At 71.5% G+C, this 56,803-nt stretch carries 50 protein-coding genes, 1 tRNA gene and 1 riboswitch (2 of these 52 cut by a window edge); of the genes, 21 read left to right on the top strand and 30 right to left on the bottom strand.

The annotated features are described in order from the left end of the window. Positions 1-173, bottom strand: the 5' portion of a protein-coding gene (locus tag ACXJKB_RS08660) for a hypothetical protein (protein WP_457187373.1). The gene continues 496 nt to the left of window position 1, outside the view; only the first 173 of its 669 coding nucleotides appear in the window; the start codon lies at positions 171-173; its stop codon lies beyond the left edge, outside the window. A gap of 25 nt (positions 174-198) precedes the next feature. Continuing rightward, positions 199-3,807 (bottom strand): transcription-repair coupling factor, encoded by a 3,609-nt coding sequence (gene mfd, locus ACXJKB_RS08655; RefSeq protein WP_457187371.1) that lies wholly within the window; start codon positions 3,805-3,807, stop codon positions 199-201. A 157-nt stretch (positions 3,808-3,964) separates the two neighbouring features. Here mfd and ACXJKB_RS08650 point away from each other — a divergent pair, with 157 nt between their 5' ends. Next, complete coding sequence (locus ACXJKB_RS08650; RefSeq protein WP_457187369.1) at positions 3,965-4,648, top strand: hypothetical protein; 684 nt, start codon at positions 3,965-3,967, stop codon at positions 4,646-4,648. 300 nt (positions 4,649-4,948) lie between these two features. Here ACXJKB_RS08650 and ACXJKB_RS08645 read toward each other — a convergent pair whose 3' ends face one another. After that, a complete protein-coding gene (locus ACXJKB_RS08645) occupies positions 4,949-5,368 on the bottom strand; it encodes a hypothetical protein (RefSeq protein ID WP_457187367.1) in 420 nt (139 codons plus the stop codon). Between the two features lie 113 nt (positions 5,369-5,481). On the opposite strand from ACXJKB_RS08645, the gene ACXJKB_RS08640 reads away from it, so the two are divergent. Further along, positions 5,482-6,270, top strand: coding sequence for a M20/M25/M40 family metallo-hydrolase (locus ACXJKB_RS08640; RefSeq protein ID WP_457187365.1), 789 nt, complete (start codon positions 5,482-5,484; stop codon positions 6,268-6,270). 4 nt (positions 6,271-6,274) lie between these two features. On the opposite strand, the gene ACXJKB_RS08635 is transcribed toward ACXJKB_RS08640, so the two are convergent. Then, on the bottom strand, positions 6,275-6,691 hold the full coding sequence (locus ACXJKB_RS08635) for a VOC family protein (RefSeq protein WP_457187363.1): 417 nt from the start codon (positions 6,689-6,691) through the stop codon (positions 6,275-6,277). A gap of 48 nt (positions 6,692-6,739) precedes the next feature. After that, positions 6,740-6,804, top strand: a riboswitch (guanidine-III (ykkC-III) riboswitch). Between the two features lie 12 nt (positions 6,805-6,816). On the opposite strand from ACXJKB_RS08635, the gene ACXJKB_RS08630 reads away from it, so the two are divergent. After that, a complete protein-coding gene (locus tag ACXJKB_RS08630) occupies positions 6,817-7,131 on the top strand; it encodes a DMT family transporter (RefSeq protein WP_457187361.1) in 315 nt (104 codons plus the stop codon). 14 nt (positions 7,132-7,145) lie between these two features. Here the strand turns inward: ACXJKB_RS08630 and ACXJKB_RS08625 are convergent, their stop codons facing one another. Both ACXJKB_RS08625 and ACXJKB_RS08620 read right to left on the bottom strand, forming a co-directional pair. Next, entirely contained in the window at positions 7,146-7,916 is a 771-nt protein-coding gene (locus ACXJKB_RS08625) for a 3'(2'),5'-bisphosphate nucleotidase CysQ (protein ID WP_457187359.1), read from the bottom strand. A 9-nt stretch (positions 7,917-7,925) separates the two neighbouring features. Continuing rightward, entirely contained in the window at positions 7,926-8,702 is a 777-nt protein-coding gene (locus ACXJKB_RS08620; protein ID WP_457187357.1) for a helix-turn-helix domain-containing protein, read from the bottom strand. A gap of 472 nt (positions 8,703-9,174) precedes the next feature. On the opposite strand from ACXJKB_RS08620, the gene ACXJKB_RS08615 reads away from it, so the two are divergent. The 6 genes from ACXJKB_RS08615 to ACXJKB_RS08590 all read left to right on the top strand — a co-directional run bounded on the left by ACXJKB_RS08615 (position 9,175) and on the right by ACXJKB_RS08590 (position 16,330). Continuing rightward, positions 9,175-10,626 carry a sensor histidine kinase gene (locus tag ACXJKB_RS08615; RefSeq protein WP_457187355.1) on the top strand — a complete coding sequence of 484 codons (1,452 nt, stop codon included), beginning with the start codon at positions 9,175-9,177 and terminating at the stop codon, positions 10,624-10,626. Next, on the top strand, positions 10,604-11,287 hold the full coding sequence (locus ACXJKB_RS08610) for a LuxR C-terminal-related transcriptional regulator (protein WP_457187353.1): 684 nt from the start codon (positions 10,604-10,606) through the stop codon (positions 11,285-11,287). Before ACXJKB_RS08615 ends, ACXJKB_RS08610 begins: the two co-directional genes overlap by 23 nt. A 388-nt stretch (positions 11,288-11,675) precedes the next feature. Then, positions 11,676-13,232, top strand: coding sequence for an exopolysaccharide biosynthesis polyprenyl glycosylphosphotransferase (locus ACXJKB_RS08605; protein ID WP_457187351.1), 1,557 nt, complete (start codon positions 11,676-11,678; stop codon positions 13,230-13,232). A gap of 46 nt (positions 13,233-13,278) precedes the next feature. Continuing rightward, positions 13,279-14,052, top strand: a complete 774-nt coding sequence (locus ACXJKB_RS08600; protein ID WP_457187349.1) for a hypothetical protein — start codon at positions 13,279-13,281, stop codon at positions 14,050-14,052. Between the two features lie 5 nt (positions 14,053-14,057). Beyond that, positions 14,058-15,317: an MFS transporter gene (locus tag ACXJKB_RS08595; RefSeq protein WP_457187347.1), complete on the top strand. Its 1,260-nt coding sequence runs from the start codon at positions 14,058-14,060 to the stop codon at positions 15,315-15,317. Next, on the top strand, positions 15,314-16,330 hold the full coding sequence (locus ACXJKB_RS08590; protein WP_457187345.1) for a hypothetical protein: 1,017 nt from the start codon (positions 15,314-15,316) through the stop codon (positions 16,328-16,330). Before ACXJKB_RS08595 ends, ACXJKB_RS08590 begins: the two co-directional genes overlap by 4 nt. Here ACXJKB_RS08590 and ACXJKB_RS08585 read toward each other — a convergent pair. Together ACXJKB_RS08585 and ACXJKB_RS08580 are read right to left on the bottom strand one after the other, a co-directional pair. Further along, complete coding sequence (locus ACXJKB_RS08585) at positions 16,256-17,671, bottom strand: O-antigen ligase family protein (protein ID WP_457187343.1); 1,416 nt, start codon at positions 17,669-17,671, stop codon at positions 16,256-16,258. The two genes, ACXJKB_RS08590 and ACXJKB_RS08585, sit on opposite strands and share 75 nt — an antisense overlap. Continuing rightward, on the bottom strand, positions 17,668-18,621 hold the full coding sequence (locus ACXJKB_RS08580; protein WP_457187341.1) for a hypothetical protein: 954 nt from the start codon (positions 18,619-18,621) through the stop codon (positions 17,668-17,670). The genes ACXJKB_RS08585 and ACXJKB_RS08580 overlap by 4 nt, the downstream gene beginning before the upstream one ends. Before the next feature lie 158 nt (positions 18,622-18,779). On the opposite strand from ACXJKB_RS08580, the gene ACXJKB_RS08575 reads away from it, so the two are divergent. After that, the gene (locus ACXJKB_RS08575) at positions 18,780-19,388 is read left to right on the top strand and encodes a hypothetical protein (protein ID WP_457187339.1); all 609 of its coding nucleotides are present in this window, start codon (positions 18,780-18,782) and stop codon (positions 19,386-19,388) included. Between the two features lie 2 nt (positions 19,389-19,390). Here the strand turns inward: ACXJKB_RS08575 and ACXJKB_RS08570 are convergent, their stop codons facing one another. The 5 genes from ACXJKB_RS08570 to ACXJKB_RS08550 form a co-directional block, all read right to left on the bottom strand. Then, entirely contained in the window at positions 19,391-20,311 is a 921-nt protein-coding gene (locus ACXJKB_RS08570) for a class I SAM-dependent methyltransferase (RefSeq protein ID WP_457187337.1), read from the bottom strand. A gap of 100 nt (positions 20,312-20,411) precedes the next feature. After that, positions 20,412-21,437, bottom strand: coding sequence for a hypothetical protein (locus ACXJKB_RS08565; protein WP_457187335.1), 1,026 nt, complete (start codon positions 21,435-21,437; stop codon positions 20,412-20,414). Further along, positions 21,437-22,669: a glycosyltransferase family 4 protein gene (locus tag ACXJKB_RS08560; protein ID WP_457187333.1), complete on the bottom strand. Its 1,233-nt coding sequence runs from the start codon at positions 22,667-22,669 to the stop codon at positions 21,437-21,439. Before ACXJKB_RS08560 ends, ACXJKB_RS08565 begins: the two co-directional genes overlap by 1 nt. A 22-nt stretch (positions 22,670-22,691) precedes the next feature. Then, positions 22,692-23,495 carry a PIG-L deacetylase family protein gene (locus ACXJKB_RS08555; RefSeq protein ID WP_457187331.1) on the bottom strand — a complete coding sequence of 268 codons (804 nt, stop codon included), beginning with the start codon at positions 23,493-23,495 and terminating at the stop codon, positions 22,692-22,694. Then, complete coding sequence (locus ACXJKB_RS08550; protein ID WP_457187329.1) at positions 23,492-24,610, bottom strand: glycosyltransferase family 4 protein; 1,119 nt, start codon at positions 24,608-24,610, stop codon at positions 23,492-23,494. The genes ACXJKB_RS08555 and ACXJKB_RS08550 overlap by 4 nt, the downstream gene beginning before the upstream one ends. Before the next feature lie 102 nt (positions 24,611-24,712). Here ACXJKB_RS08550 and ACXJKB_RS08545 point away from each other — a divergent pair, with 102 nt between their 5' ends. The 4 genes from ACXJKB_RS08545 to ACXJKB_RS08530 all read left to right on the top strand — a co-directional run bounded on the left by ACXJKB_RS08545 (position 24,713) and on the right by ACXJKB_RS08530 (position 29,365). Continuing rightward, positions 24,713-25,714: a hypothetical protein gene (locus ACXJKB_RS08545; protein ID WP_457187327.1), complete on the top strand. Its 1,002-nt coding sequence runs from the start codon at positions 24,713-24,715 to the stop codon at positions 25,712-25,714. Positions 25,715-25,857: 143 nt separating this feature from the next. Beyond that, positions 25,858-26,916, top strand: a complete 1,059-nt coding sequence (locus ACXJKB_RS08540) for a glycosyltransferase family 2 protein (protein ID WP_457187325.1) — start codon at positions 25,858-25,860, stop codon at positions 26,914-26,916. A gap of 59 nt (positions 26,917-26,975) precedes the next feature. Then, entirely contained in the window at positions 26,976-28,466 is a 1,491-nt protein-coding gene (locus ACXJKB_RS08535) for an oligosaccharide flippase family protein (RefSeq protein ID WP_457187323.1), read from the top strand. Next, on the top strand, positions 28,463-29,365 hold the full coding sequence (locus tag ACXJKB_RS08530; protein WP_457187321.1) for a glycosyltransferase family 2 protein: 903 nt from the start codon (positions 28,463-28,465) through the stop codon (positions 29,363-29,365). The genes ACXJKB_RS08535 and ACXJKB_RS08530 overlap by 4 nt, the downstream gene beginning before the upstream one ends. A 54-nt stretch (positions 29,366-29,419) precedes the next feature. Here the strand turns inward: ACXJKB_RS08530 and ACXJKB_RS08525 are convergent, their stop codons facing one another. The 12 genes from ACXJKB_RS08525 to ACXJKB_RS08470 form a co-directional block, all read right to left on the bottom strand. Then, positions 29,420-34,147: a DUF4082 domain-containing protein gene (locus tag ACXJKB_RS08525; protein ID WP_457187319.1), complete on the bottom strand. Its 4,728-nt coding sequence runs from the start codon at positions 34,145-34,147 to the stop codon at positions 29,420-29,422. A 151-nt stretch (positions 34,148-34,298) separates the two neighbouring features. Further along, the gene (locus tag ACXJKB_RS08520) at positions 34,299-35,291 is read right to left on the bottom strand and encodes a glycosyltransferase (RefSeq protein WP_457187317.1); all 993 of its coding nucleotides are present in this window, start codon (positions 35,289-35,291) and stop codon (positions 34,299-34,301) included. Further along, positions 35,288-36,418, bottom strand: coding sequence for a DegT/DnrJ/EryC1/StrS family aminotransferase (locus tag ACXJKB_RS08515; protein WP_457187315.1), 1,131 nt, complete (start codon positions 36,416-36,418; stop codon positions 35,288-35,290). Before ACXJKB_RS08515 ends, ACXJKB_RS08520 begins: the two co-directional genes overlap by 4 nt. Next, a complete protein-coding gene (locus ACXJKB_RS08510; RefSeq protein WP_457187313.1) occupies positions 36,415-37,068 on the bottom strand; it encodes a NeuD/PglB/VioB family sugar acetyltransferase in 654 nt (217 codons plus the stop codon). Before ACXJKB_RS08510 ends, ACXJKB_RS08515 begins: the two co-directional genes overlap by 4 nt. Further along, on the bottom strand, positions 37,056-38,219 hold the full coding sequence (locus ACXJKB_RS08505; protein ID WP_457187311.1) for a DegT/DnrJ/EryC1/StrS family aminotransferase: 1,164 nt from the start codon (positions 38,217-38,219) through the stop codon (positions 37,056-37,058). Before ACXJKB_RS08505 ends, ACXJKB_RS08510 begins: the two co-directional genes overlap by 13 nt. After that, positions 38,216-39,223, bottom strand: a complete 1,008-nt coding sequence (locus ACXJKB_RS08500; protein WP_457187309.1) for an NAD-dependent epimerase/dehydratase family protein — start codon at positions 39,221-39,223, stop codon at positions 38,216-38,218. The genes ACXJKB_RS08505 and ACXJKB_RS08500 overlap by 4 nt, the downstream gene beginning before the upstream one ends. Then, positions 39,220-40,344, bottom strand: coding sequence for a Gfo/Idh/MocA family protein (locus tag ACXJKB_RS08495; RefSeq protein WP_457187307.1), 1,125 nt, complete (start codon positions 40,342-40,344; stop codon positions 39,220-39,222). Before ACXJKB_RS08495 ends, ACXJKB_RS08500 begins: the two co-directional genes overlap by 4 nt. Next, positions 40,341-40,970 carry an acyltransferase gene (locus ACXJKB_RS08490; RefSeq protein ID WP_457187305.1) on the bottom strand — a complete coding sequence of 210 codons (630 nt, stop codon included), beginning with the start codon at positions 40,968-40,970 and terminating at the stop codon, positions 40,341-40,343. The genes ACXJKB_RS08495 and ACXJKB_RS08490 overlap by 4 nt, the downstream gene beginning before the upstream one ends. Further along, complete coding sequence (locus ACXJKB_RS08485) at positions 40,967-41,806, bottom strand: glycosyltransferase (RefSeq protein ID WP_457187303.1); 840 nt, start codon at positions 41,804-41,806, stop codon at positions 40,967-40,969. The genes ACXJKB_RS08490 and ACXJKB_RS08485 overlap by 4 nt, the downstream gene beginning before the upstream one ends. A 111-nt stretch (positions 41,807-41,917) precedes the next feature. After that, positions 41,918-42,622 carry a hypothetical protein gene (locus ACXJKB_RS08480; protein ID WP_457187301.1) on the bottom strand — a complete coding sequence of 235 codons (705 nt, stop codon included), beginning with the start codon at positions 42,620-42,622 and terminating at the stop codon, positions 41,918-41,920. 75 nt (positions 42,623-42,697) lie between these two features. Then, positions 42,698-43,351: an aminoacyl-tRNA hydrolase gene (pth, locus tag ACXJKB_RS08475; RefSeq protein WP_457187398.1), complete on the bottom strand. Its 654-nt coding sequence runs from the start codon at positions 43,349-43,351 to the stop codon at positions 42,698-42,700. Beyond that, positions 43,317-44,009 carry a 50S ribosomal protein L25/general stress protein Ctc gene (locus tag ACXJKB_RS08470; RefSeq protein ID WP_457187299.1) on the bottom strand — a complete coding sequence of 231 codons (693 nt, stop codon included), beginning with the start codon at positions 44,007-44,009 and terminating at the stop codon, positions 43,317-43,319. Before ACXJKB_RS08470 ends, pth begins: the two co-directional genes overlap by 35 nt. Positions 44,010-44,269: 260 nt before the next feature. On the opposite strand from ACXJKB_RS08470, the gene pepN reads away from it, so the two are divergent. Continuing rightward, complete coding sequence (gene pepN, locus ACXJKB_RS08465) at positions 44,270-46,681, top strand: aminopeptidase N (RefSeq protein WP_457187396.1); 2,412 nt, start codon at positions 44,270-44,272, stop codon at positions 46,679-46,681. Between the two features lie 162 nt (positions 46,682-46,843). Here pepN and ACXJKB_RS08460 read toward each other — a convergent pair whose 3' ends face one another. Further along, complete coding sequence (locus ACXJKB_RS08460; RefSeq protein ID WP_457187297.1) at positions 46,844-47,815, bottom strand: ribose-phosphate diphosphokinase; 972 nt, start codon at positions 47,813-47,815, stop codon at positions 46,844-46,846. A gap of 111 nt (positions 47,816-47,926) precedes the next feature. Then, the gene (glmU, locus tag ACXJKB_RS08455; protein WP_457187295.1) at positions 47,927-49,363 is read right to left on the bottom strand and encodes a bifunctional UDP-N-acetylglucosamine diphosphorylase/glucosamine-1-phosphate N-acetyltransferase GlmU; all 1,437 of its coding nucleotides are present in this window, start codon (positions 49,361-49,363) and stop codon (positions 47,927-47,929) included. A gap of 102 nt (positions 49,364-49,465) precedes the next feature. Here glmU and ACXJKB_RS08450 point away from each other — a divergent pair, with 102 nt between their 5' ends. Beyond that, positions 49,466-50,062, top strand: a complete 597-nt coding sequence (locus tag ACXJKB_RS08450; protein ID WP_457187293.1) for a hypothetical protein — start codon at positions 49,466-49,468, stop codon at positions 50,060-50,062. A 38-nt stretch (positions 50,063-50,100) separates the two neighbouring features. On the opposite strand, the gene ACXJKB_RS08445 is transcribed toward ACXJKB_RS08450, so the two are convergent. Together ACXJKB_RS08445 and ACXJKB_RS08440 are read right to left on the bottom strand one after the other, a co-directional pair. Then, positions 50,101-51,453, bottom strand: a complete 1,353-nt coding sequence (locus ACXJKB_RS08445; RefSeq protein ID WP_457187291.1) for a glycosyltransferase — start codon at positions 51,451-51,453, stop codon at positions 50,101-50,103. Further along, a complete protein-coding gene (locus ACXJKB_RS08440) occupies positions 51,450-51,734 on the bottom strand; it encodes a hypothetical protein (protein WP_457187289.1) in 285 nt (94 codons plus the stop codon). The genes ACXJKB_RS08445 and ACXJKB_RS08440 overlap by 4 nt, the downstream gene beginning before the upstream one ends. 207 nt (positions 51,735-51,941) lie before the next feature. On the opposite strand from ACXJKB_RS08440, the gene ACXJKB_RS08435 reads away from it, so the two are divergent. Together ACXJKB_RS08435 and ACXJKB_RS08430 are read left to right on the top strand one after the other, a co-directional pair. Next, positions 51,942-53,387 (top strand): DUF4389 domain-containing protein, encoded by a 1,446-nt coding sequence (locus ACXJKB_RS08435; protein WP_457187287.1) that lies wholly within the window; start codon positions 51,942-51,944, stop codon positions 53,385-53,387. Next, positions 53,387-54,394, top strand: coding sequence for a zinc-dependent alcohol dehydrogenase (locus tag ACXJKB_RS08430; protein WP_457187285.1), 1,008 nt, complete (start codon positions 53,387-53,389; stop codon positions 54,392-54,394). Before ACXJKB_RS08435 ends, ACXJKB_RS08430 begins: the two co-directional genes overlap by 1 nt. On the opposite strand, the gene ACXJKB_RS08425 is transcribed toward ACXJKB_RS08430, so the two are convergent. Further along, positions 54,395-54,473, bottom strand: a tRNA-Gln gene (locus ACXJKB_RS08425). It lies immediately after the preceding gene. Between the two features lie 381 nt (positions 54,474-54,854). Between ACXJKB_RS08425 and ACXJKB_RS08420 the strand changes: the two genes are divergently transcribed. The 3 genes in view from ACXJKB_RS08420 to ACXJKB_RS08410 are tightly spaced (each overlapping or abutting the next) and all read left to right on the top strand, a layout consistent with a single transcriptional unit that may run on beyond the window. Further along, on the top strand, positions 54,855-55,814 hold the full coding sequence (locus ACXJKB_RS08420) for an ABC transporter ATP-binding protein (protein WP_457187283.1): 960 nt from the start codon (positions 54,855-54,857) through the stop codon (positions 55,812-55,814). Then, positions 55,807-56,703, top strand: a complete 897-nt coding sequence (locus ACXJKB_RS08415; RefSeq protein ID WP_457187281.1) for an ABC transporter permease — start codon at positions 55,807-55,809, stop codon at positions 56,701-56,703. The genes ACXJKB_RS08420 and ACXJKB_RS08415 overlap by 8 nt, the downstream gene beginning before the upstream one ends. Continuing rightward, positions 56,700-56,803 carry the start of an ABC transporter ATP-binding protein gene (locus ACXJKB_RS08410; protein ID WP_457187279.1) on the top strand. Its footprint extends 808 nt past the window's final position, so the window shows 104 of its 912 coding nt (coding positions 1-104); the start codon lies at positions 56,700-56,702; its stop codon lies off the right edge, out of view. The genes ACXJKB_RS08415 and ACXJKB_RS08410 overlap by 4 nt, the downstream gene beginning before the upstream one ends.

Below are 56,803 nucleotides of genomic sequence, written 5' to 3'. Positions count from 1 at the left end.
TCGAGCTCGCCCACCGCCGTGCAGTAGTTGGACGTCACCTCGTCGACGTGGCGCGCCGAGATCTCCTCGTCGCCGACCTTGACCGCGACACCGGGGTTGGCGCTGCCGCATCCGGTCAGCAGCAGTCCTGCGATGGCCGTCGTCGCAGCCGTCATCAGGCGGGTCTTGCTCACGGGGTCACTCCTTGGTCGACGCTGGTCAGGCCGGGCTGGGCGCGGGCGCGGGCGGATCGACCACATCGTCGATCACGGCGCGGGCCCATTCAAGCAGGGCCACGCCCGCGACCGGGCGCACGGGGAAGCCGGTCCCTTGCGGCCGCGGCACGAGGATGGTGCTGACCGGCGCCTTGACGACGCTCTTCGGGTGCAGCCGCTGGAGTCGTACGACGCGCGACTCGGGCAGGTCGACCGGTGCGAACCGGACGTACTTGCCGGCCACCGTGACCTCCCGGACCCCGGCCTGGCGGCACCGGGCCCGGAAGCGCGCCACGACGAGCAGCGACTCCACGACCTCGGGCGGGTTGCCGTAGCGGTCGAGCAGCTCGACGCGGACCTCGTCGACGTCGGCGTCGGTGCGCACCTCGGCCAGCCGTTTGTAGATCTCGAGGCGCAGCCGCTCGCTCGGGATGTAGTCGTGCGGGAGGTGGGCGTCGACCGGGAGCTCGATGCGGACCTCGGCGAGCTCCTCCTCGGCGCCGCCCTTGAAGTCGGCGACCGCCTCGCCGACCAGGCGGACGTAGAGGTCGAAGCCGACGTCGGCGATGTGGCCCGACTGCTCGCCACCGAGCAGGTTGCCTGCGCCGCGGATCTCGAGGTCCTTCATCGCGATGGCCATGCCCCCGCCGAGGTCGGAGTGCTGGGCCAGCGTCGCGAGCCGCTCGTGGGCGGTCTCGGTCAGCGGCTTCTCCGCAGGGTAGAGGAAGTAGGCGTAGGCGCGCTCCCTCGAGCGGCCGACGCGACCGCGCAGCTGGTGCAGCTGCGAGAGGCCGAGGGTGTCCGAGCGCTCGATGATCATGGTGTTGGCGTTGGAGACGTCGAGGCCCGACTCCACCAGCGTCGTGCAGACGAGGACGTCGAAGCGCTTCTCCCAGAAGTCGAGCATCACCTGCTCGAGCTGGCGCTCGTTCATCTGGCCGTGGGCAGTCGCGACGCGAGCCTCCGGCACGAGCTCCTTGATCCGACCTGCGGCCTTCTCGATCGACTGCACCCGGTTGTGGATGTAGAAGACCTGGCCCTCGCGCAGCAGCTCGCGGCGCAAGGCCGCGACCACCTGACGGTCCTCGTAGGCGCCGACATAGGTGAGGACCGGGTGCCGCTCCTCGGGCGGGGTGGTGATCGTGGACATCTCACGGATGCCGGTGACCGCCATCTCCAGCGTGCGCGGGATCGGCGTGGCGCTCATCGACAGCACGTCGACCGACGTGCGCATCCGCTTCATCTGCTCCTTGTGCTCGACACCGAAGCGCTGCTCCTCGTCGACGATGATCAGGCCGAGGTCCTTGACCTTGATGTCGGGGTTGAGCAGGCGGTGGGTGCCGACGACGATGTCGATCGACCCGTCGCCCAGGCCGGCGACGACCTCCTTGGCCTCCTTGTCGGTCTGGAAGCGCGAGAGGCCCTTGATGACCACCGGGAAGCCGCTCATCCGCTCGGAGAACGTCGAGAGGTGCTGTGTGACGAGCAGCGTCGTGGGCACCAGCACGGCGACCTGCTTGCCGTCCTGCACCGCCTTGAACGCCGCCCGCACCGCGATCTCCGTCTTGCCGTAGCCGACGTCGCCGCAGACCAGCCGGTCCATCGGCACGACCCGGCGCATGTCGGCCTTGACCTCGTCGACCGTGGTCAGCTGGTCGACCGTCTCGGTGAACGGGAACGCGTCCTCGAGCTCGCGCTGCCACGGCGTGTCGGGACCGTAGGCGTAGCCCTTGGTCGCCTGCCGGGCGGCGTAGAGCTTGATCAGCTCGGCCGCGATCTCGCGGACCGCACGGCGCGCCTTGTTCTTGCGCTTGGTCCAGTCGCCGCCACCGAGGCGGTCGAGGCTGGGGTTCTCGCCGCCGACGTAGCGGGTGACCTGGTCGAGCGTGTCGGCCGGGACGTAGAGCATGTCGTTGGGCCCACCACGCTTGCTGGGGCCGTACTCCAGGACGAGGTACTCGCGCACCGCGCCACCGATCTCGCGCTGCTTCATCTCGACGAAGCGGCCGACCCCGTGCTGCTCGTGCACGACGTAGTCGCCGGCCTTGAGCTCGAGCGGGTCGATCTGCTTCTTGCGCCGCGCGGGCATCTTGCGCATGTCGCGGGTGGACGTCTTCTGCCCCGACAGGTCGTCGCCGGTGACGACGGCGACCTGCGCCTCGTCGTCGACGATGCCGTGCACCAGGTGGCCGCAGGTCACGGTCACGACGTTGGGCCCCGCGGTGTCGCCCTCCTCGACGAGGCGGGCGGCGATGTCGTTCTCCCCCAGCAGCTCGACGAACCGCTCGGCCGGTCCGTGCCCGGCGTGCACGACCACGACGTCGCGCCCCTCGGTGATCCAGCCACGGATGTCGTCGACGGCCTGCTGCAGGTCGCCACGGTAGGCCTCGGCGGGGTGCGTGGGCAGGGTCCGGCTCGGCACCGCGCTGCTCTCGGTCGTGTCGAGACCCGTGTCGGGCCCGTCGCCGGTGTCGATGCCGAAGGGGCTGACCGTCCACCACGCGTGGCCGAGGCCGAGGGCGTGCAGCCGCACGTCGGCGATCTCGCGGTAGGACGCAGCGCCGAGGTCGATCGGGGCGGTGCCGCCACCGGCGGCAGCGGCCCACGAGGCGCCCAGGAACTCCTCGCTCGTCGCGACCAGGTCGTGCGCACGGGTGCGGGCGCGCTCGGGGTCGAGGACCAGCACGGTGGTGTCGGCGGGCATCAGGTCGACGAGCAGCTCCATCGAGTCGACCAGCGCGACCGCGAGCGACTCCATGCCCTCGACGGCGATGCCGGCGGCCATCTTGTCGGTGAGCTCGAGCAGCTGCGGGTGCGCCTGGCCCAGCTCGGCGGCGCGGCGTCGTACGTCGTCGGTGAGCAGCAGCTCGCGGCACGGCGGCGCCCACAGCCGGGCCACCGTCTCGACGGTGCGCTGGTCGGCGACCGAGAACGAGCGGATGTCCTCGACGTCGTCGCCCCAGAACTCCACCCGCAGGGGGTGCTCCTCGGTGGGCGGGAAGACGTCGACGATCCCGCCGCGGACGGCGAACTCGCCGCGGCGCTCGACCATGTCGACCCGGCTGTAGGCCGCGTCGGCCAGGCCGCGCACGACCTCGTCGAGGGGCCGGGTGTCACCCGGCTCCAGCTCGACCGGCTCGATGTCGGCGAGGCCGGCGACCTGGGGCTGCAGCAGGCTGCGGATGGGCGCGACGACGACCTTGAGCGGACCGTTGGCGGCGTCGGTGCCGGGGTGGCGCAGGCGCCGCAGGACGGCCAGCCGGCGGCCGACGGTGTCGCTGCGGGGGCTGAGGCGCTCGTGGGGCAGCGTCTCCCAGCTCGGGTAGTAGGCGACGGCATCGGGGTCGACGAGGTCGGCGAGCTCCTCGACGAGGTCCTCCGCCTCGCGCGAGGTCGCGGTGACGGCCAGGACCGTGCGCCCGCGCTCGACCAGTCCGTGCACCACGAAGGGCCGCACGGCGCCGGGCCCGGTGAGGTCGAGGGAGGACTGCACCGCGGCGTCGGCGAGCGCACCACCCAGGGTCGGGGTGGCGACGACACGCTTGGCGACGGCGGCGAGGGGCGTGGACGGCACCGGGGATCCCTTCGAGAGCACGCGGAAGAGCCCCCACATGGGCAGAGGGTGGGGGAGGATGAAAGTCTACGGGGGCTGCCGGACACGGGCGCGCGGGGGACGAGGGGTTTGTCCTGTGCGGCTCAGGGGTAGCACCACCTCAACGCCCGGCGTTGCCGGGCGGCCAGATCTTTCTCCTGAGAGGAACAACGGGGACATGCGCACCACTCGTCTCATCGCGGGCACCGTCAGTGCCGGACTGCTCGGCCTCACGCCGATCGCCATCGCCGCGCCCAGCCAGGCGGCCGACACCTGGACCACCACCATCGTCGCGACGCCGAGCGCCGCCCAGGTCGAGTACGGCGACGACTTCTACGTCTCGGTCGACCTGGCCAGCTCCGACGGATACTCCCCCGGCAGCGCCGACGGCACCGTCACGCTGATGGCGCAGGAGGCCGGCTCGGCCGCGTGGGTCCCGGTCGCCAACGCGGAGAACACCTACGCGTCGTTCTACGACGTCAAGCCGCAGATGAACACCGCCTACAAGGTCGTCTACAGCGGCTTCACCGACCCCGACCAGGGCACCTACGGCGACAACTACACGCCCAGCGAGTCCGCGCCCTTCACGATCGGCGTCGCGCGCAAGATCACCCGCCCCAGCTCCGGCTTCGTGATCAAGGGCAAGGTCACGCCCGACTACGCCAAGAAGAAGATCGTCATCCAGGTCTCCAAGAAGGAGAAGAAGGGCTACAAGAAGTTCAAGACGATCAAGACCGACAAGAAGGGCAAGTACAAGGTCCGGCTGCCCCGCCGCGGCGGCACCTGGTACTGGTCGTTCACGGTCAAGGCCGACGCCAAGTACCTGGCCAACGGCTTCGGCTGGCGCACCTGGGTCTCCTGACCCACGCACCTCCACGCACCTCACGCACGGCCCGGCAGAGCACCCGCTCCGCCGGGCCGTTGCACGTCCAGGGTCCGACTTTCGACCCTTTCCCGTCCGCGAGGCGGACACATAGGTTCGGATGATGGATCACATCTCGGGACCCGTCCACTCCACCCTGCCCACCCACCAGACCGGCACCCTCAGCCGCCGCAGGCTCCTCGCCGGTGCCGCAGGCGGTGTCGCGGTCGTCGCTGCCGGCCAGCCCGCCTGGGCCGCCGACGCGACCCGCCCCGGCGCCGTACGCGGACCGGCGCTCCGTCAGCGCGACAACCAGGTCGTGCGCCGCATCAGACCGGCGCGCGCGCTGCGCGACCTGCGTGTGCTCTCCGAGCAGATCGGACCGCGGATCGGCGGCACGGCCTCGGAGAGGGCGGCCGCCGAGTACGCGCTCACCTCCTTCCGCAGCGCCGGCTGCCGCGACGTACGCCTCGAGCCCTTCCCGGTCGCCGACAAGTTCCTCGCCGACATCGGTGACCCCGACAACCAGCTCGAGGACGGCATCTGCTGGCAGGCCGGGGCCTCCCCGGACGCCGGGCTCGACGCGAGCCCGGTCACGGGACGGGTCGTCGACGTGAAGGCAGCGAGCGCCCCGACGTGGCCGGCCGACCCGGCTGCCGTCACCGGCGCCGTGCTGCTCGCCGACGACGTGCAGAACACCGACCCGGTCGCGCGGGTCAACCAGCGCGCGGCCTTCGTGCTCGACGCCCAGCAGCGCGGCGCGGCAGCCGTCGTGCTCCTGCCGGCCGACCTGGAGTACCCCCGTCGCGCATCCGCCTCGTCCCCCCCGCCTGGTGCCGACGACCGGCTCGACACCCCCGCCGTGGACGCCCGTCGCCACGATCCCGGTGCTCGGCGTGGCACAGGTGCAGAAGCGCCTGCTGCGCGAGGACCTGTCGGTGCGCCCGCTGCGCCTCACCATCGGCACGACCTCGCACCGCGGGCTGACCAGCAACAACGTGTTCGCCGACATCCCGGGCCGGCAGGGCGCCAACGGCTCGGTCGTCTACGTCTCGGGCCACTACGACTCGGTGATCGGCGCACCGGGCGCCAACGACGACGGCTCCGGCACCGTGCTCACCCTCGAGCTCGCGCGGGTGCTGAGCAAGCTGCCCAAGCCGGACGCCACCATCCGGCTGGCCCTGTGGGGATCGGAGGAGCAGGGCCTGATCGGCTCGCGCCACCACGTCTCGCAGCTGGCCCAGACCCAGCGCGACCGGATCCGCGGCGTCTTCCAGAACGACATGGTCGGCACCAGCTGGAGCGCGGCGACCCGCTACTGGCTGCTGTCCTTCTCGGGCACCGGCAACGCCACGACCGACCGGATCCAGGCAGCGGCCACGCGGCTCGGCTACGAGCCGCAGATCTCACCGGTCACCGCACGCGGCGCGAGCGACCACCAGTCCTTCCAGGAGGTGGGCGTCGCCTCGGCGAACTTCTCCTGGCGCGGCGAGGCGACGCCGGCGCTCCTCGAGCCGCCGTACCACTCACCCGAGGACACCATCGAGCGCAACATCAGCATGGACCGGCTCACGGTGAGCATGGAGATGATCGGCTGCGCGGCCTACGACCTGGCCAACTAGGACCTCAGTCGCCCGCGGGCGGGGGCGGACCGGCGTCCACCTCCGCCTGCGAGCGCAGGATGCAGAACTGGTTGCCCTCCGGGTCGGCGAAGACGACCCACCCGGTGCCGGGGCCGTACTGGCCACGCTGGTCGCCGAGCTCGGTCGCACCGAGACCCCGCACCCGCTCGATCTCCTCGTCACGAGTGCCCGCGCGGGGCCGGAGGTCGAAGTGGATCCGCTTCGCCGGCAGCTCCTCGTCGGGCACCTCGATGAAGAGGATCGCGTGCCCGGTGTCGGGGTCGAGGATCATGCACTCGTCGTGGCCCGGCTCGTTGGGGTCGTCCTCGACGTCGACGTAGCCGAGCAGCCCCTTCCACCACTCCGAGAGCTCGTAGGCGTTGCGGCAGTCGACGGTCGTGTGCGAGACGAATGAGGTCATGGCCCCACGCTCGCCTGACGTACGCCGACCCGCAACCCGATATGGTCGGCGGCGCCCGGTCATCGGGCGACCGGACGAGGGAGCCGTACCCGGACAGCGACAAGACGGCCATCGAGGAGATGGCCATGGCCTGGTTCGTGCTCGTCCTGTCCGGAGTGCTGGAGGCCGTCTGGGCCACCGCCCTCGGCCGTTCCGACGGCCTCACCCGCCCGGTGCCGACCGCCACCTTCGTGGTGGCGCTCGCCCTCAGCATGGGCGGACTCGGCTATGCCATGCGCACGCTGCCGGTCGGCACGTCGTACGCCGTGTGGGTCGGCATCGGCGCCGTGCTGACGGTCGTCGTCGCGATGGTCACCGGCACCGAGGCGTTCTCAGTGGTCAAGGCCCTGCTGCTGGCCGGGCTGGTCGGCTGCATCATCGGGCTCAAGCTCGTCCACTGAGCAGGGGCGGACGCTCAGGCGGTGCCGTGGCGTCGGACGAAGTCGACGATCTGGTCGGCGAGCTCGGGACGGCAGACGATCAGGTCCGGCAGCGAGGTGTCGTCCTCGTTGTAGACCAGCGGCGAGCCGTCGACGCGGCTGCAGTAGAGACCGGCGGCGCGGGCGACGACCACCGGGGCGGCGTTGTCCCACTGGTACTGCCCGCCGGCGTGGACGTAGGCGTCGGCGATGTCGCGCACCACGCTCATCACCTTCACGCCCGCGCTGCCCATCGGCACCAGCTCGGCGCCGAGGTCGGCGGCGAGGGCCTCGACGAAGGCTGGCGGCCGGCTCCGAGAGACGGCGATGCGGGGGCGCTCCGAGGTGCGCGGCGGCACCACGCTGGGGCGGCCGGTGCTGAACGTCTCCCCCAGCGCGGGCTGGGCGACCGCGCCCGCGACGAGCTCGCCGTCCTCCCAGAGGGCGACGTGCACGGCCCAGTCGTCGCGCGGCGGCTCGGAGAACTCACGGGTGCCGTCGAGGGGGTCGATGATCCACACGCGTCGGGCGGTCAGCCGGGACTTGTCGTCGGACGCCTCCTCGGACAGCACGCTGTCGTCGGGACGGTGCTGGGTGAGGATCCGGTCGAGCTCGGCCTGCGCGGCGGCGTCGCCCGCGTCCTTGAGCGCCTTGCCCTCCAGGCCGTCGGCCGCGGCCCCTGCGCGTACGTCGAGCAGCACCGAGCCGGCCCGTTCGGCCGCCCAGACGGCGAAGGCATGGTCGTCGAGCGTCGTGGGATCGATCATGACGCCAGCCTATCGACGGCCGGCGCCCACCTTCTCGCCGCTCCGGTCCCGGCCGGCTTGATCACCCGGGTCGTCGCCCGGGTCCTCACCGGCCCCTCGAGGCCTGGGCACGAGGTCGCCGCCTCCCGTGGCGTCGTAGGCCTGGTGGAACATCGCCACCGCCTTGAGCTGCGTGGATGCGCCGAGCTTGGCGCGCAGCGCCTTGACGTGGCTGCGGACGGTGCCCTCCGCGACACCCATCTCGACCCCGACCTCCGCGACCCGCCGACCTGAGGCGAGGAGCTCGAGCACCCGCCGCTGCTGCGGCGACAACGACTCCAGCTGGTCGCGCACGTGGCGGCGCTGGTCGCGGTCCCTGGCCCACGAGGTACGCAGGGCCGCCCGCTCCTCCGGGTCCATCGACGAGGTGCCGGCGGTGAGGCGCTGGACGACGTCGGCGAGCTGCGACACCGAGGTCGTCACGGTCACCACGTCGACGGCGTCGTTGGACAGCAGGCCGCCCCACCGGGTCGAGGTGTCCGGGGAGCTCACGACCACCACTCGCGCGTCGCCCGGCTGGGCGAGCGCCTCGACATGACCGACGACGGCTGAGTTGTCAACCCCGTCGACGATGGCGACGACCACCGCTGGTCGTGCCGCCACGGGCACGGGCGAGCCGTCGTCGTCGACCACCGACTCCCACCTCCGGGTCTCGGCCGGCACCCCGACCGAGCGCAGCGCGGCCGTGACCGCCTGCGCGACCAAGAGGTGCGGCGACAGCACCCAGACCGGACCTGGCACGCTCATGGGGCCTCCTCCCGCTTGCCGGCGGCTCCAGCCTGTCCGTCGTACGCCTCCACACGTCCAGCCCTTGGCGAACGTGCACATATTTGGGGACGCGGCGCGTCCTCGACTTCCGCACCCGCCGCGAGGCCCCCGCCTGCGACTACCCCCTTGAGGGGAAATCGCCGCGTGCTCGGGCCATGCTGGGGACGACCTGAGGGGCTCCTTGATGAAGCCTCCACGAGTCCTGCGAACTGCGGACCAGACCGCCTTTGCCCTATTTGAGGTACGACCACAGAATCATTGGACCCCCCGCACCGTGAGTTGCACTCTCAGCCGAGAGCCTGACTCACACGTCAGATGCACGTCGCGCTCGGCAGCTTTGGGAAGCAGCCGACGCGTCTCGACAACAACTTGGGCTGTACCGCAGGGGGGGTAGCACGAAATGCTGGGGTCTTGCAGGGGGGACACGCGCCACAGGTGCCGGACGGGAATCATGGGGCTCGCCTCGTTCCTCGTCCTGGTGTGGATCGGGTCGGGGACAGATCACGCATGGTGGTCGCCGCCGTCGGCGTCGACGGTGCCGTCGCTGGGCGAGGGGGTCGTCAGCGGCGTCTTCGTCGCCGCCGCCGGCTGCACCGCGCTCGTCACGTGGCGTCGGCACGCCGGCGCAGTGGCAGGCTGGATCGTGGCGACGGGCGCGCTCGTAGCAGCGCAGGCCCTGGTCGTCACGCTCATCGCCCTGCACAGCACGCCACCGCGAGGGGCGAGCGTGCAGCTGCTCATGCTGGCGGTCGGCATGGTCGGGATGCTCGGGGTGGTCGTCCCGCTCCTGGCTCCCGAGCGCGTACGACGCGTCGCCGACGAGACCTTCGTCATCGGACTCGGGCTGGGACTCGTGGCGGCGGGACACCTGCTGCTCCAGTTCCCGCGGGTCCAGCCGCCGTCGACGCAGATGCAGCTGCTCATCGGGGTCCTGCTCTGCACCCAGCTGCTGTCCGCGGTCCTCGTGCTGCAGCAGCGCGCGGGGTCGCGACCGATGAGCGCACTGCTCCTCGTCACGGTGGGCGTGGTCGTCCTCGGCCAGCTGGTGCCCCCGTCCGGGCTCGCCGGCGGCAACGTCGACGCCGCCCTGTGGCTCGCCCGCACGGCGGCCGGTGCCGCCTGGCTCGGGATCGCCTGGGCCACGCTGCGCCGGACCCTCGAGGACGAGCGGCGGCGCATCGACTCCTTCGAGCACGTGCTCGTCGACACCACCCGCGAGCAGCGCGAGCGGCTGCACGAGCTGCGGAGCACGATCGCCGGGCTCGTCATGGGATCGACCCTGCTCGACCGCCAGGACCTGACCAGCGAGACACGCGAGCGGCTGTGGGCCTCGCTCCGGCGCGAGCTCGACCGGATGGAGCGGATGCTCGCCGGCACCGGCCCGCAGACCGCCGACCTGCGCCTCGACGACGCGCTGACCCAGATCCTCGACCTGCAGCGGCTCAAGGGCCGCCACGTCGAGCTGCACACCACCGGCGACGTCGTGCGGGCTCCGTTCGACGCCCTCGCCGAGGTGCTCAACATCCTGGTGGACAACGCCGCCAAGCACGGCGGGACCGACGAGAGCGTCGTGGAGGTCATGCGGCGCGACGAGGAGACGGTCGACATCACGGTGACCGACTTCGGTCGCGGAATCCCCCGGGACCAGCGGCCGCAGATCTTCGACTGGGGCAAGCGCGGCACCGCCTCCAAGGGCGAGGGCATCGGGCTCAACGTGGCCCAGCGCCTGATGACCGAGGCGGGTGGCTCGCTGCGCCTGGCCGACCGGGACGGCGCGGGATCGTCGTTCGTCATCTCGCTGCCCTCGGCCCGGCGCTCGCCGGAGAACGACCTGGGCACGACCCGACTGACCGCACCCGAGCTGACGATGGAGGACGGCCGTGCCTGGCGCGTCTCGGGGTGACCACAGGGTCCTGATCATCGACGACCACCTGCTCTTCGCGGAGTCGCTCGAGCTCGCCCTCTCCCTGGAGGGCTACGACGTACGACGGCTGGAGCCGCCCGACGAGGGCGGGTCGATGGCCACGCTGCGGTCGCTCGCCCTGCGGGCCAACCCCCGCACGGTCCTGCTCGACCTCGACCTCGGCCGGTTCGGCGACGGGATGAACCTCGTCGCCCCGCTCGCCCGGGCCAACGCCAACGTCGTGGTGCTGACGGCATCGGACGACGTCGGCCGTTGGGGAGCGTGCATGCGGCTCGGGGCACGCAAGGTGCTGTCGAAGACCGGCGCCCTCCAGCAGGCGCTCGCCACCGTGCGGCGGCTGCACCAGGGGCTGCCGGTGGTCACCCGCGAGGAGCTCGAGTCGCTGCTCGAGGCCTGGGCCCGCGACCGCCAGGCCCACGACGACGTACGCCGCCGCCTCGACCTGCTCACGCCGCGCGAGCGGCAGGTGCTGGGCGCGCTCATCGAGGGTCGCACCGTGCGGGCGATCGCCCAGGACAGCGTCGTGTCGGAGGCGACGGTCCGCACCCAGGTGAAGTCGATCCTCGGCAAGCTCGAGGTCTCCTCGCAGCTCGCCGCCGTCGGCATGGCCAACCAGATCGGCTGGAAGGTCGGCGCCTGAGCCCACCGGCTCGACGACGGGGTGCCGACCCCTGCGCGGCCTGAGGCGCGCGTGCACGCGGAAGCGGCGGCCGAGGAGGGGGACCTCGACCGCCGCCACTGGTTCGCATCGGTTCCGGGTGACGAAGCGTGGGGTTCCGCGTCACGCCAGCGGCCACCAGGAAGGCGGCCAGTGCGGGGCTGGCCCGAGAAGTGCGAACCAGTGCTTGGTGCACCTCTTCGAGAGTAGGTCCGGCCGGCCGGACCTGCCCATCCCTCTGAATGGGTATCTCCCCGGCGTGCACGGCTTTCGCTCATTTGCGGCATGCCCGCCCGGACGAGCGTTCCTAGGCTCGCAGCAAGGTCAGTAACGGGGCGCCTTGGGCGGTGTCCCGAAGGGGGTTGGGGAAATGACGCAGGTCGTGACCGACGCGGTGACGAACGGGGTGCCGGACGTGGTGATCCGAGCGATTCCCGACGCTGCAGCACCGGACGGGGCCGAGCTGGGCGCCCAGATCCCCCGCCCGCGCTTGGCCGACTCACCGGTTGTCGAACCGGTAGTCGAATACGCCGATCCCGCTCCCAGGCTCGCCACGGAGCCCGTCATCGCCACCGTCGTCCCGGAGCTGCCGCAGCGGAGGGCCTCCCGGTCGGTGCCGATGTGGCCGGCGCTCGACCTCGTGCTCGCACTGGGACTCGCCGTCGTGTCGGTGTCCCAGGGCCGCCTCGAGCTGCCCGCCGCGATCGCGACGGCCCTGGCGTGGCCGCCGCTGCTCGCCGTGTCCGGTCGCTACCGGCGCCAGGCGCTCGGGCAGTCCCGTAGCGCCCGGCTGGGCGTGGTCCTGGCCGCCGGCGCCCGCACGGCCGTGCTCACCCTGGCGGTCTCGCCGCTGGTGTGGCACGCCGACCCACTGGCCCTCGCCGCCCTGGTGGCCGGCTTCACCGTCGCCAGCGGCCTGCCGTTCGTCGCCGGCGTACGCCGTCCCCTCCCGCGCGTCGTGCTGGCGGGCCGGCCTCGTGACGTCCGCGAGGCCGTCGCACACCTCCGGGCGAGCAGCACCCACGAGGTGGTCGCGGCCTGCCTCACCCGTGCGTCGAAGACCCCGGTCGAGGGCGACGTGCCGGTCTACGTGGGTCTGCAGGCCTCCGCGACGGCGGCCCACGACCACGGTGCCGACGCCCTGGTGGTGCTGCCGGGCGCGAAGCTGTCGCCCGCCGAGGTGCGCCGGCTCCACTGGTCCCTGTCCGGCCTGGGCACCGAGCTCTTCCTCGGCACCGGCCTGCTGGACGTCGAGCCCCAGCGGACCCGGGTGATGTCGACCGCCGGACTCGGCGTGCTGCACGTCGGCAAGCCCACTCTCAGGGGACCTCGCCGGCTGCTGAAGGACCTGGTCGAGCGGACCCTTGCGCTCATCGCGCTCGTCCTGTCCTTCCCGGTGCTGGCCGCCTTGGCCGTGGCCATCCGGATGGAGACCCCGGGCCCCGCCTTCTTCCGCCAGGAGCGCATCGGACGCGACGGCGTCCCCTTCACGATGCTGAAGCTGCGCTCCATGGGCATCGACGCCGAGGCAGCACGACTCGGGATGGGTGAGGACAACGAGAAGGACGGCGTCCTGTTCAAGATCGCGCGGGACCCGCGCATCACGCCGCTGGGCAGCAAGCTGCGCCGCTACTCGCTCGACGAGCTGCCGCAGCTGTGGAACGTCGTCCGCGGCGACATGTCCCTCGTGGGACCCCGTCCGGCCCTGCCGTGCGAGGTCGCCCGCTACGACGTCGACCCGCGGCGCCGGCTCGTGGTCAAGCCAGGCGTCACCGGCCTGTGGCAGGTGTCGGGCCGCTCGGACCTGACCTGGGCGGAGTCGGTGCGGCTGGACCTGAAGTACGTCGAGAACTGGTCGCTGCGCCACGACCTCGCGATCCTCGTCCGCACAGTGCAAGCGGTGCTCGGTCACCGCGGCGCATACTGACCGCGCGAGCACCATCTCGTCGACGACCGTGGGGGTCGAGCATCCGATGAACACCAGACCTGTACGGGTCGCCGTGATCGGCGTCGTGGCCTGCCTGCTCCTGGGCGGCTGCGGCGCCGACGGGGCGTCCCCGGACGCCGCGTCACCGACCGTGTCCTCGACCGCGTCCCCGGATGCCACCGGGTCCCCGTCGCCCGGTGCCGGCTCCAACGAGCCGGGCCGGAAGAAGGACCGAGCCAAGAACCAGACGACGGACCAGGCGACGGACGGGGCGGAGGACGGGGGCGACGGCAGCGGCCAGTCCGTAGAGCCCAGCCCGAACGCCTCGCCGGGCACCGAATCCGATGCCACCGACGCCACCGCACCGGGCTCCGCGCCCGGGGTCGAGATGCCCGAAGCACCCGAGTCCCCCGTCGCCAGCCTCTCGGAGCTGCTGGCGCCGACCAACCCCGCGCCGCTCGTCACGATGCCCCTGCCCCGTGGTGGGAGCGCTCAGGGTCGGCTGATCCGGGAGTTCCCCGACGCCCTGCGCCCGCCGCGGGATGCCCGGGTGGAGAGCAGCAGCCTCTCGCCGATGGGCGACCGGTTGCAGGTCGGGCTGGTGGCGACCACGTCCCTCTCGCCGGCGCAGGTCCTGCTCGCCTACCGCACCCGCCTCGCTCGCCGTGGCATGCACGAGGCGGCGACACCGCCGAGCGTCGTCGGCTCCCAGGCGGCTGCGTTCCAGCAGGGCGAGAGTGTCGTGACCGTCACGGTCACCCCCCGAGGCTCCGGCTCGAGCTACGCCGTCCAGGCGTCGCTGCGCGCCGCGGGCGGGTGAGCGGGATGTACATCTCGGTTCGCGACACGCCCGCCGGCGGCACCACCCGCGGCTCGTCCTCGACCCGGCCCCCCGTGGGCCGGGTCGTCATCACGCTCGGGATCGTGTCGCTGCTGACCGACGTGTCGTCGGAGTCGGTCTCCGCGATCCTCCCGCTCTACCTCACCGCGGTCGTCGGGCTCACGCCGGTGGCGTACGGCTTCATCGACGGCCTCTACCAGGGCGTCAGCGCGCTGGTCCGCCTCGGCGGCGGCTGGCTGGCCGACGCCTCGGACCGCCCGAAGTGGGTCGCCTTCCTCGGCTACGGGCTGTCCGCCGTCGCGCGCGTGTTCCTGCTCTTCGCCTCGGGCGCGGCCGGGATCGCCGCCGTGGTCACCGCCGACCGGATCGGCAAGGGCATCAGGACGGCACCCCGCGACGCCATGATCAGCACTGCCACGCCCACCGAGCACCTCGGCCGTGCCTTCGGCGTGCACCGGATGCTCGACACCATCGGCGCGGCGCTCGGGCCGCTCATCGCGTTCGCCCTGCTGGTGCTCGTCCCCGACGGCTACTCCGTGGTCCTCGTGGTCTCGCTGGCCTTCGCCCTCGCCGGCGTGGCCCTCCTCGGCCTGCTCGGTCCCGACGTCCGCGCCCGGCGCGACCGGGAGTGGAGCAGCGGACCGACACCGCCGCCGTTCCGGTGGCGCGACCTGACTGACGCGCGACTGCGACCGCTGCTCGCGGTCGCGGGGGTGCTGGGCCTGCTGACGATCGGCGACGGGTTCATCTACCTCGCGCTGCTCGACCACGGTGGCATCAACACGACCTGGTTCCCCCTCTTCTACGTCGGCACCAACGTCGCCTACCTGCTGCTGGCCGTGCCGATCGGCCGCCTGGCCGACCGCGTGGGGCGCGCCCGCACCCTGGTCCTGGGCCACCTCGCCCTCGTCGGCGCCTACCTGTGCGCCGTCCTTCCCACCTCGACCGCCGCGGCCACCGTCGGCACGCTGCTCCTGCTCGGCACCTTCTACGCCGCGACGGACGGCGTCATCGCCGCCATCGCAGGGCGCCTGGTCCCCGTCCAGGCGCGATCCAGCGGCATCGCCGCCGCCCAGACCGTGGTGGCGCTCGCCCGGATGCTCGCCTCGGCAGGGTTCGGCCTGCTGTGGCTGCTGCTCGGCCCGACGGTCGCCATGGCGACCGTCGCCGCGCTGTTGGCGCTCGCGGTCCTCGCCGCCGCCGCCCGGATCCCGCGCCTCGACGGCGCCGCGGTCACCACGTGAGCACCCGCGCCCGGGTGCTGGCCTTCATCGCGGTCGTCTTGGCCATCGCCGTCGCGGCGACCGTCTACATCGTTGACGAGCAGCGCGAGATGCGCGCCGAGCGGGCTTCTGAGCCCACGGCCGAGCAGACGCCCATCTCTGAGGTGACCGACGGCCCGCGGATCGTGTTCCGCCACACCGGTATCGACAGCCAGTACGGTGTCGTGGCCGTGGTGCCGCTCGACAATCCGGGTGGGCCGCGGGCGTTCACCGGCGTCACCTGCGACCGGGTCGCGGCCGGGCCCGAGGGCGCCTCGTGCCTGGTCAACGACACCGGGGTCGCCGCGTCGTACAAGGGGGTGGAGCTCGACGCCGACTGGCAGCCGGTCGCGACGAACGACCTGCCGGGCATCCCGAGCCGTACCCGGCTGAGCCCGGACGGCAGGCTCGTGGCGACGACCGTCTTCGTGGCCGGCCACTCCTACATGTCGACCGGGTTCTCCACCGCCACGGAGGTGCACGAGTTCGGCGGCGGCGAGCGGTGGGGCAACCTGGAGAAGTTCCAGCTGGTCGTCGACGGCCGCGAGGTCAACCCCGTCGACCGCAACGTCTGGGGCGTGACCTTCGTCGACGACAACACGTTCTACGCGACCGTCGCCACCGATGGCAGGACGTGGCTGGTGGAGGGTGACCTCGCCGAGCGCACGCTGACCTCGGTCGCCCAGGACGCCGAGTGCCCGTCGCTGTCACCCGACGGCACCCGCGTCGCCTTCAAGGTCGACGTCGACCCGGGTCGTCGGGTCGAGTGGCAGATCGCCGTCCTGGATCTCACGACGGGCGAGCGCACGCTCCTCGAGGCCGGCCCCCGCGGGCTCGACGACCAGGTCGAGTGGCTCGACGACGACACGCTGATGTACGGGATGCCGCGTCAGGACGCGCCCGGAGTGACCGACGTGTGGTCAGTGGACACGAGGCCAGACGCCGAGCCGACTCTGCTCATCGAACAAGCGTGGTCCCCCGCGGTGGTTCGGTAGTCGCTCTTCCGGCTGTGCTCTACCACTGAGCTGATGACCGGGGTCCACCTGCAGCTCGTCTGCGACGATGCGGCGCAGAGCGCACATCGCGCCGATGCAGACGAACATCGTGCCTGCCGCCATGGGGAAGGCAAGCCCGTCGTAGAACGTCAGCGAAATCGCGCCTGCGGCTATCGCGGCGGCGAGTGCGACGCCCAGGCTGCGAAGCTCGTCGTCGCGGGATGTGCGACGTACCGCAAAACCCGTCGCTATGGCCAGGACGAACAGGACCAACGTGGCGACCAGACCGACGACCCCCATCTCGATCAGGATGTTCAGGTACTGGTTGTCCAGGATCCGATAGTCAGGCAGGAACGTGCGCAGGCCGCGACCGAACAAGGGCCGCTCACGCACGAAGTCGAAGGCGTAGCCATAGCTACCGGTACGCGACTGAGTACTGGTGTCCTCCGACACTCCCGTGAAGAGGCCGCGAAAAGTGCCTGCGAGGCCCGGGATCGCGACATACATCACGGCCCCGAGGACGGCCAGCAGCACGATCGCCCGCGCCTGTACGGCTCGCGTCAGCGTCGGCAGCACCAAGGCCAGGACGACCACACTCAGGAGGATGGCCGACCGTGAGATCGAGAGCGGGATAGCCGCCGCGATCGCGAGCAATGGCCAGCTACGAGCAGCAGTCGAGCGCCCTCCGGCGTGCAGGGCGTAGTGGATGGCGAGCGGCAGGATCGTCGTCAGGACCACGCCGAACTCGAGCGCGTGGGTCGAGGTGCCGACGACGCGGACCAGGCCGGCGCCCCGTCCCTCGAGCTCGAACTCGCTGTTGGCCGTCAGACCAGGAATGGAGATGCGGTCGACGAAGGTCCGTCCGGTCACGAACTGGGCGACGCCGAGCAAGGCGACCGCACCCCCGACGCAGGTGAGCCGCCACAATACGATGTCGAGGCTACGGCGGTCGGGCAGGCGGTCACTCATCATGACGAACATTCCTACCCATGCGACCACGCCCAGCATCCCGCGATCGGCGGCGTTGAGCTCGATGCCACGGATAGGTCTCGCGGCCGCGGCCACATAGCTGGCGACCGACGCCGCCACGAATGCGACGAGCGCGAAGTGGAGCGGCTGGAGCCGTGGCATGGCTTCTGAGGTGCGAGACTGAAACCGACCGAGGACCCACGCCAGACACAGCACGAGCGCCAGGAGCTGGGCGGGCGTCCCCGCGCTGCCAAGCGGCCCCACGTGGAGCCTGGAGGGGATCAACAGGAGCAGACCGATCAGCAGAGTGGCCTGCAGGATGCCACCGCGGTCTGGGTCACGGTCGACAGATCCGGCCGGCTGGCTGGTCACCGCCGGTCACCAGGACCCGGCTGCTGTGGCTGCGCAGGACGACCTGTCGGTCGCTTGCCGTTCGTGCGCTTCGAGGAGCGCTTCCGAGGACGGCGGTCCTGGGCGGCCCTTGCCGGTGCAGCGACCTCGTCGACCCCGGCCGCGTGGTACTCGGGTTCTCGTTCGAGCTCGGCCTCGGGGTCGAGCTCAGGATCTGGTTCCGGGATGTCTTGGGCCGGATCAGCGTCCATGACCTCTCGCTCCGGCATCGCGGACTCGGTCATCCACGACGTCGAAGACGTCGGAGCGTCGACCGCCAGCGGGCTCGCGCCGCTCGAGGAGTCCACGGAGGCCACCACTTCCTGGCGGCGCGAGCGCCGCCGCCCCGACAGTCTGGCGAGCAGCGCGTCCACGGCCGCAACGAGGAAGAGCGTCAACACCAGACCAGCACCAATCACCGCGATGACCGCCCGGGTCTGCGCCTTGCCGACCTTGGTTGCTTCGGTCTCGACGTAGATCTGACGGGCGGTGATGAGGTTCGGCGGGGCGACGTCGGCGTCGTTTTGGAGCTCCTGGAGCACGGGAATGACGTCGTCCATCACTGTCCGCATCGCCGTCAGGGCCTCATCCCCCGTCTCGCCCTTGCCGACCACCAGGACCGCCGGACCACCTGCGCTCTGGTCGATCGTCACCTCGTAGTCCTTGATGCCGTAGCCCTCGTACTTGTCCGCGTACTTGCTGTCCTGCAGCACGCGCGAGATCACGTCCGGGACACCCGGCACGGATGCCAGGTCGAGGTAGGGGTTGGCGCCCGGATTGGCGGGCGGTAGCAGCAGGATGCTCCCTGCGGCCTCGTACGCCGGCTTGACCACCTGGAGCGCGGCCGCGGCGAGGAACCCGGTCAACAGGAGCCCCAGGACGGCGACGTACCAGCGTCGCATGAGCAGGCGCGCAAGCGCTGACAACGTCATGGCAGAACCAGCCCCCTCATGCCTTCCTCCCCCAGGAATCCACGCCTACTATAGGCGACCGGGGCGTGTGGGAACGGGGCTGGAGGACACGGGTGAGAACATCTGCACGAGTCGGCCGCCATGACACCCGACCGTCGTGGCCGGTTCTGACCGCTGCCGTGCTCGTCGCGCTCGTGGGATTCGCCCTCACCGCGCTCATCGGCACTCGGCTCGCCGACCGTCCCGGCGTCTACTGGGCATCGCAGCGCGTGGGCATCCTGGCGCCCAAGAGCGCCGAGAACCCGAACACGCTGCAGCTGTCCCTGCGAAGCATCAACATGACGGCGGGAATGGTGGCACAGCTGGTCAGCGAGGACCACCGAGTCTCCCGCCCGGTCGAACCGGAGATGCCTCTGGCCAACGTCGGGATCACCTCCGGCTGGTCGGTCGAGCAGCCGGACCGGGGCGGCCAGTGGTCGCACCAGTACAGCGACCCCTACGTGACCATCCAGGTGGTCGACCCTGACCCCGAGCGGGTGGAGCAGCAGATGGCCGCGTTGGAGAAGAAGGTGAGAGCCACGATTGCTGCCATCCAGGAGGAGTCCGACGTCGCGCCCGTCAACCGCTTCACCACGACGACCAGTCCACCGACGATCAACGTGTTCCACCAGGCCGGCAGCCCATCGCGTGCCCTGGCCGGGACTGCTCTGCTGGGCGGCGGGGCGACCCTGTTCCTCGCGTACGGCACGTTCGTCCTTGCCCGCAGACGGATGTCTCGCACGTCGTAGGGTCATGGTCGACGTGCCAGGAGGACGGCCGTCTGGTGTCCGTAGGCCTCATGGTTGACCGACCTGACCTCATACACACCTGTCACCATCTTCTTGAAGTAGTCGATGTCGTAGAACACCTGTGAGGTGTAGTCACGGCCGACGACGAACATCCCGAAGTCATCGCGGTGCGCTTGGTACGCAGGCGCGGCGTTGAAGGTCCTGGTCAGGTACTCCTCCTTGCGGTCCGGCTCCGTGAAGTACCCCGTCGGGTCGAAGTAGTAGCCGGCGTCGAGCAGCTCGATCGTGTGCCTGTCATGGATCGTGAGGTACGCACGTCCGCCGGGCACCAGCACACGACGAAGCTCGAGGAGCCACGCCTCCGCCAAGTCGTCGATGTGCGTGAACACCGACCCGGTGTAGACGAGATCGAAGTAGTCGTCGGGAAAGGGGAGATGGGGGATCGTGGTAGTCGTCGCGAAGTGGAAGGGAGGCGCGAGATTGACCTTGCACCAGTTCACGAGCGGTGCAGCCACGTCGACACCCCAGATCTCGGCGTCGCCGACCAGCGGCTTCAGGTGGCGAATCATGCGGCCAGCGGCACAGCCCATCTCGATGATGCGCGCGTCGGGCTTCAGCGGCGCGTCGTCGCCCACGATGGCCAGCATGGTCTCGACGTCTCGACGACCCTTGCTGATGTACCACTCGACAGCCTTGTCGCCGAATTCCGATCCGTAACCTAGCCACAGATCCACCGGCGGGATGGCCAGGTCGTCGTCGACCCCCATCGAGTCGGCTCCCGCGTTCATCGAGATGGCGTACGAGTTCTGGCCGTACGCTTCGGGGAGGTACTTGAGGACCGAGACGGGACCACCGAGGATTCCCGCGAGTGGAGCGCCGCCCTTGGAACGCAGCACCTGCTTGATCTTGCTGGAGACCGTCATGGAACACCTCGCGCGGTTGATGGGGTAGGAGCCGTGGTTGCTGCTGCGCGGCCATCCGGTGATGGCCGCTCGTCCCCCGATGACGTCCCGTCGTCCCTCATCATCTCGCCCCCATCTGGCCGATGGTGAGCGCACGACGGAGGCGTCGTTGCGCGGAGTCCACCGCCGCCAGGGGGAGCTCCTGCAAGGACGGGGACCGGTGGAGACGCTGCAGGACGCGCGCCGTGCTGGTGCGTGGCTCGAGCCACCCGTCGTCGCCGAGGAATCGGCCGCGGTAGGCCCGGGCGGCCGCGACGTACGGCGTCAGGTCCTGATGGACCGCCTCGTAGGCCGCGTGGGCACGCTGCCGGAGCGGGCCGCGGGTCGGCGCCTGCGCCGGCTCCCAGGGCTTGGCGCCCATTGCGTGCAGCACGAGCGGAAGCTCGTTGCGTGAGTGCCACCGCTCAGCGACCGTCCAGCCTGAGGGTCCGTAGCACTGTGCGATCTCCCTACCGCGGCGCAGCTGCACCACGGGCACGTCTGCGTAGAGCGTCGAGCCCAGCAGCCCCGTGAAGACGTGCAGATCGGACCCGAAGTGGAGGGGCCGTCTCGTCGCCGGCTCCCAGATGACGGAGAGGTACTCGTCACTCGCGAGAATTCGGCGCCAGTGCTCGACCAGCGGGAGGTGGCGGCGGCTGACCCGCAGCAGACATGTGTTGACGGTCGCCGGGAATGTCCGCGCAACCTCCAGCCCAAGGCCGGTCGTACGCGCGTCGGTGCCCTGCGCGTGGCCCCAGAAGTACTCCTCGGTGGACACGACGGTGTCGGTGGGAATGCGGTCGAGCCGAGCCGCAAGATCGCCGGTGACGACCATGTCGCTGTCGAACCACATCACATCGTCGTGCCCCTCTGCGAGCGCGGAGAGAAGGACCGACGGCTTCACGTTCCAGCTCTCGCCGTCGATGCCCGCGCGCGACGTGACCAGCTCCAGCGACGGGATCTTCGCGGCCCATCGAACCATCTCGTCGGGCGCCCCCGGGACGATGGCACGCACTGCGAGGCCGGGGCTGTGCTCGGCAAGGCTGAGCGCAGCGAGCTGGACGCCGACGAACGCACTCGGTCGGTCCTCGTAGATCAGGACGAGCATCAGGCGGTTCCTTCACTCTCGATGGCTCGGCGGACAGCGACGGAAGAGATCGCGTCGGCATACAGGCGGTCCATCGCGTCGACCTTGTGGCCCCAGAGCCCGATGCGGGCGATGCGGGAGCGGGCACCTTCGCCGAGGGCGAGCCGAAGTCCGGGGTCCTCAACGAGCCGGCGGAGCGCGTCAGCGAGGCCCTGCTCGTAGGGCGCCTCGCCATCCGGCGCGACGCGGAGCCCGGAGCTGTCGTCGATGGTGTCTGCCGGTCCGCCGCGGGCGCAGACCACCGCGGGCAACCCGTGGCTCATCGCCTCTCCGACGACCAGGCCGCCGGGCTCCCGGTAGCTGGGGAACAGGAAGATGTCGGACGCGACGTAGAACTCGTCGACCCGCGCACGCGACACGCGGCCGTGCATGGTGACGCGGCCGTCCAGCCCGAGCGAGGTGATCAGCCCGGCGCATGAGTCGAGGTCGGCGCCGTCACCCAGCACGTCGAGCCGAGCATCGAGGTCACCGAGGAGCGCAAGGGCGCGGATCGCGTTGCGCACACCTTTGGACCTGACCACCCGGCCCGCAAAGAGGATGCGGACCGTGCCCTGCCTGCCCCGTCGGTCCACGGGTGAGGGAAGACGGGCGATCCCGATGTCACTCATGGCGTGGAACCGCTTGAGCGGGATGTCGCCGAGGATGTCGCGGACGTACTCGCCGATCCCGACCACGCAGTCGGCCTCCGCGTAGCTCCGCCGAAGCATGCGATCGTGAGCCAGCCGTAGCTCGTCGAAGCGGCGCATCCGGACGTACCAGGCGCCCTCGTCGAGGGGAAAGCCCTCTGGGGCGGAGATGCTTCCGCCCGTGGGGCCGAGGACGTAGGGCAAGCCGAGGCCGGCGAGGGGGGACGGGTAGCGCAACGCCACCGGCGAGATCTGGTGGGCGACGTCGAAGTGCTCGCCTGCTGCCAACGCATCGCGGATCCAACGGCGGGTCTTGACGTAGAAGGGTATGTAGCCCGGCTTGAGCATGCTGTTGAGGCGCTCGCTGTGACCGACCATGTGCGGCTCGCGCCACTCGACCACGCGCGCGGCGGGGAAGTGGTGGGACAGCGTCGACCGGTCCCGCTTGCTGTAGGTCAGCAGCGTCACGTCGTGCCGCTGTGAGAGCGTCGAGACCCATTGCGCGGAGACCCAGGACTCCCCCACGTCGTCGGGGTCGCACGTCGGCGCGATCAGCAGGAGGCGCATCGATCCGTTCCTTCTTGGAGGTTCATCCGCGGGCCACCCCACGCGAACGCGGGACGGTCCGGAAGAACAGCTCGGTGCCGTCGAGGGCCCGCTCAAGGACCTCGGCCGGCAGCGCGGTCACTGTCCCGCCGACCGACGATCCGCCCAGCTGGCTGCCGTAGCAGTCCAGCGCCGCCTGCTTCGTGGCCAGCGCCGCGGCGTCGAGTCGGACCACCTCGACCTGTCGTCGCGCCGCCGTCCGCAGGGCGGAGACCATGGCGCGGCCAGTGGCATGGCGACGCGACACGGGCCAGTCCGACCAGAGCCAGATGGGGTATGCGAGGACCCGCCCCTGCCACCCGGTCCGTTCGGCCGCGGCCTGGACCGCCCGCGCACAGGTCGCGTGGTCGGGGTGCACCTCGGTGGCACAGGTGACGTAGACGTCGTCCGGCGCGAGGTGGCGGAGCAGGCGCTCCAGCTCGGCCACGAGATCCTCGAAGGCGTCGACCAGGGCGCCGTCGGCGAAGTCGAGGGTGACCACGCTGCCCGCGGGAACGCCGAGCCGGGCGCAGGCCGCGACCAGCTCGGAGCGCCGCAGTGCCCGGAGCCGCTCGCGATCGAGCGTGTCCACGGCGTGGGAGAGCGCTCCGTCCGTGGCCACCACGACCGTCACCGCGGCGCCCGTCGCCACTGCCCGCTGGATGCGTCCCGCGCACCCCAGTGTCTCGTCGTCCGGGTGCGGGGCCAGGACCAGCAGCGAGCGCGCCGCCACCAGGTCCGTGGCGTCATGCGCACGCTCGAGGAGGAGCCGCCGGGTCCACGCGCGAGCGATCGCGGCGCGGCTCACGACGTCACCCGCGATGCGACCAGAGCCGCCCGCACCGCAACCACGAAGGCGTCGCCCGAGGCCTGCCACGTGTACCCACGAACACCGTCGGCTCCCGCCACGGCGATCCTCACCCGGGACTCATCGTCCTCGAGGAGCCGCAGCACGTCGGTGGCGAGCCCGGCGACGTCGCCGACGGGACGCAGGAGCGCCGTCCGTTCTTGCGCGGCGAAGTCATCGACGCCACCGTTCATCGTGCTCACCAGTGCCGCTCCGCAGGCCATCGCCTCCATCGACGGAAAGCCCCAACCCTCGCTGAGGCTTGCGCACAGGAAGACCGAGGCGCGGTCGTAGACCTCCCTGGCAAGGGCCTCGCCGGAGAGCCCGCGCCGGTATTCCACGTAGTCCGGGAGTCCGGGCGGCCGGCCGTGCGACCCGAACGCAACGAGCGGCACATCGGGCCGAGCCGCATGCACCCGATGGAACACCTCGGTGGCCTCGGCCTGCCCCTTCACCGGCGCAGGGTGCGCCAGCATCGCCACGCGTGGGGGCCGGGTCGTCACCGGTGCGCGCACAGCGAAGATCGAGGTGTCGATACCGTTGGGAACGAGGTGAAGTCGGTCCTCCGAAACGCCGAGGGCGAGGGCGCGGCGAAGGAGCGACTGCGAGACCACAGCACTGTGGACCGGTTGTCGCCACAGTGCGTCGATGGTCTCTGCTGGCGCAGCCCAGGTCTCGTAGGCCTGGAGAAGCTGCATGAACGGCGCGTCGTCCCCTCGCCATTGCTGCAGGAACTGGCTCGTGCGCCAGAACGTGGCGATGCGGAGGTCGGCAGGTGGGAGTGGGGTGGCCTGGGTCAGGCGGGGCACGTAAGCGAGTTTGACGCGGTTGTCGATGTGCATCCAACGGACCCTGCGCGGGAGAGCACCGGCCTGCACGTCGCGGATCCTGGCCTTGGCGCCGTCGACCAGCCGCCGCATCCCCTGTCGGTGGCCGAGGTCGTGGACGACCGTCACGCTGTACCCGGCCCTCGCCAGCGCACCCGCGTGTTCGTAGAACACCCGCGCACCGCCGCCGGGCAGCCGGGGGAAGGCGGGGGCGAGGAAGGTGACTCGCGCCCCCTCGGGAACCACCATGCCCCCACCTTGGACCGACGGTCGCACAGCACGGGTGGCAACGACTCGTTATACCCAAATTGTGGTCATGGCCTGTTGATCGCGGAAGGTAAAGTCCCCCGGATGCCGTCCCCCGCTCCGCACCTCCTCCGCCTCCCTTCCCTCGTGTGCCTCGCCGCGCTGGCAGGCCTGCTCCTGGGCACCGCCCCGGCCGTCGGGGCCGTTCCAGCGGCTCCCGACTCCGCACCGAGCCTTGCGGACGGCGCCGCGGCGCCGTCCGGAGGGCTGACCTCGCCTCGCAGGAACAGCCGCTACCCCGACGCGAGCAACACCGGCGTTCGTGCCTCACGCCTCATCGCCGTACCCAGCCAGTCGACCTCGGGCCCCGGCTGGCGGTGGGACGGCGCCAAGGTCGTGGTGACTCGTGATGGAGCGCGCATCTCGCGGCTCGACGTCAACGGCGCCGTGTTCAACGACAAGCACGGCGTGGTCATCAAGAACAGCCGCATCCGCTGCACCAACGAGGAAAGTTGGTGCGTCACCCTCGGATCCGGGTCCACCTTGCGGGACAGCGAGGTCGGCGGCGGCGAGGACGGCACCAGCTTCCAGCCCAGCATCGGCGTCCTGTCCGGCGACTACGACTCGCGCCAGACGCCCAACCTGGTGCTACGGGTCGACATCCATCACACCGTGCACGGGATGCGCGTCGACGGGGACACGACCGTGCTCGACTCCTACCTGCACGACTTTCCGATGGGCGACGCCGGCTGGGAGGACGCCCACACGAACGGGATCATGTGCACCGCGGGCTCCGACGTGTTGATCCGGCACAACACGATCGTGACCGGCAACACCGCGCCCGTCTTCGTCCAGTGGCAGGAGGGCAACGTCGGCATCGCCTCCTACCGGATCCGCAACAACCTGATCGTCGGCGTCGAGCGTCACGGCCAGCTGTCGTCCTACGGCGTGATGTTCGAGGACCAAGGCATCGACCGCCTTCCGGTCATCCGCGCCAACAAGTTCAAGGGCGCGTTCCAGGCTGGCCACATCCTGGCTCCCCGCGGCTCGACGGTCACCGACAACGCCACCGCTACCGGCCGGCGCGTCAGGGTCGACTGGGACTGACAGCCGGGCCTCCCCAAGAGAGGGGATGCCGCTGCGTAGACTCTCCAGCATCCCAGCCCCGCTCCTACGCTGGAGCACGCGCAGCGGGCGAGGGGTCGCCCGCGTTGGAGCTGGGGGATCGCGATGTCGGAGCGACACACGCCATGATGCGGTTGCGTCGGCCACGTCCCTTGGCGAGGCGGCCGTCCGCGACGGTCGTGATCCCCTGCTACAACTACGGTCACTACCTGGCCGACGCAGTCCGGAGCGCGACCGACCTCCAGCATGGGGTCGACGTTGAAGTCATCATCGTCGACGACGCCTCACCCGACGGTAGCGGTGAGATCGCCCGGCGCCTGGCTGACGCTGACCCCCGTGTGTCCTTGGTTCAGCACGAGCAGAACGCGGGCCACCTGCGGACCTACAACGACGGTCTGAGGCGGGCAACCGGCGAGGTCGTTGCTCTGGTCTCGGCCGACGACATGCTGGCTGAGGGCGCGCTCGCCAGAGCAGCAGCACTGATGCAGCACGACCCGAGCGTGGGGTTCGTGTATGGCCACACCGACAAGTTCCACGACCGTCCGCGGAGTTCTTCCGGACGGGTTCGCAACTGGGGTGTCTGGCCGGGCCAGGAGTGGTACGACGCTCGGGTCCGGAGCGGCACCAACCCGGTCCTGTCGCCGGAGGTGGTCATGCGCCGCGACCTGCTCGGCGAGCTCGGCTACTACGACCTGCACCTGCCGCACACCGCCGACATGTTCCTGTGGCTGAAAGCCGCCCAGCGGATGAACGTCGGTAGGGTCAACGGCCCGGTCCAAGCCCACTACCGGATGCACGAGCAGCAGATGCACTGGATCAGGGTCGGGTGGACCGACGACCTGCGGGAACGGCTCGAGTGCCTGCTCCGCGCCATCGACGAGGATCCGGACACGTCGCGCCGGACGGAGCAGCGCCGGGCCCAGGTGCGCCGGGCGGTCGCCTCGGACGCGCTGTCCCTCGCGGTCAAGGCCTACGACCAGGGGCGCCAGGAGGAGCTACCGGTCAGCGACCTGGCGACCTTGGCCGCCCACGTGTACCCGGACATCAAGCAGTCCATGGCGTGGCGCACGTACGTGTCGGCGTCCGACGGCCGACGTCGGCCCGCAAGGACGTACGGGGCGCGGGGCGTCCGGTTCGCCCGCAGAGGGACCCGCTGGCTGCTCCGTCGCCAGTACGGGATCTGAGCGCGATGGAGACCCGGCCTGGCAGGGACGCGCCCGCCCGGACCCTCACCAGTCGCGTCGTGAGCGGCGCCCTGTGGGGCGGGGCGAGCACGATCCTGCTGCGGCTCGGCAACATCGCGATCATGGCGGTCGTCGTCCGCATCGTCACCCCGGAGGACTTCGGCGTCTTCGCCGTTGCGATCGCCGTCTACGCAGTGATCGTCGCGGTCGGGAGCATGGGGCTGCCGACGGTCATGGCACGGGCCGACACCGATCAGGACGCCATCGGGCCGACGCTCAAGACGCTCTCCCTGGCGGGGTGCGCCCTGACCGCGCTGGTTCTGTTCCTGACTGCCGGCAGCATCGCGAGCGCGCTGGGCGCGCCCGATGCGCGGGACCCGATCCGGGTCATGTCGCTGGCCGTCGTGCTGGTCGGCGCGTACGCCGTCCCCGGCGCGCTGCTCGCTCGAGAGCTGCGGCAGGACCGGATCTTCCTGGCGAACATGATCGCCTTCGTGCCGAGCAACGGCCTGCTGGTGGTGCTCGCACTCTACGGCGACGGCGCGCTCGCGTTCGCTTGGTCGCGGGTGTTCGGGCAGCTGGTGTCCGGCCTCGTCATGACCTGGTACGCGGCCCAGCCCTACCGGTTCGGCTTCTCGCGGTTCCAGGCGCGATTCGTCCTGGCCGCCGGGCTCCCGATGGCCGGCACGGACCTGCTCAGCGCCTTCCTCCTCAACGTCGACTACGTCTTCATCGCCAACCTGCTCGGCACGCACCAGCTCGGGCTCTACGTCCTGGCGTTCAACGTGGCCAACTGGAGCACGTGGGTGTTGGGCGCCGTCGTGGCCGCCGTCGGCGTGGCGACGTTCTCCCGCGCCACGGCCGACGGCGTGCTCGAGCTGTGGGTCCATCGCGCCCACCAGAGCGTGGCCTTCCTCGCATGGCCGGCGTGCGCGCTTTCCGCGGCGAGCGCGGGTCCTCTGATCGAGACGATCTACGGCCACCAGTGGAAGGACGCCGCGTTGGTGCTGGCGATCATGGCGCCCTACGCGGTCCTGCTCGCGCACGTGCTCGTCTTCGGTCAGATCCTCAACGGAACAGGGCACGGCCGCGCCTTCCTCGTCATCCAGGTGGTCTGGCTGGTCGCGCTGGTGCCCACACTTTGGCTCGGCGCGACCCTGGACGGGACGACAGGCGTGGCGCTCGCCCACATCGCGCTCGTGCTGTTCCTCGTCCTCCCCCTGCACCTGCTGACGCTCCGCCGCATCCACGGCATTCGTGCCCGCCCGCTCTTCGCCACCGTCGTGGTGGCGCTGCCCGGCGTGTTGGCCGCGGTCGTCGCCGACCTGGTGTCGAGCGCGCTGGTCGACCCACCGGCGCTCAAGCTGGTGGTGGGGCTGGCCGCAGGCTGCCTTGCCTACATCGTTGTGTCGGCGCCTTACCTCGTCCGGGTGCTGCCAGAACCCACCGGCTCCGGACGGTTCGACCGCGTGCACCGTCTCCTCGCGGTGCTCGACCGCCCGCGGCGGGTCGTCCGTGCCCGCCTGGTGCGGAAGGGGGAGCGAGCATGACGGACACCGAGCTCCTCGTCGTCGTGGTGACCTACAACAGCGCCGACGTCGTCGGCGACCTGCTCGACTCGGTCCCGGCAGCGCTCGACGGGTTGCGCGCCGACGTCGTCGTCGTGGACAACGGCTCGTCCGACGACACCGTCTCGGTCGTGTCCGCTCGCTCCGACTGCCGACTCATCAGGGCGGCGAACAATGGTTACTCGGCCGGGATCAATCTCGGCACCCGCAGCAACCCCTTGGCACAGCACGTGCTTGTCCTCAACCCCGACACCGTCATGCAACCCGGCTCGGTGCCGCCCCTCGTCCGCGCCGCACGGCGCTCCGACGTCGGCATCGTGGTGCCACGCGTGCTGTGGCCGGACGGACGTCTCCAGTTCTCACTGCGTCGCGAACCGACATTGGCCCGCACGCTGGCGCTCACCCGATCGGGTCTGTCGGTCTTCGCGGAGTACGTCAACCGGCCCGCCGACTACGACCACGAGCACGAGGCCGAGTGGGCCCTGGGCGCCGTCATGCTGTTCACGAGGGACGTCTTCGACAGGCTCGGCGGCTGGGACGAGTCCTACTTCCTCTACTCCGAGGAGACGGACTTCTGCCTGCGCGCTCGTGACGTGGGGATCAAGACGTGGTTCGTGCCGGAGTCGGTCGTCGTGCACGTCGGTGGCGGTTCGGGCCAGTCAGCGAAGACCCACTCGATGATGGTGGTGAACCGTGTCCGCTGCTACGGACGCCGCCACTCGTCCCCCGCCACCGCGCTCTTCATGGCTCTGGTGATAGCGCGCGAGGTGACGTGGGGCCTCCGCGGAGGGTCACGGTCCTGGGTCGCGATTCGTGCCGTGCTGCAACCCTCGACGAGGCCGCCCGAGCTGCGGTGCTCGAGCGGCCTCCTGCCCCGCTGACCGGGACCGATCCGGGCCCGCCCCCCGTGGTGGCGAGCCATCCGCACCGGTGCCCTACGACGACGGGCGGAAGAGCACGTCCACGAAGTAGTTCGTGGAGTTCCACGACCCCGTCGGGAACCCGCCTCCGGTGGCGTAGCGGTAGAGACCGTTGCTACCGGCCGGTGCGCTGAGCGGTCCGGCGGTGCGGGCCTGCGAGAAGTAACCACCCGTCGCCGAGTAGTCGCCGCTCGGCGAGTAGTAGGACACGACATAGCTCTGTCCGGGGACGATGGCGATCGGTTCGGCGAACTCGGCGTTCTGCCAGCCGTCGGCTGTCTCGTCGGTGAAGGTCACCGTGCCGAGGCGAGTGCCGGTCGAGCTCCACAGCGACCCCGTGTGGGTGCCGGAGTTACCCGGTCCCTTCCAGAACCGCACCCCGGTGACCGAGCCGGCGCTCGACGACGTGAACGCCATGCCGACCTCGATTGGGGCAGTGTCCTGGACGTGGGTCGCGGGGGCCAGCCCGTCGAGCAGCCGTACGACCGGCACCGTCGAGGCGGCCGTCGCGAAGGACCAGGTCTGCGTGGCGAGCGGCACGCCGTCGTCCGACCTCACTCCCGAGACCTCGACCGTGTAGCCCGTGCTCGGGGCCAGCGCCGCACCGGGCGTGAACGTCAACTGCTTGCCGTCAGCGGAGAGCGCGGCCGTGCCGGGCACGGTCGTGGCGCCCTGCTTCAGCGTCATCGTCCAGCCGCTGGGCTGGATCGCGCCGGAGAACGCCATGCGCGGCTTGACGTCGGTCAGGACCCCGGTGGCGCCGTCGCCGGGACTTCGCGACTCCGCTGTCACGGCGAGCGGGTCTGCCTCGAACACCACGTCCACCCAGTAGTTCGTCGACTGCCAGGAGTAGGTGGGGAAACCGCCGCTGCCGTAGAGGTAACGGCCGTTCGCACCGGCTGGCGCCGTCAGGTCGCCCGAGGTGAACGGTGTCGAGAAGAAGTTGCTCGTCGCCGCGTACCGTCCGTTCGGGGCGTGGTAGGACACGACGTACGTCGTCCCTGCCGTCACCTGCACCGGGCTGGCGAGCATGGCGGTCTGCCAGCCCGTCGCGGTCTCGCCGACGAAGGTGACCTGGGCCAGCCTCGTACCGGCTGACGTCCACAGCGAGCCCCGGTGGGTACCGACGTTGCCAGCGCCCTTGAAGAACCGGATGCCGGTGACCTGGCCGGACTTGGTGGGAGTGAACGCAGTGCCCACCTCCACGGCCGAGGTGTCGGTCGATGCGCCCGATGCCGGCTGCTGAGCGCTGAAGAGCGATTGCTCGGCCGCCGGCACGCCCGACCTGGTGCCGAAGCTCCAGCTCTGGCTCGCGAGGGTGACGCCCTCCTGCGAGACCAGTCCGGTGACGTTGACCGCGACGGTCGCGCCCTCCGGGAGCGGCCCGGACGGGGTGAAGGTCAGCACGGTGCCGCCGCTGCCGAGGGACGCGCTGCCGGGCACCGCGTTGCCGCCCGAGGTCACTGACATCGACCACCCGGACGCGAGCGGGGAGCTCACCTCAAGGGCGATTGACGTGGTGCGCCGTACGTTGGTCGCGCCGTTCGCCGGGGACTGGCCTGTGACCGTCAGCGGGGAGGCGGCCTTGTCGAACACGACGTCGACGAAGTAGTTGCTCTGGGACAGAGACGAGGGGAAGCCCGTGCCGTACGTGTAGGCGCCCGAGTTCGGGTCGACGTTGAGCGGCGCGCGCGACAGGTCCCCCGCAGAGAAGCCGTTGGGCGTCACCGAGTAGCGCCCGACCGAGGTCCGGTAGGACGCGACGTACAGCGTGTTCTTGCTGATCACGACCGGCTGCGACAGCACCAGCGTCTGCCAGCCGGCGGAGGTCTCCCCGGCGAATGTCCCCGTCGCCAGCTGGGTTCCGTTGGCGGACCACAGCGTCCCGGTGTGGGAGCCCGTGTTGTTGGGCCCCTTGTAGAACTTGATCGCCGAGACCGTGCCGTCGACCTGGCTGCTGAATCGTACGCCCAGGGTCACCGCGTTCTTGTCGGTCGACTCCAGCATCGTCGGGGTCGTCTCGTCGTCGAAGAGCGTGCAGGGGCACACGCCGGGGGTCGCCGGCGGCTTGGCCGTCCGGAAGCCCCAGGTCTTGCCCGAGGTCACCGGCTGGCCGACCGCGTCGGTACCGGACAGCGTCGCGGTGTACTGCACGAAGCCTGCGAGCGTCGAGGTCGGTGTGAACGTCACCGTGCGGGTCGCGGCGTCGTAGACCGTGTCGCCCGGGACGGTCTGGCCGAGCTCGTCCTTGAGGACGAGTCCCGCCGTGCCGGCTTGGAGCGGCTTGGAGTAGGTCGCGCGAACCGCGGTCGAGCGAGCGACGCTGCTGGCCCCGGCGACGGGCCACTGGTTCGTCGCGGACAGCGGGGAGTCGTCGACGGTCGTGAAGAGCACGTCCACGTAGTAGTTCGAGCTGAGGTAGCTGTTGGACGGGTAGGTGCCCGGGTTGCCGAAGACACCGGCCGGCTGGGAGCCCCAGCCACCCTCGACGCGCAGCGGCGGCGACAGCTTGGGCCGGTAGTAGAAGGCGTCGGCGCCGAGGGCATACCTGCCCTGTGGCGCAGTGTAGGACGCGACGTAGGTCTGGCCGGCCGAAACCGGCACCGCGGTCGCGAACTTCAGTGTCTGCCATCCGGTCGCGGTCTCGTTGGTGAAGGTGCCGGTGGCGAGCTGTGCGCCGGCGGCGTTCCAGAGCGAGCCCTGGTGGGTGCCGCCGTTGCCGGCTCCCTTGAAGAACCTCACGCCGGTCAGAAAGCCGTCGGCGGTCGGTGTGACGCGCAGACCGAGCTCGACCGCGCCGCCGTCGTCGGCCGCCGGGACCGGCGGCACCTCGGAACCGAAGACCGAGCACGGGCACTGGACGTTGACGTTCCGGGTGGCGACGGGGCCGATGTTGGCCGAGTCGTCGGTCGCGCGGACGCGGAGCGTCGTGGCGCCCATGCCCTTCTGGTCGTAGGTGTAGCTCCACGACGTGGTGCCCGTGGCCGGGTGCCAGGTGTCACCGCCGTTGGTGGAGACCTCCACGCCGGCCACCCGGCCGCCGGCGTCAGTGGCCGTGCCGGTGACGGTGCGCTGAGTGCCGTTGGCCACGGAGGCGTTGGCCGACGGCGAGGTGATCGTCGTCGTCGGTCCGGTGGTGTCGTTCGACTTCCCGGTCGTGACCAGGCCTGCCATCAGGGTCGACGGCTGGGCGTTCATGTCTGCCAGCAGGTTGACCTGCGCTTGCTGCATGCGGACGTCGGCAGGCTCGGGGGCGAAGGGGGAGTCGTGCACCTCGTCGAGGCCCCAGGTCCACTGCACGGTCCCAGCACTGAAGACGAGCGCGCCGCTGGGCGCCTTGTAGAGGGTGACATTGTGGGTCGTCGTCCCGGGCGTGACCGTGTTGCCGAAGTCACGCAGGTACTCGGGCGTCGGACCCACGGTGGTCGAGAGCCGCACGAGGCCATCGGGCCGGAAGCCGTTGTCGACGTCCTCGTTTGACTCGTAACCGATCGTGTGCGGCGCCAGGGCGCGGGACTCTCCTGGCGGCAGGTTGGCCAGCGACGTGTTGCGCCACAGGCGGTATTTGCCCTCCTCCGACCTGACCGTCAGTGCGAGGTCGTCGTGGTTGACCATGTACATGGTGCCGATCAGCGCGTTCTCCGGTCGCCCACCGCCCTGCGATGCCGGCGCAAAGCGCGGGTCGCGCCACGTGGCGGTCGACTCCGTGCTCGGGTCGGACTTGCGACGGTCCCACGTCTCCTTGTAGGCCACCATGGTGCGGTAGGGCGTATGGCCGTTGTCGAGGGAGTTCTCGTAGCGCACGCGCCAGTACATCTCGTTGCCGGCGAGGAACTGGAGGTTCACGCCGGCATCCCGGGCGGCTTCGACGTTCGCGCGCTGGGCGCCGCTCCAGTACTCGTCGTGACCGACCGAGAGGTAGACCTTGTGGTTCTTGATGAGGTTGCCGCGCCGGTCGGCGTCCACGCCTGCGATGTAGCTGACGTCGTAGCCGTTGCGCTCCAGGAAGCGCACCAGGGGAAATTCGTTGGAGAAGAAGAAGTCGCGGCCACCGATGCCGTCGCGGGTGCTCATGGGCCGGTTGTAGGAGAGCTTGTACGCGCGACCGTTGGCGCCGCCGCGGTAGAGGTTGGATCCGCCGTAGAGGTTGTAGGCCTGCCAAGTGGTGTCGGCGGTCTGGAAGACGATGTCGGACGTGCTCGCGTCGTCGCGCACGATGAAGGTGATGTGGCTCGTGTCCCCGTTGCTCCGGCTGAGGAGCGCGACGTACACACCGGACACGGCCGTCGTCGGCACGTTCCAGGATGCCGACACGGCCCAGTTCCCGCAGTCGACGGTCTCGGTCGTCAGGTCGTTGATGCACGCCGGCTGGTGCTGCGGGAGGGGCGCGCTGGGGGTGATCGCGGTGATCTTGCGAGCCCCGAGGCCTTGGTACCAGCCGGTCCGGAAGATGTCGATCGTGTAGGCCGAGGCGTCGGTGTCGATCTTGAAGTCGATCCGCTGACCGACGTTGACCGAGATGTCGGTGGAGAAGCCCTGGATCGAGTCGTCGCCTGCCCCCGAGACGTTGTCCCAGATGGCCGGGTCGGTTCCGGGCTTGGAGTTCTCGCAGGCGATCTTGTTGCCACCAGGCGCGCACGGATCAGCCGCATTGGCGGGCGCGGGGCCGCCAAGCCCCACCGGCCCGAGGAGCGCGTTCAGGGCTGCAACCAGCACGATCGCGAGCAGGCGCGAAGCCCACACGCGTCCGGACTTCGTCTGATGACTCGCAACAGTGTTGACCATTTGTCCCCATCCCTATTCGACGCACCCCAAGGCGCCGCGGTCAGATCTTGTTGGCACGACGCCCGAGCAATGTGCGAGGGGACCTGATATCCCCAAATTCAGTACGCGGTCAGGCGCTCGTCGCAGCAGCCCCCGAGCGACGCGACCATTGGCGCGGGATCCGCACCCCGCTGATGTGCAGCGGTGGCGGGTCGGAGACCTTGGTGACCGTGCGGCTCGCGGCCGCCACCAGGTCGCGGGCCTTGAGGCTGTCGGCGTCGCGGGAGATGCACAGGTCGCGCAGCGCGAGCTCCAGCGCGATCGTCAGCTGGTGGTCGTCGACGTGCTCACCGTGCATCGCGCGGCGGGGCACCAGGATCGGGCACTTGCCGTTCTCCAGGGCCATCAGCGCGATGCCGGTGCCGGCGTGCGCGACGACGACGTCGGCTGCCCGGATGGCTGCTGCCATCTCCTCGGACGGCACGCGCTCCCGGGCGTCGATCCCGAGGCCGGTGGCGTCGGTGCCGCCGGTCTGCCACAGCACCTCCGCGCCCTCCGGCACGAGGGGCACCAGCCGGTCGAGGAGCCGGCGGAAGCCGTAGCCGTCCTGCGTGCCGAGGCTCACGACCATCGACTGCACCGGGCGCTCGGCGGCCGGGGTCGCCTCATAGAGCTCCCACGGCGAGGCGAGGAACTGCCAGTGCCCCCGCGCCAGGGCGCTGGACTGGCTGAAGGTCGTGATGCCCGGCACCATCGCGAGCGCGCGGCCGGACAGCGAGGGGGCGTCCAACCGGGTCGCGCTCTCGATGTAGACCGTCTCGATGCCGCGCATTCGCGCCTGCGGCAGCACCGCGAGGGCCAGGGCCGCGCCCGTGCTGACGACCAGCGACACGTCGTGGTCGGTAAAGAGGCTGCGGCACGCCAGTGCGTTGCGCGCCAGCGCCCGGGTGTCCCGGGGCGGGCACGGCAGCGCCCAGTGGACCCGCTGGCCCGCGAGCAGCGACTCGGTCTGCGGCGAGCGGGGCGTCACCCACACCACGTCGTCGCCCACGCCGAGCCGCGGCCGCAGGGTGTGCAGCTGCATCAGGTGGCCGCCGTCGTTGGCGACGAGCAGGGTGGTCACGAGCGGCCACCCGCCACCGCGGCGGCGAGCACCTCGACGACGCGGTCCTGCTGGGCCTCGGTGAGGTGCGGGTGCATCGGCAGCGACAGGATCTCCCCGGCCGCGGTCTCCGCGACGGGCGCCGTCCCGCGGCCGAGACCCAGGTGGGCGTAGGCGCCGGTCAGGTGCACCGGGTAGGGGTAGTGGATGCCCGCACCCACCCCGGCCCGGCCCAGCTCCGCCAGGACCCGGTCCCGCTCGGCGACCCGGACGACGTAGAGGTGCCACACGTGCTGCCCGTCCGCGCCGAGCAGCGGGCGGCGTACGCCGGGCACGTCGGCCAGCAGGCGGTCGTAGCGGGCGGCCGCGCGGACCCGGAGCTCGTTCCACTTCTCGAGCCGGTCGAGCTTGGCCCGCAGGTAGACCGCCTGCACGGTGTCGAGCCGGGAGTTCATGCCGATCACGTCGTGCACGTAGCGGGTCGACGACCCGTGGTTGCGCAGGCGGCGCACTTCGGCGGCGATGGTCGCGTCGTCGGTGGTGACGGCGCCGGCGTCGCCCGCGGCGCCGAGGTTCTTGCCGGGGTAGAAGCTGGTGGCCGCGACCGTGCCGAGCGCACCCGCGCCCCGGCCGCCGAGCCGGGCGCCCTGGGACTGAGCGGCGTCCTCGACGAGCGGGACGCCCGCGTCGCCGCAGACCTGCGCGAGCCGCTCCATGGGCGCGAGCTGGCCGAAGAGGTGGACAGCCACGACGGCCTGGGTGCGGTCGGTGATCGCACCCTCGACCTGGTCGGGGTCGATGAGGAGGCGCTCGTCGTCGCAGTCGACGAGCACCGGCACTGCGCCGATCCGCGAGACCGCCTCGGCGGTGGCGATGAAGGTGTTGGCCGGGATGACGACCTCGCCCTCCGGCCCGACCCCCGCCGCCCGCAGCGCGAGCTCGAGGGCGTCGGTGCCGTTGGCGACGCCGACGCAGTGGTCGACGTCGACGAACGAGGCGTACTGGTGCTCGAAGTCCGCGACGGGCGGGCCGTCGACGAACGCCGTGGCCGCGAAGACCGCGGCGATCCCCGCCTCCACCTCGGCCGCGATCTCCGCGTGCTGCGAAGCGAGGTCGACGAAGGGGACGGTGGTGCTCTTGCTGCTCATGCATGGACTCCTGTCCGGATCGGTCGGGCGGGGACTCCCACCCAGGTCTCTCCTGCGGGGACGTCGTCGAGGACCACCGAGCCCATCCCGACGGTGGCGTCGGCCCCGATGCGCACGCCCTCGCGCACCGAGGCGTTCATGCCGATGTAGGCGGCCTCGCCGACCTCGACGTCACCGCCGAGGGAGACCCCCGCGCAGAGGGTGGCGAAGTCGGCGACGGTGCAGCCGTGCGTGAGCGTCACGTGGGGCATCAGGACGACGTGCTCGCCGACCTCGACGTCGGCGGTCAGCACCACGCCGTCCAGGGCGATCGAGCCCCGGCCGATGTGGCAGCTGCCCGGCAGCACGAGCCGCGGGTGCAGCAGGGTGGCGTAGCGGGAGGCGCCGAGGCCGACCATGGCGAGTCGCGTCGCGACCCGTCGGCGGAGCCGGCCCTTGCCGAGGGTGAGGAGCACCTCGTGGTCGACCAGCCCGGTGACGAGGTCGACGCCGCCGAGCACCGGCGCGAGGCCGTGCAGGGTGCCCCACCGGGCGGGGTCGTCGTCGACGACCTGGACGGGGCCGTCGTGCTGGACGAGGACGGCGACGGCGGTCGCCTCGCGGGCCAGCCCGCTGGCGCCGACGAGGACCAGCCCGCTCACGGCCGCCACGCCGATCCGAGCGCGTCGCACACGCGCTGGTGCTCGGCGTCGGTCATCTGGTGGAACAGAGGGAGCACGAGCGTCGCGTCGGTCAGCCGCTCGGTGACCGGTAGCGGCACGTGGGACAGCCCGGCGTGCGCCGGCTGGCGGTGCGCGGCCATGATCCCGCGGCGCGCCGAGATGCCGGCAGCGGCGAGGTGCTCCATCATCTGCTCGCGGTCCATCGGGTGCTCGGGCAGGACCTCGAGCCAGCAGGACTGGTAGTTGGTCGTGCCCCAGTCGGGGTCCCCCACCAGGCGCAGGCCGGGCAGGGCCGCCACCGCGTCGGCGTACCTCGCGGCGAGCTCGCGGCGACGCGCGACCATCTCGGGGAGCCGGCCGAGCTGGACCAGCCCGACCGCCGCCTGCAGGTCGGTCATCCGGAAGTTGAAGCCGACCTCGTCGAAGCTCTCCGGCGGCGCGAGGACGCTCGCGTGCCGGTCGGCGGCGGAGACACTCATCGCGTGCTCGCGCAGCCGGCGGGCGCGCTCGGCCCAGCCGGCGCGCGACGTGGTGAGCATGCCGCCCTCGCCGGTGGTGAGCAGCTTGCGGGGGTGGAAGGACCAGGTGGCGATCTCCGCCTCCGAACCGACCGGGAGGCCGTGCGCGGTCGACCCGGCGGCGCACGCCGCGTCCTCGACCACCGTGATGCCGAGGGGGTCGCACCAGGCGCGGATCGCCCGCAGGTCGAGCGGTACGCCGCCCTGGTCCACGGCGATCACCGCGCGCGTCCGCGGGGTGACCACCGTGGCGATCGTGGCAGGCGTGAGGTTGCCGGTGACGGGGTCGACGTCGGCGAAGACCGGCGTGGCCCCGACGTAGGTCGGCGCGTTGGTCGTGGCGACGAAGGAGAACGACGGCACGACGACCTCGTCGCCGGGGCCGACGCCGGCGACGACGAGGGCCAGGTGCAGCGCGGTCGTGCAGCTGGTCAGCGCCACGGCGTGCGCGACCTGCTGGGACTCGGCGAAGGCGGCCTCGAACTGCGCCACCCGCGGCCCCTGCGCCACCCAGCCGGAGCGCAGCACCTCGGAGACGGCTGCTACCTCCTCCTCGCCGAGCCACGGCTGCATCACGTTGATGCGGGTGAGCTGCTGCTCAGCGAGGTGGTCGAGGCTCATCGCGACACCGCCACGGAGCGTCCCGCGGCGATCTGCTCGCGCTGGGGGCGCCACCACTCCACGAGCTGGCGCAGGCCGTCCTCGAGGCCGGTGGTGGCGGTGAAGCCGAGGTCGCGCTCGGCCGCGCACGTGTCGGCGAGGCGGCGTACGACGCCGTTGACGCCGCGCTCGGGCCCGTGCTCGACGGGCAGGTCGGAGCCCATCACCCGCAGCAGGGCCTCGGCGAGCCCCATCAGGCTGGTCTCCTCGCCGCGGGCGACGTTGTAGACGCCCTCGACCACGCCGGAGGAAGCCGCCAGCACGTTGGCGCGCGCGATGTCGGTGGTGAAGACGAAGTCCATCGTCTGCCGGCCGTCACCGAAGATCAGCGGCGGCAGGCCGTCGTCGATGCGCTCCATCCAGCGCACCAGGACCTCGGTGTAGAGGCCGTGCACGTCCATCCGCGGGCCATAGACGTTGAAGTAGCGCAGGGCCACGTAGTCGAGGCCGTTCATCGCCCGGAAGCTGCGCAGCATGCCCTCGTTGAACGTCTTGGCGGCGCCGTAGAACGTGTCGTTGTCGTAGGGGTGCTGGTGCTCCGGGGTCGGGAACTCCTCGGCGAGGCCGTAGACCGACGCCGACGACGCGGCGACCAGCTTGTCGACGCCCGGCGCCGACGCGGCGGCCTCGACGACGTTGAAGGTCCCGTCGACGAGCACCTCCAGGGCCAGGCGGGGCTCCTCGGCGCACTGGGTGATCCGGATCGCGGCCTGGTGGAAGACGAGGTCGCAGCCGCTGGTCAGGTCGTGCACCAGGTCGCGGTCGCGGATGTCGCCGCGCACCAGGACGAGGTCGGCCTCGTCGCGTCCGAGGGCGTCGCCGAGGTTGGCCTCACGTCCGCGGACGAAGTTGTCGAGGACCCGCACCTGGGCGGCCCCGGCGTCGAAGAGCTGGTCGACGAGCGTCGACCCGATCGTGCCGGCACCGCCGGTCACCAGCGCGGTCGCGCCGGCCAGGGCGGTCATCGGACGCCCTCCATTACCGGCTCGCTGGTGGCGGCGCCGGCCTGGCGGGGCACCGGCGGCGGACCCGCCGGCACCGGCACCGCAGCGTCGTACGACGTCTCCGGACGCTCGGCCAGCCGCTGCGAGGCGGCCTCGAGCACCTCGAGGACGCGCAGCCCGGACCGGCCGTCGGTCAGGGCCGGACGGCCCTCGTGGATGGCTGCGGCGAACTCGCCGACCATCGACCCGAGCGCCTCGCGCTCGGGCAGCGCCGGGGACCAGGTGTCGCCCAGGCGGTAGGAGACGGTGGAGGCGGCGCGGTCGGCGCCGGCGACCGAGGTGCGGGCCAGGTCGACCCCGCGGTCGTAGATGCTGAGCCGCTGCTGCGGGTTGAGGTCGTCCCACACGAGCGTGCGACGCGACCCGCCGATCACCATCTGGCGGATCTTGGTCGGGCTCAGCCAGTTGACGTGCACGTGCGCGAGCCCGTCGTCCGGCAGCGGCAGGGTCAGGTGGCCGACACAGGCGCGGCCGGCGCCGATGGGGTCGGCGCCGGTCGCGCCGATGCCCGTGGTCGGAAGACCCCCCGGCAGCACGAAGTCGAGGATCGCGAGGTCGTGCGGCGCCAGGTCCCAGAGCACGTCGATGTCGGGCTGCACCAGCCCGAGGTTGATCCGGACCGAGTCCACGAAGTGCACCTGGCCCAGCTCGCCGCTGCCCACCAGCTCGCGCATCTTCTGCACGGCGGGCGTGTAGCAGTAGGTGTGGTCGGTCATCAGGACCAGGCCCTGCGCATCGGCCAGGTCCACCATGGTGCGGCCGCGGGAGACGCTGTCCGCCAGCGGCTTCTCCACGAGCACGTGCTTGCCCGCGCTCAGCGCCTGCAGCGCCAGCCCGTGGTGCGTCCGGGCCGGGGTCGCGATGGCGACGGCGTCGATCCGCGGGTCGTCGAGCACCCGCTCCACGCTGTCGGTGACCTCGACGTGCGCGCCGGCGACGCGGCGCGYCCGCTCGAGGTCGAGGTCGCAGACCAGCTCGAGGTTCCAGTCCGGGGACGCCCCGAAGTTGCGGACCAGGTTGGGGCCCCAGTAGCCGGCGCCGATGACGGCGACGCCCAGCGGGCCGTTGGTGCGGGTGCTCATCGTGCTTCCTCCAGTCGGCCAGCGGCCTCCACGTAGACCTCTCCGGTGACCGGGCAGATCCACCGGTCACGGTTGTCCGAGACGAGCGGGACACCACTGCGACCCACCCAGCCGATCCGCCTCGCGGGCGAGCCGACGACGAGCGCGTAGTCCGGCACGTCGCGCGTCACCACCGAGCCCGCTCCCACGCTGGCCCACCGGCCGATCCGCACCGGGGCGACGCACACCGCGCGCGCCCCGACGGACGCTCCCTCCTCGATGGTCACCCCGACGGGCTCCCAGTCGTCGGCGCCCTTGCGCCGGCCGTCGGTCGTCACCGCCCGCGGGTAGGTGTCATTGGTGAGCACGAYGGCCGGGCCGATGAAGACGCCGTCGCCCAGGACGGCCGGCTCGTAGACCAGCGCCTGGTTCTGCACCTTGCACCGCTCCCCGATGCGCACCCCCGGGCCGACGTAGACCCCGCGCCCGAGGATCGTGCCGTCGCCAACCTGCGCCCCGGAGCGCACGACGGTCTGGTCCCACACCTGCGCGCCGGGACCGACGCGGGCGCCGTCCTCGACGGTCGCAGTGGCAGCGACGAGGGCGCGGTCCCGGGATCCGGTACGCGCGTTGGACAGTGAGGTCATGTGCGTGAGCTTTCGTCTCGTTGCCAGGTGGTGAAGTCCCCGGACCTCAGCGCCCCACGGGCACCGAGCCGGGCGGCGACGTGGACTGCCACGAACACCGGGAGTCGGAGGGCCAGGCCGGGCCGGGTGACGGCGAGGCCGGCCAGGGTGCGCGCGTTGGTGCGCGAACCGGGGCGTCGTACGCCGAGCTGGCCGGCCTGGGCGTTGCCCGTCGCGATGCGGATGCGGCGGCGTACGAGGTCGCGGACGGTGCGCGGTGGGTGCACGACGGCGACGGCGCTGGGCACGACCCGGCGCTCCTCGCTGCTGAACGAGTCGGACATGCCGAGGTCGTCGCTCATCATCCGCGGGAGCGCGGTGACCCGCGCCTGCCCCTGCTCGGAGAGGACGACGACGCCGCGGCCGAAGAGGCCGGACTCGACCTGGGGCAGCGCCTCCCAGACGTCGTAGTACCACCGCACCCAGCGCGAGCACCCCGTGCGGGGGACGTCGCGTCGCGGGGCTGTGGCGAGGACCTCGTCGCGGGCGATCGGCTCGATCAGCCGGAGCGCGGCCGCGCCGTTGAGCTCGATGTCGGCGTCGAGGTGGATGCGCGGGAAGACGTCGGTGGCAGCGTTGCCGACCCGCACGGCCTCGACCTTCGAGGGCTGCGGGATCTCGATGACGCGGGCGCTCGGGTCGGCGGCGCGGGCCTCGTCGGCGGTGCGGTCGGTGCACCCGTTGCAGACCACGACCACGTCGAGGTCGGATCCGGTGCCTTCACGCAACGCCCGCAGGTTGCGGCCGATGGTGGCCGCCTCGTTGTGGGCGGGTATGACGACGCTGGCGACTGCCATCTCACTCCCCCGACTCGCGTGCCGGGCCCCACGCCCGTCACGCCCCGATCTTGTGGACTGCGACCGTCGGGTCGGACCGTCCACGGGGGCTTTCGCCCATTTTGGGGAGCCCTACCCGGCGGCCCCGATGAAGCGGATGTCGGCCGAGCGGAGGTCGCGCAGGCGGAGCACCAGGAGGTCGAGCTCCATCACGGACCAGGTGTCGTCGATCGCGAGGCCGGAGGCCGTGGTGTGCAGGGCGCGGTAGAGGGAGAGGGGCTGCGTGCGCAGCTCGGCGTGGAGGGTGCCCTCAAGGACGAGGCGGAGGTAGGTGTACTGGGCGACGGGGGCCGATCCGTAGCGGTAGTCGGCGTCCACGTCGTTGTCGGCGGCGAGATCTGCCAGGGTCTGCCAGTCGATCGCCATCACGTGGTCGACCCGGCGGCCGACCGTCGACTCCGCGGCCGCCACCGACGCGCTCGCCGGCCGGGCACCGAGCCCCACGCGGTCGTCGTACGGCATCGGCACGGACTCGACCCGCGCGCTGCGTCCGTCGGGGCGGACCTCGACGAGCATGACCGCCTCGACGGACTGGTCGCCGGGCAACCAGGACACGTCCTCGCCACCACCGGGTCGCGTGCCGACCATCAGGATCGTCTCACCGGGCGCCGGCGGCGGGCGTTCGCCCAGGCCGTCGAAGGCGCCGTCGATGCGGCCCATCCGGCTGGTCAGGCTGAGGTTGAGGACCAGGGCGGCGGCGAGCCCGAGCACGCCCAGCAGCGTGACGACCGCCAGCAGGCGGCGCAGCCGCGGGCGCCGGCTCGTGCCGCCTGCCATCGAAGTCCCCCGTCCGTCCGTGCTTCCGACGCTAGGCGGTGGCGGGCGGGACCTCATGCCCCAAACGGGGGACGGTCAGGAGTTGAAGCGCTGCTGGGTCTTCTCGAGGCCGTCGGTGATCAGCGACTCGACGGCGTCGGCGGCGTCGGAGACCTGGAACGGCAGTTCCTTGCGCTCGACGGTCGAGTAGTTGGACAGCACGAAGTCGGCGACGTCCTGGCGGCCCGGCGGTCGGCCGATGCCGGCGCGGACGCGGTGGAAGTCGCCGGTGCCGAGCGAGGACCGCATCGACTTGAGCCCGTTGTGGCCGTTGTCGCCGCCGCCGAGCTTGACCCGCAGCGTGCCGAAGGCGATGTCGAGCTCGTCGTGGATGGCGATGATGTGCGCCGGGTCGACCTTGTAGAACGTGGCGAGCGCCTTGACCGGGCCGCCGGACTCGTTCATGTAGCCGCGGCCGCGGGCGAGCACGACCCGGGGACCCCCCAGGGACAGCCGGCCCTCGACGACGTCGGCGCGACCGGACTTGTGGGAGCGCCAGTTCACCTTGCCGGGGGGCGATCCCATCCGGGAGGCCAGCTCGTCGGTGACCAGGTAGCCGATGTTGTGCCGGTGCCCGGCGTAGGTTCCTCGCGCTGTAGCGCGAGGAACCGCCCGGTCAGTGAGCTCTAGCGCGAGAAAGCGCCCGCTCGGTGGATCACTCGGAGTCGGTGCCCTCGGCCTCGATCGCAGCGTCCTCGGCCTTGGCCTCGGTCTGGGCGTCGGCGATCTCGGCGTCGGAGACCTCGTGCTCGATGCCGGCCTCGGCCTCGGCCTCCTCCAGCTCGGCCTCGAGGGCCTCGGCGGAGATCTGCTCGGTCACGTTGACGATGAGGAGCTCCTCGTCGGCCAGCAGGGTCGTGCCGGACGGGAGGGTGAGGTCCTTGGCCAGGATCTGGGTGCCGGCGGCGGCGCCCTCGACGGAGACCTCGAAGAACTCGGGGATGTGGGTGGCCTCGGCCTCGACGGACACGACGGCGTTCTCGTTGACGACCAGCGTCTCGGGGGCCGCGTCGCCCACGACGTGGATCGGGACGTCGACGGTGACCTTCTCGCCGCGACGGACCGCGACGAAGTCGAGGTGCTCGATGACGCGACGGATCGGGTCGATCTGCACGTCCTTGGTGAGGGCGAGCTGCTCGGAGCCGTCGACGTCGAGCGCGAGCAGGGCGTTGGCGCCGCCGTGCTTGAGGGCCATCATCGTCTGGTGGCCCGGCAGGATGACGTGGACCGGGTCGTTGCCGTGACCGTAGATGACGGCGGGGATCTTGTCGTCGCGGCGGATGCGGCGGGCAGCGCCCTTGCCGAACTCGGTGCGCGGCTCGGCGGCGATCTTCTCGGGGGCAGACATCATGTTCTCCGTACGTCGGTGGGGGGTCGGGGGCCTCGGGCCGGAGACGACGAACGCCGCGCTCCGGATCGGGGGCGCGGCGCAGTGATGCGGTCCGGCCCAGTCGATCACGGAGTCCTGACGTGCGGGCTCCCTCGCCGAGGCAACCCGTGAACCCTAGACCCGGTGCGGGTGCGAGGTCGAATCGCGGCGAGCGTCGCCGGCACCGAACTGGGAGGCGCCGCCCATGGACTGCTCACTAGGGTGTCCCGGTGCCCCTGATGCTCCCCGAGGCGCGCGAGCGCGCCGTCCTGCTGACCGACGTCCACACCGAGCTCCACCTCGACCTGACATCGACCGAGGACTTCGGCGTCGAGGCGACGATCTCCTTCGGCTGCACGCAGCCGGGGGCCTCGACGTTCCTCGAGCTCAACGGCGGCACCGACGTGACCCTCGACGGCAGCCCGGCGCCGTACGCCGACGGGCGGATCGCGCTGACCGACCTGGCCGCGTCCAACACGGTGCGGGTCACCGCGCGGATGCCCTACGTCACCGACGGCGACGGCATGACCGTGACGATCGACCCGGCCGACGGCGAGCGCTACGTCTGCGCCCACACCTCGATGGACATCGCGCAGAAGGTCGTCCCCTGCTTCGACCAGCCCGACATCAAGTCGACGTTCACCCTGACCGTCACCGCGCCGTCGCACTGGACGGTGCTCGGCAACGGCCCGCTCGAGGCGCGCACGTCGGGCGAGGGCGCGGACGTCTGGGCCTTCGGCACCACCCCGCCCTTCTCGTCGTACCTCTTCACCCTCGTCGGCGGCCCCTGGGTCTCGGTGACGTGGGACGAGCCGTACGCCCCCGCGCCCGGCGGCACGCTGCCGTTCGGCTGGCACGCGCGGGCGTCTCAGGGGCGCGAGCTGCAGCGTGACGCCGAGGAGCTCAAGCGCATCACCAGCGCCTGCTTCCAGCACTACACGACGATCTTCGAGCCGGAGTACCCCTACGCCGACTACCAGCAGGTCTTCGCGCCCGGTCTCAACTGGGGTGCGATGGAGTTCCCCGGGTGCGTGGTCTTCCGCGACCAGGCGCTCACGCAGGGCACGCCCACCGAGCTCGAGCGCGAGTGGCTCGCCTCGACGATCGCCCACGAGATGGCCCACATGTGGTTCGGCGACCTGGTGACGATGAAGTGGTGGGAGGACTCGTGGCTCAACGAGTCCTTCGCCGACTTCATGGGCTACGACGTCGCCGGCGTGGCCGCCGGCTACACCGACGCGTGGACGTCGGCCGCGATCACCCGCAAGCCGGCGGGCTACCGCGCCGACCGGCGCCGCTCGACGCACCCGATCGCCGAGGACACCGACAAGATCGTCGACGTCGACACGGCCTTCGCCAACTTCGACATGATCACCTACGCCAAGGGCAACTCCGCCCTGGCGCAGCTCGGGCACTGGCTCGGTGACGAGGACTTCCTCGCCGGGGTCAACAAGCACCTCACCGCGCACGCGTTCGGCAACGCCGACCTGGCCGCGTTCCTCGACTCGCTCGACTCCGCCACCGACAAGGACGTGCGCGGCTGGGCCGAGGCGTGGCTGCGCTCGACCGGCTTCGACACCCTGCGGGTCACGCGCGACGAGGCCGGCGTGCCCGTCCTCACCCGCGAGGGCTCGCGGTCGCACCGCATCACCGTGTCGGCGTACGACGACGCGATGCGGCTCGTGGACTCCCGCGACGTGCACCTCGGCGGCGAGCCGGTGCGGCTGGAGGACTTCGCCGGCCGGGTCGTCGTGCCCAACTCCGGTGACGAGACCTTCGCGGTGGTCCGCCCCGACGAGCAGTCGTGGGCCGCGATCACCGGCGGCCTCTCCTCGATCGAGTCGCAGCTCACCCGGGCGATGCTGTGGTGGACCGCGGTCGACCTCTGCGAGTCGCAGGTCGTCCCGGCGGGCGACTTCGTCGCGCTGGCCGACACCCACCTGCGCCCGGAGACCCACCCGCTGGTCTTCGAGGGCGTGATGCGCGCGCTGCAGTCGGTCACCCGCCGCTACGCCTCGCCCGACGAGGCCGCCGGCCACCTCGCCGTCATCGCCGACATCGCTCGCGGCGCCGTCGAGGGCGGCGACCCGGCCCTCGCCGCCGGTGCGTCACGCGTGCTCGCCCGGATCAGCGCGGACCGCGACTTCCTCGTCGACTGGCTCGGCGGCGCCGACGTCGACCAGAGCGTCCGCTGGGCGGCCGTGCAGAGGCTCGCCGAGCTGGGTGATGACTCGTGGATCGGCCCCGAGGAGCAGCGCGACAAGTCGGTCTCCGGCCACCACGCCGCGCTCGCCGCGCGCGCCGTCGTACCCACGCCGGAGGCCAAGGCAGCCGCCTGGGCGCAGCTGATGGGCGGTGAGCTGGGCAGCCACGAGTTCGACGCCGTCGGCAGCGGGTTCTGGGGCTGGGACCAGGCCGACCTCGTCCGCCCCTACCTCGAGCGCTACGTCACCGACGGCCTCGCCCTCGCCCGGCGCTCCGGCCAGGCGATGGGCGACGTGATCGGTGATGCCTTCCCGATCCTGCCGCTCCCCGTCGACGTACGCCGCGAGCTGCGCGCCGCGGTCGCCGCCGCCCTCGAAGGCGACGTGCCGACCGTCCTCGCGCGCTCGTGGAACGACTCCCTCGACGACCTCGACCGGACGCTCTGAGCAGGCCCTCCTCGGTGGTCGAGTAGCCGAGCGAGGGACGAGCGAGGCGTATCGAGACCGTTCACGCGGATCTCGATACGCCCGTCACCGCTTCGCAGGCTCAGCGGCAGGGCTACTCGATCTCATGCCTTGACGGCAGCCGGCTCGTTCCTCGCCGTCGACCTAGGCATGACCGTCGAACATCGACGTGACGGACCCGTCCTCGAACACCTCGCGGATCGCCCGGGCGATGAGCGGGGCGATCGAGAGGGTGGTGAGCTTGTCGAACTGCTTCTCCGGCGGCACGGGGAGCGTGTTGGTGACCACGATCTCGACGGCGGACGAGTTCTTGAGCTGGTCGACGGCGGGGTCGGACAGGATCGGGTGGGTCGCGGCGATGATCACGCCGGCGGCGCCGTCGGCCATGCACGCCTCGGCGGCCTTCACGATCGTTCCGCCGGTGTCGATCATGTCGTCGGTCAGGATGCAGATCTTGCCCTTCACCTCACCGACCACGCGGTTGGCGACGACCTCGTTGGCGACGTCGATCCGGCGGGTCTTGTGGATGAAGGCCAGGGGCACGCCGCCGAGGCGGGCCGACCAGCGCTCCGCGACCTTGATCCGGCCGGCGTCCGGCGAGACGACGGCGAGCTGCTGGTCGCCGTACTTCTGCTTGACGTAGTCGGTGAGGATCGGCAGCGCCATCAGGTGGTCGACGGGACCGTCGAAGAAGCCCTGGATCTGGTCGGCGTGCAGGTCGACGGTGATCAGCCGGTCGGCGCCGGCGGTCTTGAACAGGTCGGCGACCAGGCGGGCCGAGATCGGCTCGCGGCCGCGGTGCTTCTTGTCCTGGCGGGCGTAGCCGTAGAACGGCATGACCACGGTGATCCGCTTGGCCGACGCCCGCTTGAGCGCGTCGACCATGATCAGGTGCTCCATGATCCACTCGTTGATCGGAGCGGTGTGGCTCTGGAGCACGAAGGCGTCACAGCCGCGCACGGACTCCTCGTAGCGCACGTAGAGCTCGCCGTTGGCGAACGCCCGCGCGTCCTGGGGCACCAGCCCGCACTCGAGGAGGTCGGCGACCTCCGTGGCGAGGTCGGGGTGCGCCCGGCCGCTGAAGACCATCAGGTTCTTCTCGGTGGTCCGCTTCATTCCGGTCACGCGACGCGACTCCTCGCTGTCCTGGTCAGCCTCGGGGGAAGGCTCGTTCGGAGGTGCTGGACAGAAGTCTGACCCACATCCCGGCCACCACCAACCCCGGGGTCACTGGTCGGGCGTCTCCTGCTGTTCACGCGCCGTTCGCGCGGCCTCGGCCTGCGCCGTGCCGGGCCGCTTCGACTCCGACCAGCCCTCGAGGTTCCGCTGCGGGGCGCTGCTGACCGCCAGCGCGCCGGCCGGCACGTTCCGGCGTACGACGGTGCCGCCTGCGGTGCCCGCTCCGTCGCCGATCTCGACCGGTGCGACGAAGGTGTTGTTGGACCCGGTCTTGGCGTGGCGCCCGACGACGGTGCGGTGCTTGGCCACCCCGTCGTAGTTGGCGAAGATCGTGCCGGCCCCGATGTTGGTGCCCTCGCCGATCTCGGCGTCGCCGACGTAGGACAGGTGCGGCACCTTGGCGCCGTCGCCGATGGTGGAGTTCTTGGTCTCGACGAACGTGCCGATCTTGCCCTTCACCCCGAGCTGCGTGCCGGGCCGGAGGTAGGCGAACGGCCCGACCGAGGCCTGGTCGCCGATGACGGCGAGCTCGCCGTGGGTGCGTACGACGCGCGCCCCGGCGCCGACCTCGCAGTCCTTCAGCGTCGTGTCGGGCCCGACCACGGCGTCCTCGCGCACGACGGTCGCGCCGAGCAGCTGCGTGCCGGGGAGGATCGTGGCGTCGGGCTCGAGCACCACGTCCGCCTCGATCCACGTGGTCGCCGGGTCCATGACCGTCACGCCGTCCTTCATCCAGCGGGTGACGATGCGGCGGTTGAGCTCGCGGCCGAGGTCGGCCAGCTGGGCGCGGTCGTTGGCGCCCGCGGTCTGGGCGACGTCGTCGATGAGGTGGGCGCCGACGGTCAGCCCGTCCTCGCGCGCCAGGCCGACGGCGTCGGTGAGGTAGTACTCGCCCTTGGCGTTGTCGTTGGTGATGCGGGCCAGCGCCGAGACCAGGAACTCCGCGTCGAAGGCGAGGATGCCGGAGCTGATCTCGTCGATCTCGCGCTGCTCGGGCGTCGCGTCCTTCTCCTCGACGATCGCCTCGACGTCACCCTCGTGGTTGCGGACGATCCGGCCGTAGCCGAACGGGTCGGCCAGCCGGCCGCTCAGGATGCTCACCGCCCGCTGCGCGGCGTGGTGCTCCTCGGCGAAGGCGCGCAGCGACTCCCCCTCGAGCAGCGGGGTGTCGCCGGCCGCCACGATCACGGTGCCGGTCGTCGTGCCGGACGCCTCCATCGCGACGCGTACGGCGTGCCCGGTGCCGTCCTGCGTCTCCTGGACGGCGAGCACCGCCGACGGCACCAGATCGGTGATGTGCGGACCCACCTGCTCGCGCTGGTGGCCGACCACCGCGACGACGCTGGTCGGCTCCACGGCCTGCACGGCGTGGAGCACGTGGCCGATCATGGAGCGCCCGCCGATCGGGTGCAGCACCTTCATGGTCTTCGACTTCATGCGGGTGCCGCCGCCGGCGGCGAGGACGATGACGGTGAGGTTGTCCATGGCCGCAGTCTGTCATCGCTCGCTCCGGCCGCGGGAAGCGCGGGACGTTGGGCCCTACCGCGCGCGGCGGGTGCGCGGTCGACTGGCGTCGAGGAGGACGCCATGACCGGGAGCACGCCGCTGCGGGGTGGCGACGACGTGTCGTGCGTGGACCTGTACTGGCTCCCTCTGGGTGCGGGCGGGCGGTGCGTGCGGCTGAACGGTCGGGTCTTCGAGGCGCTCGTCGCGCGCCGCGAGCACCGGCGGGCGGCCGACCTCTACCACTCCGCGCTGGAGGTCCGCCTCGGCCGCGACCGCTGGGTCGTCGAGATGGCGCCGGTCTGGAACACGCCCGAGCCGGAGCGGGGTGTGGTGGCCGAGGGGCCGGTCGGCCTGAGGTGGCTCGGCCGGTCCCGCTGGTTCCGCTACGAGGTGCGGTGCTGGCGGGGCGGTCGGATCCCCGACGTCGACGAGGCGGTGGACAGCCCGGTGCGGATGAGCGACGACGCCTGGCACGCGGAGCGGGTGCTCGCCCTGGTGCCGCGATTCCGCACCGCCACCTGGGCGCTGGACGAGCAGCACACCGGCGACATGTGGAACTCGAACTCGCTCACGTCGTGGCTCCTCGTCCGCAGCGGCCACGACCTGTCCCGGGTCGGCCCGCCGGCCGGCGGCCGGGCGCCGGGGTGGGACGCCGGCCTCGTGGCCGGGTCGCGATGAGCGCGACCACCTGGCGCGCGGCCACCGGCCGGGCGTGATCACCCCTCGCCCGCCAGCTGCGCGAAGAGCTCGGCGTACTGGATGAGGTGCCGGTCGGCGAGGTAGTGGTCGCGGACGCGCAGGTGGGCGGCACGGCCCATCTCGCGGCGCCGGTCGGCGTCGTCCAGCAGGGCCGACAGCGCCGCCACGAGCGCGGCGCCGTCGCGCGGGTCGGCGAGGAGGACGCCGCTCACGCCGTCCTCGATCTGGTCCCGGATCCCGCCCACCGCCGAGGCCACCACGGGCCTGCCCTTCCACATCGGCTCGGTCACCGTGAGGCCGAAACCCTCGGCGAGGCTCTTCTGGACCACCACGGTCGACCAGCGCTGCAGCGCGTTGACGACCCGTGCGTTGTCGTCGAGGTCGTCCATCGGCACGCACACGAGGTGGCTCCGGTCGCGGACCCGCGCGGCGAGCGAGCGCCACTGCTCGCGGCACTCCGCCAGCACCGCGGCAGCCTCGGGGTCGTCGGCGACGCCGTCGGTCGCGGGGCCCGCCAGCACCAGGTGCACGTCGGACGGCAGCTCGTCGAGGTGCTCGGCGAAGGCGTCGAGGACGCCCGCCATGTCCTTGAGCCGGTCCCAGCGGCTGACCTGGAGCACGACCCGGCCGACCGTGGGCAGCGGTGCTCCCTCGACCACCAGCCCCGCCCGGTGCACGAGGGCCTCGACCTCACCGGGGTCGAGGTCCGCGTTCTTCGGGCTGAACGGGTCGAGCGAGGGCGGGATCACCCGCAGCCACCGCCGGTCGACCCAGTCCGGCGCGAACGACTCCCGCGAGAAGATGCAGGCCTGCGCCGGTTCGACCAGCTCCCGCAGGAAGCCCCACGCCTCCCGCGTCCACTCGTTGCGCTCGTCCAGGCCGACGTGGCAGCGCCACACCACGAGCGCGCCGCGCTCACGCAGGGCCCGGGCGAGCCCGGCCGTCTGCGGGTCGTGGAGGAGGACCACGTCACCGGGCTGCACCCGCGAGACCACCTCCTCGCGCTGCCGCGCCAGCGTTGCGTCGTAGGTCGCCCGGGCGGCGGCGTCGAGCCTCCCTGCGTCACCGGGGACACCGTGCAGCCTGTTGTGGATCCGCTTGGTCACGGCGAAGAACTCGGGGTCACCGCCCACCACCAGCCAGCGGATGTCGACCCCCGTGCCGGCCGCGTACGCCACGAGGGTGCGCAGCATCTCCGCGACGCCGCCGCCGCGCGCGGTCGAGTTGACGTTCCACACGACGCGCCCCTCGAGCAGCTCCCGCGCCGCGGCGACGTACGTCTCGAGCCGCTCGATGCGCTCGGGCGTGAGGAGCGGCTCGAGCCGGTGCAGGGGGACCGGCTCGACGCTGACCTCCGCGACGCCGGTCACGGGGAGTGACGTGGCCGTGGCAGCTCGATCGGGGAGCCCACGCGGACCGGGACGCCGGGCGCTGTGAGCCGCGCCACCGCCAGCGCCTCGTCCATGCACCTGATCACCCGCGCCCGGGCGGCGTGGTCGCGCAGGGGGACGGCCGCCTCGACGAGCTCGAGCGCACGATCGGACTCCAGCGCGCGGTGCGCGGCCTCCCGCACGAGGTCGTCGAGCTCGGGGACGTCCTCGACCACCACCCGGACGGAGTCGAACGGGCGTGGGGCTGGCGCACTGGTCATCACGGGGGAGCCTCCTGGGGGTCTGGAGGTTCGAGTCTCACTCCCCCGCCCAGCACCCAACAGGGCCGTAGGTCCCGGGCAGGTGCCGGGAACAGGTGCCGTTCGGCCCTCCCCGCCTCCTCCCCGCGGCGGGACGATCGAAGGGAGGAAGCGGCTCCCAGGGCCTCGTCACGCACGGGCCCGGGCGCCGCGGAGGAAGGACTCGTCATGACCACCTCGACCGCTCACGCGACGTACCCGGTGCACGTCGACGCCGACCTCGATCCCGGCCTGAACCGCGGGCTGTGGTTGGTGAAGTGGCTGCTCGCCGTCCCCCACTACGTGGTGCTCGCCTTCCTGTGGCTGGGATTCGCCGTGCTGAGCGTGGTGGCGTTCTTCGCGATCCTGTTCACCGGCCGCTACCCCCGCGCGATCTTCGACTTCAACGTCGGCGTGATGCGCTGGAGCTGGCGCGTCTCCTACTACTGCTACACGCTCGGCACCGACCGCTACCCGCCGTTCACGCTCGCGGAGGTGCCCGACTACCCCGCCCACCTGTCCGTCGACCACCCCGAACGGCTCTCTCGCGGACTGGTGCTGGTGAAGTGGTGGCTGCTCGCCATCCCCCACTTCCTGATCATCGCGCTGGTCACCGGCGGGGTGGCGTACGGCGTGGGCGGCGCCGGCGACAAGACCTGGGTCAGCATCAGCCTGCTCGGCGTGCTCGTCCTGGTCGCGGGGGTCGTGCTGCTGTTCACCGGCCGCTACCCGCAGCAGGTCTTCGACCTGGTCCTGGGGATCAACCGCTGGGTGCTGCGCGTCGCCGGCTACGTCTCGCTGATGACCGACGAGTACCCGCCCTTCCGCCTCGACATGGGCGGCCACGAGCCACACGCCGCCGTGCTCCCACCGGTCGACCCGGCGGCCGGGATCCCTCCCCCGGCCATGCCCCAGTACGCACGTCCCGGCGCACCCGGCACCCCTGGCGGCCCCGGAGGCCGGAGCGGCTGGACGGCCGGCCGCGTCGTCTCCGCGGTGGTCGGCTCCCTGCTCGTGCTCATGGGCCTCGCGTTCGCCGGCGCCGGCGGCACCCTGGCCCTGATCGGCGCCACCGAGCGCGACGACGGCTTCCTGATGACCCCCACGACGGTGCTCGCCAGCGACACGTTCGCCATCACGTCCGAGGACGCGAAGATCGACACGGAGGGAGCGCCCTCCTGGGTGCCGTCAGTGTGGCTCGGCGACGTCCGGATCCACGCCCGGTCCGACACCGGTGAGCCGCTGTTCGTCGGCGTCGCCGCGACGTCCGACGTCGAGGGCTACCTCGGCGACGTCTCCCGCGACACCCTGAGCGAGTTCCGGGCCGGCAACGCCGTCCTGGAGACCACCGACGGGGGTGCCCCCGCGACCGGACCGACCGACCAGACGTTCTGGGTGGCGCAGGCGACCGGCACCGACGCCACGCTCACCTGGGACCTCCAGGGCGGCGACTGGACCGTCGTCCTCATGCGCGCGGACGGCACCCGCGGCGTCTCGGCCGACGTCTCCACCGGGGCCGAGCTCCCGGTCGTCAACGCCGTGGTCGCGGCCCTCTTCGTCCTCGCCGGCCTGACCCTGCTGGCCGGCGCCCTGCTCATCGCCGTACCCGTCCGCAACGCATCGAGGAGAGAATGATGAAGGCAGCCGTCGTCCCCACGCTCGGAGCTCCGCTGGAGATCCGCGACGTCCCGGTCCCCGAGCCCGGTCCCGGCCAGGTGCTGGTGAAGATCGAGACCTGCGGGTTGTGCCACACCGACATCCACGCCGCTCGCGGCGAGTGGCCGGTCAAGCCCAAGGAGCAGCTGATCCCGGGCCACGAAGGCGTCGGTGTCGTCGAGGCCGTGGGCGAGGGTGACCTCCCCGTCACGATCGGGCAGCGCGTCGCCCTCCCCTGGCTGGGTCACGCCTGCGGCCACTGCCGCTACTGCGTCGCCGGCTGGGAGACCTACTGCACCACCCCCGCCTACATGGGCTACACGATGGACGGCGGCTACGCCGAGTACGCCGTCGCCTACGCCAGCCACGTCGTCGCCGTTCCCGACGCGGTGTCCTCGCGAGACGCCGCGCCGCTGACCTGCGCCGGGGTGACGACGTACAAGGCGCTCAAGGTCGCTGCGCCGCAGCCGGGCGAGACCGCCATGGTCGTCGGCATCGGCGGCCTCGGGCACCTGGGCCTGCAGTACGCGCGCGTCTTCGGATCGCGCACGGTCGCGGTCGACGTGCACGACGAGAAGCTGCAGCTGGCCAAGGACCTCGGCGCCGACCACGTGGTCGACGCCCGCGGTGACCAGCAGGCCGAGCTCGAGGTGATCGGCGGCGTCGACGTCGCCCTCGTGACCGTGCCCTCGCCGGCCGCGATGCGCGCCGCCCACGCCGCCCTCAACCCCAACGRCCGCCTGGTGCTCGTCGGCCTCCCGGCCGACGACCGGCTCGAGCTCCCGGTCTTCGAGACCGTGCTCAAGGGCATCTCGGTGATCGGCTCGCTCGTCGGCACCCGCAACGACCTGGCCGAGTGCTTCGACCTCCACGCCCGCGGCCTGACCCGGGTCGTGACCGAGAGCCGCCGACTCGAGGACGTCAACGCCTGCTTCGAGGAGGTCCTCGCCGGCCAGGTGCCCGCCCGCCTGGTGTTCGAGATGTAGCTCCCCGGGTAGGAGTCGAACCTACGTCGCTAGTCCTGATTCAAAGTCAGGCGGGCCCTGCCGGCAGACCAACCGGGGAATGTGCCCACAAGCCTAGGGCCCGCCTCGGGCGGGGCTGCCAATGCCCGGCAGACCAACCGGGGAATGTGCGCCCAAGCCTAGGGCCCGGCTCGGGCGGGGCTGCCAATGCCCGGCAGACCGACCGGGGAATGTGCGCCCAAGCCTGGAGCCCGCCTCGGCGGGGCTGCCAATGAGGCCGAGCGTCATACGAACCTCCAGTCATACGTACGCCTTCGCATGACGCAGACGGCAGCCAGCGGCCGAGCGTCATACAGACCCGCACCCATGCGTCCGGCTTCGTATGACGCAGGCGAGAGCGGCCCGATCTTCACGACACCTCCACACGGATCCGGGCGATCCCTGATGCCGGGTGGCGCCCGGCACCGCTAGCGTGGCGGTCGTGACGGGGGAACTCATGGGGCATCCGCCGGTCATCTCGACCGCCGGGCTCACCAAGCACTACGGGACGGTCCACGCGCTGACCGACCTCACGGTCGACGTCGGCGAGGGCGTGACGGGACTCGTCGGCGCCAACGGCGCCGGCAAGTCGACGCTGATCAAGATCCTGCTGGGCCTGCTCGAGCCCACGGGCGGGCACGCACGCGTGCTCGGCCACGACATCGAGCAGGAGAGCCAGGAGATCCGACGGCTCGTCGGCTACATGCCCGAGCACGACTGCCTGCCGCCCGACGTCAGCGCCAGCGACTTCGTCGTCCACATGGCGCGGATGTCGGGCCTGGGGGCGTCGGCGGCCCGTGAGCGCGCCGCCGACGTGCTGCGCCACGTCGGCCTCGACGAGGAGCGCTACCGGCCGATGGGCGGCTACTCCACCGGCATGAAGCAGCGCGCCAAGCTGGCCCAGGCGCTCGTCCACGACCCGCGGCTCGTCTTCCTCGACGAGCCGACCAACGGCCTCGACCCCGCCGCCCGCACCGACATGCTGCGGCTCGTGCAGCGCATCGGCAGCGACTTCGGGATCGCCGTCCTCGTCACCTCCCACCTGCTCGGCGAGCTCGAGCAGGTCAGTGACCACGTCATCGTCCTCGACGGCGGCCACCTGCTGCGCAGCAGCGCCACCGGCGAGTTCCTGCAGCGGACCGGCAGCCTGCTGGTCGAGGTGGTCGGCACCGAGGCCGAGCGCGACCGGCTCGGCGAGGCGCTCGCCCAGCGCGGGCTCACCTGCCGTCCCCGCGGGGCGATGGTCGCGATCGACCCGCCACCGCCGGAGCTCGCCGAGGGCGGAGCCGTCCACGACCTGATCCGCGACGTCGCCGCCGACCTCGGCCTGGGCCTGATGCGCCTCCAGCCCGACCGGCACCACCTCGAGGACGTCTTCCTCGAAGGAGGCACCCGTGTCTGACCTCACCCCCGACGCCGGCCGTCCCGGCGTCATCCACGACCTCGGCTACCGCCACTTCGACGGCGTCCGTGAGGGCACCCCGGCGATCGCCCGCAACCTCTTCGTCACCGGCCTGCGCCACGCCTACGGCCTCGGGCGGTCCGGCAAGTCCAAGGTGATGCCGTTCCTCCTGCTCGCCATGTCGCTGCTACCGGCCACGATCGTCGTCGGCGTCGTCGTGCTCACCGGCCTCGGCGAGCTCCCGGTGTCCTACGCCGACTACACCAACCAGACGCAGCTGCTCGTGAGCCTCTTCGCGGCCTCGCAGGCGCCGGTGCTGTTCTCCCGCGACCTGCGCCACCGCTCGATCGTGCTCTACCTCGCCCGCCCGCTGGCGGCACCGGTCTTCGCGCTCGTCCGCTGGTTCTCGCTGACCCTCGCGATCTTCCTCTTCACCGCGATCCCGACCGTGGTGCTTTTCGCGGGCGCGATGCTGGCGGGGCTCGACAAGAGCGACCAGACGACGTCGGTGCTCAAGGCGATCGCGCTGCAGGTCCTGCTCGCCATGATGGTCGCCGGCGTCAGCGGGCTGATCTCGTCGGTGTCCCTGCGGCGCGGCTTCGCGGTCGTCGGCTCGGTGATGGCACTCATCGTCCTCACCGGCATCGTCACCGTGATGCAGAACATCGCCTACTACGAGGGCGACAGCGAGTCGGTCTCGGTCGGCGTCGGCCTGCTCTCCCCGTGGTCCCTCTACAACGGCCTCGCCAACGCCTGGGACGCCGGCGTCGACACCCCGGTGCCGGTCGACGGCGCGTGGGTGCCGGCGTACGCCATCGTGGCGGTGCTGCTGGCCGCCGGCTGCCTCCTCGGCCTGGTCGCCCGCTTCCGGAAGGTGGGTTCGCGATGAGCACCCTCGTCCTCGACTCCGCGTCGCGCTGGTTCGGCAACGTGGTCGCGGTCAACGACGTCTCGCTGTCCATCGGGCCCGGCGTGACCGGTCTGCTCGG

This window comes from Nocardioides sp. P5_E3 (genome assembly GCF_054049275.1).
The sequence above is the reverse complement of the archived record's forward strand: the minus strand, read 5'-3'. Positions and strand labels throughout refer to the sequence as shown.

What these genes read in the sequence shown, in the direction of transcription:
- mfd (WP_457187371.1), bottom strand. Translation starts at nt 3,807, where the DNA reads ATGTGGGGGCTCTTCCGCGTGCTCTCGAAGGGATCCCCGGTGCCGTCC.
- ACXJKB_RS08650 (WP_457187369.1), top strand. Translation starts at nt 3,965, where the DNA reads ATGCGCACCACTCGTCTCATCGCGGGCACCGTCAGTGCCGGACTGCTC.
- ACXJKB_RS08635 (WP_457187363.1), bottom strand. Translation starts at nt 6,691, where the DNA reads ATGACCTCATTCGTCTCGCACACGACCGTCGACTGCCGCAACGCCTAC.
- ACXJKB_RS08630 (WP_457187361.1), top strand. Translation starts at nt 6,817, where the DNA reads ATGGCCTGGTTCGTGCTCGTCCTGTCCGGAGTGCTGGAGGCCGTCTGG.
- ACXJKB_RS08625 (WP_457187359.1), bottom strand. Translation starts at nt 7,916, where the DNA reads ATGATCGATCCCACGACGCTCGACGACCATGCCTTCGCCGTCTGGGCG.
- ACXJKB_RS08620 (WP_457187357.1), bottom strand. Translation starts at nt 8,702, where the DNA reads ATGAGCGTGCCAGGTCCGGTCTGGGTGCTGTCGCCGCACCTCTTGGTC.
- ACXJKB_RS08615 (WP_457187355.1), top strand. Translation starts at nt 9,175, where the DNA reads ATGGGGCTCGCCTCGTTCCTCGTCCTGGTGTGGATCGGGTCGGGGACA.
- ACXJKB_RS08605 (WP_457187351.1), top strand. Translation starts at nt 11,676, where the DNA reads ATGACGCAGGTCGTGACCGACGCGGTGACGAACGGGGTGCCGGACGTG.
- ACXJKB_RS08600 (WP_457187349.1), top strand. Translation starts at nt 13,279, where the DNA reads ATGAACACCAGACCTGTACGGGTCGCCGTGATCGGCGTCGTGGCCTGC.
- ACXJKB_RS08595 (WP_457187347.1), top strand. Translation starts at nt 14,058, where the DNA reads ATGTACATCTCGGTTCGCGACACGCCCGCCGGCGGCACCACCCGCGGC.
- ACXJKB_RS08580 (WP_457187341.1), bottom strand. Translation starts at nt 18,621, where the DNA reads ATGACGTTGTCAGCGCTTGCGCGCCTGCTCATGCGACGCTGGTACGTC.
- ACXJKB_RS08570 (WP_457187337.1), bottom strand. Translation starts at nt 20,311, where the DNA reads ATGACGGTCTCCAGCAAGATCAAGCAGGTGCTGCGTTCCAAGGGCGGC.
- ACXJKB_RS08565 (WP_457187335.1), bottom strand. Translation starts at nt 21,437, where the DNA reads ATGCTCGTCCTGATCTACGAGGACCGACCGAGTGCGTTCGTCGGCGTC.
- ACXJKB_RS08560 (WP_457187333.1), bottom strand. Translation starts at nt 22,669, where the DNA reads ATGCGCCTCCTGCTGATCGCGCCGACGTGCGACCCCGACGACGTGGGG.
- ACXJKB_RS08550 (WP_457187329.1), bottom strand. Translation starts at nt 24,610, where the DNA reads ATGGTGGTTCCCGAGGGGGCGCGAGTCACCTTCCTCGCCCCCGCCTTC.
- ACXJKB_RS08545 (WP_457187327.1), top strand. Translation starts at nt 24,713, where the DNA reads ATGCCGTCCCCCGCTCCGCACCTCCTCCGCCTCCCTTCCCTCGTGTGC.
- ACXJKB_RS08540 (WP_457187325.1), top strand. Translation starts at nt 25,858, where the DNA reads ATGATGCGGTTGCGTCGGCCACGTCCCTTGGCGAGGCGGCCGTCCGCG.
- ACXJKB_RS08530 (WP_457187321.1), top strand. Translation starts at nt 28,463, where the DNA reads ATGACGGACACCGAGCTCCTCGTCGTCGTGGTGACCTACAACAGCGCC.
- ACXJKB_RS08515 (WP_457187315.1), bottom strand. Translation starts at nt 36,418, where the DNA reads ATGAGCAGCAAGAGCACCACCGTCCCCTTCGTCGACCTCGCTTCGCAG.
- ACXJKB_RS08505 (WP_457187311.1), bottom strand. Translation starts at nt 38,219, where the DNA reads ATGAGCCTCGACCACCTCGCTGAGCAGCAGCTCACCCGCATCAACGTG.
- ACXJKB_RS08500 (WP_457187309.1), bottom strand. Translation starts at nt 39,223, where the DNA reads ATGACCGCCCTGGCCGGCGCGACCGCGCTGGTGACCGGCGGTGCCGGC.
- ACXJKB_RS08485 (WP_457187303.1), bottom strand. Translation starts at nt 41,806, where the DNA reads ATGGCAGTCGCCAGCGTCGTCATACCCGCCCACAACGAGGCGGCCACC.
- ACXJKB_RS08480 (WP_457187301.1), bottom strand. Translation starts at nt 42,622, where the DNA reads ATGGCAGGCGGCACGAGCCGGCGCCCGCGGCTGCGCCGCCTGCTGGCG.
- ACXJKB_RS08470 (WP_457187299.1), bottom strand. Translation starts at nt 44,009, where the DNA reads ATGTCTGCCCCCGAGAAGATCGCCGCCGAGCCGCGCACCGAGTTCGGC.
- pepN (WP_457187396.1), top strand. Translation starts at nt 44,270, where the DNA reads ATGCTCCCCGAGGCGCGCGAGCGCGCCGTCCTGCTGACCGACGTCCAC.
- ACXJKB_RS08460 (WP_457187297.1), bottom strand. Translation starts at nt 47,815, where the DNA reads ATGAAGCGGACCACCGAGAAGAACCTGATGGTCTTCAGCGGCCGGGCG.
- glmU (WP_457187295.1), bottom strand. Translation starts at nt 49,363, where the DNA reads ATGGACAACCTCACCGTCATCGTCCTCGCCGCCGGCGGCGGCACCCGC.
- ACXJKB_RS08450 (WP_457187293.1), top strand. Translation starts at nt 49,466, where the DNA reads ATGACCGGGAGCACGCCGCTGCGGGGTGGCGACGACGTGTCGTGCGTG.
- ACXJKB_RS08440 (WP_457187289.1), bottom strand. Translation starts at nt 51,734, where the DNA reads ATGACCAGTGCGCCAGCCCCACGCCCGTTCGACTCCGTCCGGGTGGTG.
- ACXJKB_RS08435 (WP_457187287.1), top strand. Translation starts at nt 51,942, where the DNA reads ATGACCACCTCGACCGCTCACGCGACGTACCCGGTGCACGTCGACGCC.